Below are 57,671 nucleotides of genomic sequence, written 5' to 3' on the forward strand. Positions count from 1 at the left end.
ATCGGCTGCGCCGCTCGCGGGCCCGCTCGGAGTGCAGATGGGCGCGGCGGTGGCAAGCCTTCATAAAGCAGCTGGAGTGGAACTGCTCTGTGAAACAGGCGTTTCCTCCTTCACTATGAGCGGCACTTCGGTGACCGAGGTTGTCTTGGAAGGTGGCCGACGGTTGCCCGCCGACGTCGTGCTGGTTGGCATCGGAGCGCAGCCCAACGTTGAATGGCTGGAAGGGTCGGGCATCGCGCTGGACAACGGCGTTTTGTGCGACGCCATGGGCCGGACCAACAGGCCGGGTGTATCTGCCGTCGGCGACTGCGCCGCGTGGTACGACCTGCGGGCCCAAAGCCACCAGCGGGTAGAGCACTGGGCCGGGGCGAACGAACGCCCGGCGCTCGCCGTAGCCGCCCTGCTGGACGAGTTCGCGGCGCAGCAGCCGGTCAATCCGCCGTACTTCTGGTCCGACCAGTACGGATCGCGAATCCAGTTCGCGGGGCACGCGCATGGTTACGACCGGATCGAAATCGAGCACGGCGACGTAGCCGAACGCAGTTTTCTGGCAGTGTACTACGCCGGCGCTGAACCGGTTGCCGTGCTAGGCGTGGACCAGGTCCGGCAATTTACCAAATGGCGCAAATTCCTGAACAAGAACGCCCAGTCGTACGTGGTCCCGGCAGCCTCCTTAGCCGCCGCCTCCTGACGAGCCCCGGCAACGCTGCGTGCTGCTGCAACCATTCCAAATCCCTGATTCCACTGTCCCGCTTCTCGCATTTCCAAGGAGTACCCTATGACCGCCGAAGTCATCTCGGAAAGCCTCATCGCTACCCTGCCAGGCAATACCTATGTCGATGCGGAGATATTCAAGACCGAACAGGAACGTATTTTTGAGCAAATGTGGTTCTGTGCCGTGCGCTCGGAAGATCTGGCGAAGCCCGGTGCTTACAAAACGGTCCAGATTGGCCGCGAGTCGGTCATTGTCACGCGCAACCGGAAGGGTGCAATCAGGGCGTACTACAACATTTGTCGGCATCGCGGGGTCAAGTTATGCCTGGAGGAATCCGGTGAGGCCGGCCGTTCCTTCCAGTGCCCTTACCATGCCTGGACCTACGATTTTGATGGCAAGCTGATCGCGGCTCCGAACCTCACGAAGATGCCCGACATCGACCGAGACAAGTATGGCCTGGTTAATGTGGCCGTGCGCGAATATCTCGGCTACATCTGGCTCAGCCTGGCCGACGAGCCGCCGTCGTTCGAGGAGGACGTCGTCGGCGCCATCGAGGAGCGACTCGGCGATGTCCAGGCTGTCGAGAGCTACGACATTGCCAATCTGAGCCTGGGCCGGCGCATCACATACGACGTAAAGGCGAACTGGAAGCTCATCATCGAGAACTTCATGGAGTGCTACCACTGCGCCACAATCCACCCCGAACTGACAGAGGTGCTACCCGAATTCGCAGACGGACTGGCGGCACAGTACTTCGTCGGCCATGGAGCGGCATTCGGTGACGAGATCAAGGGCTTCACCATCGACGGCTCGGAAGGTGTGGATCGGATTCCAGGCGTAGGCGACGATCAGGACCGCCGCTACTATGCCATCACGATCAAACCGACGGTCTTCGTCAACCTTGTGCCGGACCACGTCATCATCCATCGGATGTTCCCGATGGCGGCCGACCGCACGATTGTCGAATGCGATTGGCTGTATCTGCCCAGTGTTGTCGAGAGCGGAAAAGATCTCACGGCGTCCGTGGAGCTGTTCCATCGCGTGAACCAGCAGGATTTTGACGCCTGCGAACGCTGCCAGCCTGCCATGGGCTCGAAGGTCTATGCCAAGGGCGGGGTGCTCGTTCCCAGTGAGCACCACATCGGTGCGTTCCACCACTGGGTGCAGGAGATGCTCGACGGCACCGGTACTATCTCGGGTCCCGTTGCCGACGCCGTACCATCCTGAACATCCGCGAATCATTCGGGCCTTTGACCAATTCGTGAGCTGTTCTTGCCCGGCCTGTTTAGGATCCTTAATCAGGCCGGGCATTTCCTTGGGCTTTAAGCAGAATGAATGACCTGAGATATTGATAGCGCCGATGACGTGCAGGGGTTGGCGTGTACTGGGACGGCTACGGAATTGAGGCCGATCCCGCATTCTTCAGAAACGAGGGCATAGGACTTACTGCCGCTGTGCCGACGCCAGCGCCGCAAGGAGTACCTTGAAGAGGGCGTTGGGGTTGGGCGAGGTGAGGCTGCCGCGCCGGTCGTGCATGGACAGGGTGAGAGGGCCCACCATCTGGTCGGCATTGACGGCGTAATTGGAACGAGTGACGGCCGGAATACCGTTTCCTTGTATTGGTCGGCCAAGGGCCCAGCACGGGGCGCGCTTTGCGGACTACACTTAGCGGCCTAGAGGCCGGTGGACTTGTGCACGCACATTTTTCGGCAATCTCTCTCACTCCGGCAGATCCGCTGCGGGCGGATATTTCGGGTACCGTGACGGCTCGGTCGACAAACCGGACTTTACGGCCAACCTCCGGACTCTCGTCGTCGATAGTGAAGTCAGATGCAGTGCGTCAACGCCCGCTTGGGCAGCCCGCCGCCGTCGTCATTGGGTAGCCGGCGGCCGTCGGCACGGTTCAGCTGTCCCGGGAGTAGCCCATCCTGGCGCTGATGTTGTGTCCCGCCTGCTTGACGTCCTCGATCAGGTCGGGCATCTCCTGGGGTTTGAACCGAAACGCAGGGCCGGAAATGCTGACGGATCCGATCACGGCTCCCAAGTGGTCCCACACCGGAACGGCGATTGAATTGAGGCCGATCTCAAATTCTTCCGTGACAACGGCGTATCCGTTGGCGGCTACCGACAGCAGCTCTTTTTCCAGCTTCTGCCGGGACGTGATCGTCCTGGCCGTCAGCGCCGGCAACCGCGTTTGCTTGACGATCTTTAACCGGTCTTCCGAGCTGAGCCCGGCCAGCAGCACCTTGCCGCTGGAGGTGGCATGCAGGGGGGTCAGGCTGCCGATCCAGTCGGACATCGCCAGAGTGGAGGTGCCCCGGGCCTGGTCCACGTTGACGGCAAAGTTTGAACGCAGCACGGCCAGGTTCACGGTTTCCTTGTACTGTTCAGCCAGTTGCTCCAGCACCGGCCGGGCCTCGCGGACCAGGCTCAAATTGCCTGGGATGGAATTGGCCAGTCGCAGAATGCCGAACCCCAGCTGGTACTTTCCGCGTTCGGTGTTCTGCTGGACCATACCCCGGTGGTCCAGCGACGCCAGCAGCCGTGAGGCGGTGGACTTGTGCACACCCATCTCCTCGGCGATGTCACTGACGCCGGATTCCCCGCGCCGGGCCAGGATTTCCAGCACGGTGATGGCGCGGTCGACGGACTGCACGCCCCGGTTCAGGTTCTCCGGGGATGCCTCGTCGTCGAGCTCTTCAGGATCAGCCATGGGACCATAATCTCAAATTCCGTGCGCGGCGACGGTTTGTGGCATGAGACGGAGCGCCGCTTAGCTCGTGGCGTTGCCTAACCGGGCAGCCTTCGCCGACCGGTGCGAACCAAAGGCGGAGTAGTCGGCCGAGCCGGGCTCGCCCCAGACGACCAGCACGCGCAGCGGGCCGGAGCCGGTATTGGCCAGATCATGCTGCGAGCCCACGGGCGCCAATACGGCGTCCCCGGCGGCCAGATCATGGACCTGGCCGTCCACCCTCATTCGCGCTTTCCCCTCCATCACCACATAGAGTTCCTCGAGTGCGCGGCCACTGTCGGGATGGGAGTGCATGCCCTCCGTTCCGCCCGGCGGCAGTTCCCACGTCTGCACGGCCACCGGCAGGCGGGACTGTTGTTGGAACAGCCACTGCATCTTCACCGGTGCCGTACCGCCGTGGAGATTGTAGTCAAAGGCATAATCACCGCGTCGTTCCAACATGTTCAGAGCGCACCGACGGATTCGGTAGCGTTTTGGCGGGCCGGATGCGGCGCCGTGGCGGGAAACTCGTGGGAGAGCGCTGCGGCCATACCGGCGGAAGCGCGTTCCAGCAGGATGACGCCCTTCGCAGCCGTGGCCTCGGCGGCGGAGGAGAGGCAGCCGGAAGCCGGGGTCAGTTCGGGCCTGACCGGCAGGACGTCGTAATTGGGCAGGACGGCGGGCGGGGCATCGACTACCTTGTCCATCCGGACCCGCTCCGGGTACAAGTGCAGCATCAGCGATGTTTCCAGGACACCGCCGTGTTCAAGGTCCCAGCCAGTGAAGCCGTTCGGGTACAACTCGGCGATGGTCGCGTCGTCAACAAAGTCCCAGTAAGAGAGCAGGACCACCTTGGCGTCGTCGATGCCGCTTTGCTGCAGCTCGCGCAGTGCCAGGTCGACTCCTTCGTACAGGAACTGGTAATTCTCGAAATGGCCGTTGATAAAGGCGATGTTCCGGGCACCGTGCCGGGCGAATTCCAGCGTCAGTGTCTTGGCTATGGCAATCATGGTGGAGGCGTCCAGGCTGGTAGTGCCGGGGATGTGGTTGCCGCCGCCAGAACGCTGCTGGGACTTGTATCCGTAGACCACTGGGGCGGCCACCAGTGCGTCGATGGCCGTTGCCGTGGCTCCGGCCAGTGCCTTGGAGAGGAGCACATCGACATTGAGCGGCATGTGCGGGCCGTGCTGTTCAATGGAGCCAACGGGTATCAGCACCAGGGCGTTGTCCTCGCTGATGCGTTCGCGGTAGGTAAAGGCGTCGAGTTCTTCCATGTACACGCTGGTGCGCATGCTGTCTCCAAGATCGTTGGTGTCGGGCCGGCCGCGGACGGCGGGCCCGGTTAGTGCGGTAAATATGGTGCTGCTGGGGCGGGACCGAACGGTCCCACCCCAGCAGGGTCCAGGTCAGGCCTGGATGATGTTGTTTTCCGGACCGAAGCCGAACTTGGTGATGTTTTCGACGCTGTCTTCGCCGATCACCAGGATGTCGTGTTCGCGGTAGCCGCCGGCACCGGGTTCGCCGTCGGCGACGGTGATCATCGGTTCCATGGAAACGACCATGCCCGGTTCGAGGACGGTTTCGATGTCCTCGCGCAGTTCCAGGCCGGCTTCGCGTCCGTAGTAGTGCGAGAGGACGCCGAAGGAGTGGCCGTAGCCGAAGGTGCGATTGGGCAGCAGTCCGTGGCCGATGTAGATCTCGTTCAATTCCGCCGCGATGTCCTTGCAGACGGCGCCGGGCTTGATCAGTTCCAAGCCGCGGCGGTGGACCTCCACGTTGACGTTCCACAGTTCGAGGGAGCGCTCGTCCGGCTCACCCAGGAACAGGGTCCGTTCCAGTGCGGTGTAGTAGCCGGATGTCATTGGGAAGCAGTTCAGGGACAGGATGTCTCCGCGCTGCAGTTTGCGTGTGGTGGCCCAGTTGTGCGCGCCGTCGGTGTTAATGCCGGACTGGAACCAGACCCAGGTGTCGCGGACTTCGCGGTGCGGGAAGGAGCGGGCGATCTCGTGCACCATGGCTTCGGTGCCGATCAGCGCCACTTCGTACTCGCTGATGCCTTCGCGGATGGCGGCCTTGATGGCTTCGCCGCCCAGGTCGCCGATCCGGGCGCCGTGCTTGATGACCTCGATTTCCTCGGCCGACTTGATCATCCGCTGGCGCATGGCGTCCTGCGAGACATCGAGCAGCTCGGCGCCCTCGAACGCGGCCTGGATGCGCTGGCGGGTCATCAGCGGCAGGGCGTCGTCCTCGACTCCGAGGCGGCGGGCGCTGACGCCGCGCTGGCGCAGGGCTTCCTGCAGGCCGAAGTAGAAGTTGTCACGGCGCCAGTCGGTGTAGACGATGTTTTCGCCGTAGCTGGTGCGCCACGGCATGCCGGCGTCGATGTTCGCGGTGACGGTGACCGAGTCGTCTGCGGTGACCACCAGGGCGTAGTTGCGGCCAAACGTGGTGTACAGGAAATCGGAGTAGTACTTGATGCCGTGGTAGCTGGTCAGGATGACGGCGTCGAGTTCCTTGGCGGCCATGATGGCGCGCAGCCCGGTCAGGCGGCGTTCGAACTCCGCATCGGAGAAGGTCAGTTGCTGCTTTTCTCCGTTGTGCAGGACCTTGAGGCGCTCGAGTTCGGAAACGCTGTTCGCTGAGCTGGGGGCGATGGTCATGGGTTCTCCTTTAGTGCTGTTCTTACATGGGACGTAGTGGTTTGGACAGTCCCGCTGATTCGGGCTGGGACTAAGGGGTGGGCGCAACCGTCCGGTTCTCCGGAGCGGGAGGAGTGTCGGTGTGGACAGCTTCTTCAGACTCCGTCAAGGCCGTTTCGCAGCTTCCGTAGTTCTTGAGGAACTCCTCGTCGGAACTGCTTTCCTTGAGTCCCAGCGGGATGCCGGCGGCGATGCGGGACCGGAACCGGGGGTAGCCGAGGATGAAGTAGACGGCGGCAGCCGTTACCGTTCCGCCGAGCCAGGAGAAATCGACGCCGCCGACGGCGCGGGCAAGGGGGCCCTGCAGGATGGGGACGGAGCCGTACATGCACATCCAGGTCATGAAGATGCCGGCGAAGAAGGCGATGAACGCTGACGGGTTGAAGGCCTTGAGCTGGGTGTCATGAACTGAGCGGAACAGGTAGCTGAAGTTCTTGTGCCGGCGTTCGAAAACGAAGTAGTGCACGGCCATGATGCCGCCCCAGGTAGCGACCCAGGCTGCAATCGCGATGATCCAGTTGTGCAGCAGGTGGGCGAAGTCGGTCGCGAACATGAATCCGATGACCGCTGCCATGGCGAGGCAACCCACCAGGATGGAGAGCTTCTTGCGGGAGACCTGGATGTCCAGCGCCTGCGTGGCGACGCTGAAGGTGTACATGTTGATGATGTTCGTGGCGATGGGGCCGTGGATGACCAGCAGAATGACGGGGATCGCGAAGGTTCCGTAGCTTTCGACGATGAGGTGGCCGGGATCGGCGGTGCCGTTCTTCGTTGCCAGGCTTGCACCCAAGACACCGAGCCAGACAACCGGGAGGAACTGGCCCAAGACGCTGACGATGTAGAGCCTGGACGGGCGGATCTTCTTGCTGACGAAGCGGGAGTAATCGGGGGCGTAGGTGAACCAGCCGATACCCCAACCGATGCCGATGGCGGTCATGATGGACGACATGGCGGCGATGCGTGGCATTCCGCTGAGCACTTCGCCCACCGGGCCCTGGTAGGTCCAGTCGATGTCCAGCTGGGTCCAGGCCACGATCGACATGGCTATCAGCACCAGCACTGTTGGCGGCATCGTGATGCGCTCGAAGCGCGAGATGGCCCGGTAGCCGCGGTAGCAAATGGCTACCTGGATACCCATGATCACCGCCGCTGTGGCGATCCGCCAGCCCAAGTTGGTTTGCGCGGGGTCGACCCAGCCGATCATCCCGAACAGAGCCATGATGAGATCCAGGATCACCCAGGTGTTAACAGCTGACCAGCCAATGGCGATCACGGCTTGGATCGCGGCCGGCAAGTAGGCGCCGCGGCGGCCGAAGGCTCCGCGGGCGAGGAGCATGCCGGTGGCGCCGGTGCGCTGGCCCAAGATGACGAAAAAGCCGAAACCGAGCATGCCGATGACGTTTCCGGCGATCAGGACCGTCAGTGTGTCGGCGAGGCTCAGGCCGAGGTGAATGCCCAGGGCGCCCAGGATCCAGTTGATCGGGGCGACGTTGGCTCCTGCCCAGATCCAGAACTGGCCGGAGAGCTTTGTGGTGCGGGCCGATTCGGGAACCGGCTGCAAGATGTCTTCTACGTGTTGGGTACTTTGTTCGGATTTCGTAGCGGATCTCTGGCTCATAGCAGTTCTCCTGAATGATTTGGGAACGGGAGGCGGAGCAGGACTGCATCCAGAGTAGAGGTGATCCAGCTCACAGCGTATGCTCGGAACGTAACCTCTTTTGCCTCCAGCGGGTGACACTCTGTCGCTGCGAGGGCGGCCGGACGCCTAAAATGATGGAGTTTTGCATGGTCGTTTTGTTGTCGGATGTGCTGCAGCTCGAACTGATGCAGCACGCCAGTCCCTTGGTGCGGGCCGGGAAGGAACTGATCGGGGCGGGCAAGGTGAGGTGGGTTCATTCGAGCGAAGTGCTCGAGATTGCGCCGCTCCTGCGGGGTCAGGAGTTGCTGCTCAGCGGCGGGGACGCCCTGTTGAACCTGAGGCCGGCCGCCCAACAGGAGTACGTCCGGAGCCTGGCGGCCCGGCACGTGACCGCGTTGGCGATCCAAACTGCGGGTGGCCGTTCCCTGTCCGACGAACTCGTCCAGGCCGCTGAGGAAGCCGGCCTGCCGTTGATCGAGTTGCGGCGCGTCGTCCCCTTCGTGGAGATCGCGGAAGAGGTCAACCGAAAGGTTGTAGCCGAACACGTCACCGCCCTGCAGACCGCGGATTCCATCTCACAGCGCTTGGCGGAACACCTGGCTTCGTCCGGTCCCGCACTCCGTCCTCTCATCGAAATCGTCTCGCAGTCGCTGCGGATCGAGGCTGCCTTGCTGGATCCCAGTGGAAGCGTCCTGGAGTTCGCCGGCGGCTTTCCTCCCGATGCCACATCAGTAAATGTCGAATCCGATATTTTCGTTGGCAGCCTGGTCTCTGCCCGGCTGCGGCTCCAAAGCCGGCTGGACGTCCCGCCGGAGTTGCTGAAGACGGTGGGGGAGCGGATCGGCAGCATTCTGGCCCTGGCCGTATCCCAGCAGCACCGTCCCACAGCGGAGCAGATTGCCCACACGGCCCTGATGCGTGCCGTCGTCAGCGGGGCGGGCTCGTCCCAGATTCACGAATTGTGCGCGGCGGCTGGAGTGTCGACGGAACACCCGGTCTTCGTCATGGGGTTTCGCCGGATCGGCCTGAGCAGCGTGCGGGGAGTGGCGGAAAAAACGCTCAGGTCCCGGTGTCCCAACGCCCTGACCTATTTGGACGGCGAAAGCCTCTGGGCCATGGCCCAGCTCAGTATCAGCGGGACACGCCAAGAGCGGCGCGAAATTCTGGAAGGGCTGCGTGCCGACCTGCGCGGTCTAGCGGTGGCGGGCGCCGTCGGACCAACAGTGGCGACGCCGCTGCATGCCCACTCATCGCTGGTCGAAGCCCGGCTCACTCACGCGGTCGGCGCACCCGGCGATCTGGAATCCAATATCCGCGACTGTGAGGATTTCCTGCTCGACCGCCTGGCAGCCCGTGAGCTTGCCGGGCCGGTAATCGGACGCATCACCCAAGAACTGCTGGGCGAACTGCTGGACTATGAGCGTCGGCGGGGAACACGCCTGCTCGATACGCTCGACGCCTGGCTGATCAGTGGATGCAATTCTGCCGAAGCTGCCCGCGTCCTCTTCATCGAGCGTCAAACCCTGCACAAGCGGCTGCGCAAGATTTTCGAGCTGATCGGCGGCGACCCCCGGGGCAGCGCGAAATTGCCAGGACTCTATGTGGCGGTCCACCTGGCCAAGAACCCGTCGCCGGCAGGGGTCAGCGACTGAGGACGGCGCGGACTGCAAGACCGCGCGGGCAGTCTCAGACGGCGGCATGCCTCCCGGGGCCGGGCAACCCTGTTTGAGCTGCTCCGGCCCCGGCTGTGACTGCGGCGATTCGTGCTCTGGTCAGAGCCGCTGGCGTCGGAGCAGTCGTGTGCCCGTCTTGACCAGCATCAGGACCAACAGCAGGATGCCCACATAGCCGTTGATGACATACACGATATTGACCATCTGGGAGAACGGCAGGAGCAGGCCTATTACGGTCCCGATGGCGGCGAGAGCGAGGGTGAGGTACTTGAACTGGGGCGTCTTGTCGGCGAAGAAACGCGATGAGACTGTCCACAGCAACGGGACGGCAGTCGTGTAAATGCCGGCGAGGATCATGAGGGAAATTCCGGAGGCTATCAGCGGGCCAACGTCGCTCGCCAGAACGAGCATCGGAATCTCGGTCCCGCCGACGCGCGTGATGTTCGCGAGCAGGCCCAGCCCCACGATGATGCAGGCCACCGAGAAGGCAACTGCCCCGACCAGCCCGCCGGAGGCCGCTTCCCGGCGGTTACGCGCCGTCTTGCCCAGCGCTGTGAGGAAAGCCGCCAGCCACAGCATGCAAAAGCCGACGTAGGACAGGCCAGACATAAACCAGTTTGTCGAGGCCTGGGTTAGATCCAGTTCGGGCAGCAGCGCATTGCCTTGGGCGATCCCGCCCGGGTTCTGGAAGATCCCGACGATGCCGAGTGCAATCGCGATGACAACGATGAGAGGGCCGATCTTGCCGATGACGTCGACCAAGCTCTTCAGGCCGAACCACACGCTGATACCCACCGCCACGGCCAGTCCGATGCCTCCGATGTATTTGGAAAGGCTGTAATGCTCCTCGAAGACTGCGCCTGCCCCGGAGACCATTACCGTGAAGCTCAGGAAGACGAAAAGGACAGAGAAGAAGTCGAAGAACGTTCCCAGATACTTGCCGCAGTAGTAGTGGAAGATCAACGACGGACGCTCAAACTTTTTCGCCTGGCCGACAGAGAAGAACTCAACGGCAACGTAGGTCATGAGGACAAGGACCAAGATCCCGGTGCCAAAAATCCCCCAGTAGCCGTAGGACGTAAAGTACTGCAGGATTTCCGCCGGTTGCGAATCCGGAGCCGATAAGGAAAGCCACAATTGCACCGGCATACGTCAGGACCCGGAGCGGGCTCGTTTTTTCGACGGTGTCCAAATGCGCTGTTGTCTGCGATGTTTGTGTCAAGGGGCCCCCGCCATAGCTGATATATGAGTTTTCACGGGAACGATATGCCAGCAATGTGATCCAGTCAACATTTTGCCGAATCTGTCGGAACGCGACCCTTAAACTCGTGGGATGGATGCCCTCTGGTTAGGGTTACAAGACGCCGCGGATGGTCTTTTCGAAACTGACGATGTGCTCCAGGGCGAGCCCGGCGGCACGGTCGGCATCGCCGTCGACAATTGAATCCAGCAGTTCCACATGCTCGCTGATGTGCCCGGAGACTGAGGGAACCTTGTCCAGTACCAGGCACCAGATCCGGGTGGCCAGATTGTCCAGCCGGATCAACGTGTCCTCCAGATGCGGGTTGCCGGCGGCACGATAGATGGCCCGGTGCACGCTGAGGTCGTAGCGCATCAGGTCATGCTTTTCCGGCCCGTGCTCGTCGAGCTTTTCGATATCCCGGGCCAGCTGCGAGAGTTCTGCGCGCATGGTTTCGCCGGCAGCTTCCGCAGCCTTGCGGGCGGCGAGTGGTTCCAGCACGCGACGCAGTTCCGACACTGCAGCCAGTTCCGTGATGTCCACGATGGTGGCGAAGGTGCCGCGCCGCGGGTAGGAGATGACCAGGTGGTCGATCTCCAGTTTCTTCAGGGCCTCGCGCACGGGAGTGCGGCCGAAGCCCAGCTGGGCCGCCAACTGGCCGTCGTTGATCGGGGCGCCGGGCCGGATGTCCAGCATGATCAGCTTGTCCCGCAAGGCCCGGTAAGCCTGTTCAGCCAGCGACAGGGACTCGGCGCCGGCGTCGGTTTCGGCAGTGATGCTCATGGTGCTCCTTGCTGGGTCGGTGGCCTTGACGGTGCAGCCGGTGCGGAAATCTGACTGTTGGGACGAAAGCCTTGACGTGTTGTGATCCCCATCATACTATTGCAACCAGTTCTGATATATCAGTCACACATTAGTTGTGATCGAGCAGTTTCTTCAAAAGGAGTTATCGGATGGAGAACACCCTTTCCGCCACCTTGGCGGCCGCCGACCCCGAGGTCGCCGCAGCCATTGACCGCGAGCTGGAGCGGCAGCAGTCCACCTTGGAGATGATCGCGTCGGAGAACTTCGCGCCCCAGGCCGTGATGGAAGCCCAGGGATCGGTGCTGACCAACAAGTACGCCGAAGGCTACCCGGGCCGGCGCTACTACGGCGGCTGCGAGCACGTGGACGTGATCGAACAGTTGGCAATCGACCGGGTGAAGGAACTTTTCGGAGCAGAGGCAGCCAACGTCCAGCCGCACTCCGGTGCCCAGGCCAACGCGGCGGCGATGTTCGCCTTGCTCTCGCCCGGCGACACCATCCTGGGCCTGAACCTGGCGCACGGCGGCCACCTGACCCACGGCATGAAGATCAACTTCTCCGGCAAGCTGTACAACGTGGTCTCCTACGGGGTGTCCGAGACCGACCACCAGATTGACATGGCGGAAGTGGAGCGGCTCGCCGTCGAGCACGAACCGAAGCTCATTGTGGCCGGCTGGTCTGCCTACACCCGGCAGCTGGATTTCGCCGCTTTTCGCCGCATCGCGGACAAGGTCGGCGCCTACCTGATGGTGGACATGGCGCACTTCGCCGGACTCGTCGCCGCCGGGTTGCACCCGAACCCGGTGCCCTACGCCGACGTCGTCACCACCACGACGCACAAGACGCTGGGCGGCCCGCGCGGGGGAGTCATCCTTTCCAAGCAGGAGCTGGCCAAGAAGATCAATTCGGCGGTGTTCCCCGGCCAGCAGGGCGGCCCGCTGGAGCATGTGGTGGCGGCCAAGGCCGTGGCCTTCAAGTTCGCCGCCTCCGACGAGTTCGCCGATCGGCAGCGCCGCACGCTCGAAGGCTCGCAGCTGCTGGCCAAGCGCCTGCTGGCGGAAGACGTGGCCGCCGCCGGCGTCAGCCTGGTCAGCGGCGGCACCGACGTGCACCTGGTCCTGGTGGACCTGCGCCACTCCGACCTGGACGGACAGCAGGCCGAGGACCGGCTGCACTCCATCGGCATCACGGTTAACCGCAACGCCGTGCCCTTCGATCCGCGCCCGCCGATGGTCTCATCGGGCCTGCGGATCGGCACCCCGGCGCTGGCCACCCGCGGTTTCGGTGCCGCCGAATTCACCGAGGTGGCCGACATCATCGCCACCGCGCTGAGCCGCGAACCGGCCGCGGACCTGCTGGCCGAACTGCGCAGCCGTGTTGCCGTGCTGGCAGAGAAGTTCCCGCTGTACCCCACCCTGAACGCCGAGCCGAACGGAGCCGCATAATGGCCGATCTGCTGCCCGAGCACCCGGACTTCCTCTGGCGGAATCCGGAGCCGAAATCCTCCTACGACGCCGTGATCGTCGGCGGCGGCGGCCACGGCCTGGCCACCGCCTACTACCTGGCCAAGAACCACGGCATGACCAACATTGCGGTGCTGGAGCGCGGCTGGCTGGCCGGCGGCAACATGGCCCGCAACACCACCATCATCCGCTCGAACTACCTGTGGGACGAGAGCGCGGGAATTTACGAGCACTCGCTCAAACTCTGGGAGCAACTGCCGGAGGAGCTCGACTACGATTTCCTCTTCTCCCAGCGCGGCGTGATGAACCTGGCGCACACCCTGCAGGATGTGCGCGAGAGCATCCGCCGGGTGAACGCCAACCAGCTTAACGGCGTGGACGCGGAGTGGATCACCCCGGACCAGATCAAGGAGCTGTGCCCGATCATCAACACCGGGGACAACATCCGCTACCCGGTGATGGGCGCGACCTACCAGCCCCGCGCCGGCATTGCCAAGCACGACCACGTGGCCTGGGCCTTCGCCCGCAAGTGCGACGAGATGGGCGTGGACATCATCCAGAACTGCGAGGTCACCGGATTCATCAAGGACGGCGGCAGGGTTGTCGGCGTCGAGACCAGCCGCGGCCGGATCAACGCTGGCAAAGTCGGCCTGGCCGGCGCGGGACACAGTTCGGTACTCGCCGAACTGGCCGGCTTCGAGCTGCCCATCCAGTCCCACCCGCTGCAGGCGCTGGTATCCGAGCTGCACGAGCCGGTCCACCCCACGGTGGTCATGTCCAATCACGTTCACGTCTACGTTTCCCAGGCGCACAAGGGCGAACTGGTCATGGGTGCGGGCATCGACACCTACAACGGGTACGGCCAGCGCGGCGCTTTCCACGTCATCGAGGAGCAGATGGCGGCCGCCGTCGAGCTCTTCCCGATTTTCGCCCGCGCCCACGTGCTGCGGACCTGGGGCGGGATCGTCGACACCACCATGGACGCCTCGCCGATCGTATCCAAGACGCCGATCGACCAGCTCTACGTGAACTGCGGCTGGGGAACCGGCGGATTCAAGGGCACGCCGGGCGCCGGCTACACGTTCGCCCACACCATCGCCACCGATGAGCCGCATCCGCTGAACGCTCCCTTTGCCCTGGACCGGTTCGAGACCGGCCACCTCATCGACGAACACGGCGCCGCCGCCGTGGCCCACTAGGAAGGAAGACCAAGATGCTTCTGATCGAATGCCCCTGGTGCGGGCCGCGCGACGAGACCGAATACCACTATGGCGGACAGGCCCACGTGGCCTACCCGGCAGATCCAAACGAACTGAGCGACGCGGAGTGGGCCAAGTTCCTCTTCTACCGTGCCAACCCCAAGGGCCTCTTTGCCGAACGCTGGGTGCATAGCACCGGCTGCAGGCGCTGGTTCAACGCGGTGCGCGACACCGTCAGCTATGAATTCAAGGCCGTGTACAAGCCCGGCGAGCAACCACCGATCGACCTCGGCGGCCTTGCGGGCGCCAAGGCCCAGTCCGCCGAAGGAGGAGCGAAATGACCGCCCCCAGCAACCTGGCCAACCAGCCTCAGCGGCTTGCCGCCCCCGCCGCAGCGGCTGCCCGGATCGACCGGAACAAGCCGCTGAGCTTCACGCTCGACGGCGAACCCTATGCGGGCTACGCCGGAGACACCCTGGCCTCCGCGCTGCTCGCGGCCGGCAAGGTCACGGTGGGCGACTCGCTCTACCTCGGCCGCCCGCGCGGCATCATGTCAGCCGGAGTGGAAGAGCCCAACGCCCTGGTCAAGGTCAGTGCCCGTTACCCGGGGCACGTTGACGAGTCCATGCTGCCGGCGACAGCCCTTGAGCTGACGGACGGGATGGACGCCAAGCTGCTGAGCGGCTTGGGCCAGTTGGATCCGCGGACCGACGAGGCCGTCTACGACCGCAAGTACGTGCATACCGACGTGCTGGTAGTCGGTGCCGGCCCGGCCGGTCTGGCCGCTGCACGCGAGGCAGCCAGGAGCGGTGCCCGCGTGATCTTGATGGATGAGCAGCCGGAGGCCGGCGGCTCCCTGCTGTCGGGCCGCGGCGAAACCATCGACGGCCTGCCCGCGCAGGAGTGGGTGGCCCAAACGGCCGGGGAGCTGTCGGCCGCCGAAGAGCTGACCTACCTGCCCCGCACCACTGCATTTGGAAGCTACGACAGCAACTTCGTGGTGGCCGTCCAGCGCCGCACAGACCACCTGGCCGGCGAGCTGGGAGCCGGAGTCTCCCGCGAGCGCATTTGGCATGTCCGTGCGAAGCAGGTGGTGCTCGCCACCGGCGCGCACGAGCGTCCCATCGTCTTCGCGAACAACGACCGCCCCGGCATCATGCTGGCTTCCGCCGTGCGAGGCTACCTCAACCGGTACGCCGTAGCCGCCGGCAACAAGGTGGTCGTCGCCACCAACAACGACTCGGCCTACAAGCTGGTCGCCGACCTCACCGCGGCGGGCATCGAGGTCGCCGCCGTAGTGGAGGCCCGTACCGAGGTCGGCGGCGACGCCGCGGAAACCCTGCGCACGACCGGCACCCGGGTGATCACCGGAAGCGCCGTGGTGGACACGGAAGGCAAGCACGACGGTGGAAGGGTCAGCGCCGTCGTGGTCAGCAGTTTGGATGCCGAAGGGCAGCTGACCGGAGAACCGGAAACAATCGACGCGGACCTGCTGGCGGTCTCCGGCGGCTGGAGCCCGGTGGTGCACCTGCACAGCCAGCGCGAGCGCCGGCTGTCCTGGAACGATGACCTGGCGGCCTTCGTGCCCGGCCATGCGGTGAAGGACCAGCAGACCGCCGGAGCCGGCAACGGCACCTTGGATCTGGCCGGCAGCCTGCAGGAAGGCGCAGCCGCCGGCGCTGAGGCAGCCACCCGCGCCGGCTTCAGTGTGGACCCGCAGGTCCCGGCGGCCGCCGCGGAAACCGTCACCGCGATCCGACCGCTGTGGCTGGTTCCCGCCCCCGGCGGCGAAGCCGCCGGCTGGAAGAACCACTTCGTGGACTTCCAGCGTGACCAGACCGTCGCCGACGTGCTGCGTTCGACCGGGGCCGGAATGCGCAGCGTGGAGCATGTGAAGCGCTACACCTCGATCAGCACCGCCAACGACCAGGGCAAGACCTCCGGGGTCAATGCCATCGGCGTCATCGCCGCGGCACTGAACAATTTCGACGTCGGGAGCATCGGCACCACCGCCTACCGCGCCCCCTACACTCCGGTGGCGTTCGCGGCCCTGGCCGGGCGGCAGCGAGGGGAGCTCTTCGACCCGGCGCGGCTGACCTCGATCCATCCGTGGCACGTCGCCCACGGCGCCCTGTTCGAGGACGTCGGACAGTGGAAGCGGCCTTGGTACTTCCCGCAGGCGGGCGAGGACATGGACGCCGCGGTGCTGCGCGAATGCGCCGCGGTGCGCGAATCCGTCGGATTCATGGACGCGACCACGCTGGGCAAGATCGAGATCCGCGGCAAGGACGCCGGCGAATTCCTGAACCGGATGTACACCAACGCGTTCAAGAAACTGAAGCCGGGTCTGGGCCGCTACGGGCTGATGTGCACTCCGGACGGCATGATCTTCGACGACGGCGTGACGCTGCGTCTGGACGAGGACCGTTACTTCATGACGACCACCACCGGCGGTGCGGCCAAGGTGCTGGACTGGCTGGAGGAGTGGCTGCAGACCGAATGGCCGGAACTGGACGTCGTCTGCAACTCGGTCACGGAGCAGTACACCACGGTTGCCGTCGTCGGCCCGAAGTCCCGCGCGGTCATCGCCAAGCTGGCGCCCGAGCTTGACCTGGACAACGACGCCTTCCCCTTCATGGCCTTCAAAGAAACCACGCTCGCCTCCGGGATCCCGGCCCGCGTCTGCCGGATCTCATTCTCCGGCGAGTTGGCATTCGAGATCAATGTGTCCTCCTGGTTCGGCCTGAAGGTCTGGGAAGACGTGGCCGAGGCCGGTGCGGAGTTCAACATCACCCCGTACGGCACCGAGACCATGCACGTGCTGCGCGCGGAGAAGGGCTTCATCATTGTCGGCCAGGACACGGACGGCACGGTCACTCCGCAGGACGCCGGGATGGAATGGGTGGTCTCCAAGGCCAAGGACTTCGTGGGCAAGCGCTCCTACACCCGTGTGGACAACCAGCGCGAGGACCGCAAGCACTTGGTCGGGGTCCTGCCGGTGGACAAATCGTTCCGCCTGCCGGAGGGCGCGCAGTTGGTCAACCAAGGCACGCGCATCGCACCCGCAGAAACACCGGTGCCGATGGAGGGACACGTGACCTCCAGCTACCACAGCGCCGCGTTGGGCCGCAGTTTCGGCCTGGCCATGATCAAGAACGGCCGCAACCGCATTGGCGAGACCCTGCAGGCTCCCGTCAACGGGCAGCTGGTGGACGTCGTCATCGCAGAACCCGTACTCTACGACCCCGAAGGGAGCCGTCGTGATGGCTGAACAGGTCATGACCGATATTGCAGCACTGCGCCGCAGCCCGCTGGCGCACTTGACCGAGACAATCCGCCAGGGCGCCGTTGCCGGCGAACGCGGCGTCAGTCTGCGCGAGATCCCGTTCCTGAATATGGTCGGCCTGCGTGCCGAACCGGGGACGGCCGGCGCCAAGGCGCTTGAAGCCGCCGCCGGGCTTCCGCTGCCGGCCGGCCACGGCGAGGTTGCCGGCAGCGCCGACTCGACCGCCATCCTGTGGCTGGGGCCGGACGAGTTCCTGTTGGTCGGGCCCGAAGGTACGGATGCGACCGCGGACCTTTCCGCAGCCCTGGGCGGTGAGCCGGGCGCCGTCGTCGACCTTTCGGCCAACCGAACCACGCTGGAACTCTCCGGACCGTCGGCCCGGCTGGTGCTGGAAAAGGGCTGCCACGCGGACCTTCACCCGCGCAGCTTCCGTCCCGGTACCGCGATCACCACCCAGCTGGGCCCGGTGCCGGTGCTGCTGTGGCAGACCGCGGAGCGTGACGGCGCCCCGGTGTATAGGATCATGCCGCGTGCCTCGTTCGCGGACTACATGGCCCGCTGGTTGCTGGACGCGATGACGGAGTTCGCTGCGCCCGAGGTTGATTGAGATGGCACTGAGCGCGCTGGACTTGTTCTCGATCGGCATCGGACCGTCGTCGTCGCACACGGTGGGTCCGATGCGGGCCGCACGGCAGTTTGCCGAGTCGCTGGCTGAGGACGGGCTGCTGGATTCGGTGGCCCGGGTCAAATCGGAGCTGTTCGGCTCGCTCGGTGCCACCGGCGTCGGGCATGGGTCGGACAAGGCGGTGGTCCTGGGCCTGCAGGGCGAGGACCCGGAGTCGGTCGACCCCGACGCGGCTGATGCGCAGGTGGCGGAGGCGGCCGAGGGGCGGAAGCTGCAGTTGGCAGGCAGGCACCCGGTGGAGTTCGACCGGGCAGCGGATGTGGTGCTGCACCGCCGCCGCTCGCTGCCGGCCCACCCCAATGGGATGACCTTCACCGCGTACGACGCCGATGGCTCGCCGGTGCGTGAATCCTCCTATTATTCGGTGGGCGGCGGGTTCGTGGTGCCGGCTGAAGAAGCCGAAGCGACCGAGCAAGCCGCGGCGGTCGAGAACGCTACCGGCGCCGCCGAGGCGACCCTGCCTAATGCGGCCGCCGGCGGCCAGATCCCCTATCCGTTCAGCAGCGGCGCCGAACTGCTGGCCCGCTGCCGCGAGGCCGGGACGTCCATTTCCGGCGTGATGCTGGCCAACGAGCTCACCTGGCGGACCGAAGCCGAGCTGCGTGCGCAGCTACTGCGGATCTGGGCGGTGATGCAGGAATGCGTGGAAAACGGCTGCACCCGCACCGAGGAGAGGCTGCCCGGATCGCTGTTGGTCCGTCGTCGTGCTCCGGGGCTGCGGCGGAGGCTGCGCGCCGCCGAGGCGGCACGTGTTGCGGACGGCACCCCGGATGCGGACCCGCTGTGGGCGATGGAATGGGTGAACCTGTACGCGCTGGCGGTCAACGAGGAGAACGCCTCCGGCGGGCGCATTGTCACCGCCCCCACCAACGGTGCGGCCGGAATCCTGCCCGCAGTGCTGCACTACTACACCAGGTTCGTGCCCGGCGCCGACGACGACAAGGTGGTGGACTTCCTGCTCACCGCGGCAGCCATCGGCATTCTGTTCAAGACCAACGCCTCAATCTCCGGCGCAGAAGTCGGCTGCCAGGGCGAGGTCGGTTCGGCTTGTTCGATGGCAGCCGGGGCACTCTGCGCTGTGCTGGGCGGGACTCCCGAGCAGGTGGAAAACGCCGCGGAGGTGGGCATCGAGCACAACCTGGGCCTCACCTGTGATCCGGTGGGCGGGCTGGTGCAGATTCCGTGCATCGAGCGGAATGCCATTGCCAGCGTGAAGGCCATTAACGCGGCGCGGCTGGCGCTGGCCGGCGACGGCGACCATCGGGTGTCCTTGGACATGGCGATCAAAACCATGCGCGATACCGGGGCGGACATGAAGGCCAAATACAAGGAGACGTCCCGCGGCGGACTGGCCGTGAACGTTATTGAATGCTGAACGAGAACGAGGTAGCACCATGCCGAACCACAATGAGCACATCCTGACGCTGGACTGCCCGGAGCGGCTGGGTCTGGTGCACGCCGTCTCCGGCTTCTTGGTGGAGCACGGGCAGACGATCCAGGAGCTCAATCAGTTCGACGACCGGCGGGCCGGGCATTTCTTCATGCGCACGGACTTCGCCGGGCAGGGCGGCGCCGGAACATCCACCGAAGAGTTGCGCACCGCCTTTGCACCGCTGGCCGAGCAGTACGGGATGGCCTGGCAGCTGGAACCGAAGGGCCGCAAGCGGCGGGTGCTGGTGATGGTGTCCAAATTCGGGCACTGCCTGAACGACCTGCTCTTCCGCTCGCGGATGGGGGAGCTGCCCGTGGAGCTCGTCGCCGTGGTCTCCAACCATCTGGACCACAAGGGGCTGGTGGAGTGGCACAACATCCCTTACCACCATGTGCCGGTCACGCCGGAAACAAAACCTGCCGCGGAAGCCGAACTGCTGGAGCTGATCGACGCGCACGACGTGGAGCTGGTGGTGCTGGCCCGCTACATGCAGGTGCTCAGCGACCACCTCAGCCGGGAACTGACCGGGCGCACCATCAACATCCACCATTCGTTCCTGCCGAGTTTCAAGGGTGCCAAGCCCTACCACCAGGCGTATGAAAAGGGCGTCAAAACCGTCGGCGCCACCGCCCACTACGTCAACGCCGAGCTGGACGAGGGCCCGATCATCGCCCAGCAGACAGTGGAGGTCAACCATACGTTCGGTCCCGAGGACCTGGTGGCCGCCGGCCGCGATACGGAGTGCAAGGCACTGACGAATGCGGTCAAGTGGCACTGCGAGGGACGGGTGATCCTGCACGGGAACCGGACCGTGGTGTTGCGGTAGTTTTCGGCTGTGGGATGGGTAATCTCCAACGCGCTTAGACACCTCGCTCGTTCCTCGCTCGGCGATGCGCGCTTATGGAAATTACCCATCCCACTGAGACCCGATAGTTCCTCATTCGGCGATGCGCGCTTATGGAAACTGCCCATCCCGTGACATCTCGCTCCTTCGTCGTTCAGCGAGTCTGCTTGTGCAATTTGCCCAGTCCGGTGATCGGCTTTGAGCACATCTCCGAACCCCCATGCGTTTGGTGTGATGTTCGTCTAAGTTTTTGCAGGAGTGCAAGTTTGCACTTGTGTAAACTGTCCAGCCGCTGCGACACTGGTTCGGTGAGTCAACTAAATTCCTTGCGCGAACGTAAGCGCGCTGAGTGCTGGGCCGCGCTGCACGATGCCGCTGCTGAGGCCGCACTGGAAGGCGGAATAGAGGGCGTCACCGTTGACGGAGTAGCCAACGCTGCCGGGGTTTCGCCGCGCACGTTTTTCAATTACTTTCCGTGCAAGGAAGACGCAGTGCTGGGTCTGCGGGAGCCGGTGCTTGACGACGCCATGCTCGCCGAATTCGACGTCCACGCCAATCTGCTGGACGAAGTCGCCAAGCTGATGCTGGCAGTCACTCGTTCCATTCAGGGCGGGGACGATGCGATCCGCCACCGGATCCTGCACAAGTACCCGCACCTGCTGCACCGCCGCGTCCAGTACGTGGTCAAAGTGGAGCAGCTGGTGACCACGGCTGTCTCCGAACTGCTCGCCGGGTCCGACCGGCTCGCGGATGCTGAACGGATTTTGGCCGCACACCCCGTCGGCGGGCAGTACACCCCCGAAGACGCTGTTCGCATGCTCGTGATGACGGCGGGCACAGCACTCCGCTTTGCCATGCAAAAAACGATGTCCCAACCCACCCTGGAATCGCAGACGGAGGCGCTCGAGCACAGCTTGGCCCTGCTGCGTGCAGTCCTGAAGGAATCCGAATGAAGAACGATAGCTTGCAAGCGCAACAGCGCCGCGCGGCATCCAAACCGTCCCAGACGGGTCAGCATGGCCACAGCCACGGCAACCTGCTGCTGGTGTTCGTAGCGCTGATGATGGCCATGTTGCTGGCTGCCCTGAACCAGACCATATTGGCGACTGCGCTGCCCACCATCGTGGGCGAACTGAACGGCGCCAACCTGATGCTTTGGGTGATCACCGCCTACATCCTGGCGGCCACCATCATGATGCCCATCTACGGCAAGCTGGGCGACCAGATTGGCCGCAAGTATCTGCTGGTTGGGGCGATCATCGTGTTCCTGATCGGTTCGGTGATCGGTGCCCTTGCACCTGACATGGGCTGGCTGATTGCCTCCCGCGTGGTCCAAGGTCTGGGTGGTGGCGGCTTGATGATCCTTTCGCAGGCCATCATCGCCGACGTCGTTCCCGCCCGCGAACGAGGTAAGTACATGGGCGCGATGGGCGGCGTCTTCGCCTTCTCCTCCGTGGTGGGCCCGCTGCTGGGCGGCTGGTTCACTGAGGGGCCGGGCTGGCGCTGGGCCTTCTGGATCAATCTTCCGGTGGGCGCCTTGGCACTGATCGGCGCACTGTTCTTCCTCAAGTCGCGTCCAGTCACGGTGCGGCCGAAGCTGGATCTTTGGGGCATGCTGCTGATGGCGGCTGCCACTACCGGACTGGTTTTGGTGAGCAGCTGGGGCGGCAGTACCTACAACTGGTCGGACCCCCTGATTATCGGGCTGATCGCGGGAACGGTGCTGGCCGCCGTCGGGTTCGTGCTGGTGGAGCGGAAGACGGCCGAGCCAATCATTCCCATGTCCATGTTCCGCGACCGCAACTTCATCATGACCACCATCGCGGGCCTGTTTATCTCCGTGGCCATGTTCGGCGCGCTCGGCTACATGCCCACCTACTTCCAGATGGCTACCGGGGTATCTGCTACCGCTGCCGGCATGCTCATGATTCCGATGATGGCTGCACTGCTGGCCTCGTCAATGATCTCCGGCGTCCTGGTGTCCAAGACCGGCCGCTATAAGTGGATGCCGGTGGCTGGCTCCGCCATCGTGGCAGTGGCCCTGCTGCTGATGAGCTTTGTTCATGCGGATACCGGAGTGTGGGTGCTCTGCGTCTACCTGGGACTGCTTGGTCTTGGCCTGGGCCTGAACATGCAGATCCTGGTGCTCATCGTGCAGAACTCCTTCCCGCTGCGGCAGGTGGGAACGGCGACGGCGGCGAACAACTTCTTCCGCCAGATCGGCGCCACGCTCGGTTCGGCCGTCGTCGGCAGCCTGTTCGCCCACCGCCTGGTCGACCTGCTGACCGACAGGCTGCCGTCCGCCGCGGTCGCAGCCACCGGCGGCGGCAACTCGCTGACTCCGGACATGGTGGAGCACCTCCCGGCACCCGTGCATGACGTCATCGTCGCGTCCTACAACGAAGCCTTGATGCCATTGTTCCTCTACATGGTCCCGCTGGCCCTGGCCGCTACCGTGCTCTGCCTGTTCGTGGTGGAAAAGCCGCTGGCCACGACGCTGGAACCGGATGTCATGCCGGAGGCAATCTCGGAGGGGAATGTGATGATCACTGCCGAGACCGAGGGCAACCATCCGGCGAACACGGACCTGCGCGGAGCCGAAGCCAGCAACCGGTAGCACTCGTGTTGCCCGCCGCGCGGAGCCGCTCCGGCAGCGCGGCCGGCGGCCCGGCTCCGGTGGTTATGCTTGCCTGCATGGACGCATCAGCGGCACTTCATAAACAACCGCGCGTCGTCGAGATCGAGTCGGTGGAGCACTTTGACCGGCTCATTGCCCGGGCACCACGCAGCGGATGGCATGAAGGCGAACAGTTGCCGGGCGGCCCGCCGACCGGGAGCGAACAGCCCACGAAACAGTCGGGTGGCGGGCAGCAGGGCGGAAAACCGTCCGGCGGCAGACAGCCGTCGATGGACGGCTGGCACTTCCAATCGGTGGACCTCACGGCGCGCTCCGGGGCCCTGCGCAGCATGGATCCGGCCGGAGCTGTGTTCCTGGGCTGCGATTTTGAGCCCGCCACCGAGGACTGGCTGCACCGCAACGGAGCACTGATCTTTCCGACGCTGCCGGGTGTCCCGTTCGATCCCTACCGCGGCCAGGTCTATACCGCCGCCGAGCTTTACTGCGGGCTGGAGACCGGGCCGTACGAAGCGACGCTGGACGCGCAGGTCTACGCCTGGTCGTCGCGGACCACCACCCGCCGCGATCTGGATGCCACCCTGGCCGCGAGCCTGCATGACCATGCGATCGGTGACGCGATGGAGGCCCTGGCCGGCACGGTGTTTGCCGGCAGCAAAATGGTAGGGGTGATGGGCGGGCATGCCGCCGCGCGAGGGAGCGCAGCGTACGACCGCGCCGCCCGGCTGGGCAGACTCCTCGCCACGGCGGGCTATGCCGTGGCGACCGGCGGGGGACCCGGTGCCATGGAGGCAGCCAATCTCGGCGCCTACCTGTCAGCGACCGGCGACGACGAGTTTGCGGCTGCCTTGGACCGGCTGGCCGTGGTCCCCGGGTTCCGGCCGTCCGTGACCGACTGGGCCCGCGCCGCAGCCGACGTGCTCGCGCGGGCGGGCACCGGCGTCGTCAATCTGGGCATTCCCACGTGGCACTATGGCCACGAACCGCCGAATCTCTTCGCCACCCACATTGCCAAGTACTTCGGCAACGCCGTCCGCGAGGCGGTGCTGCTGCAGCGCTGCGACGGCGGCATCGTTTTCCTGCCCGGGGCCGGCGGCACCGTGCAGGAGATTTTCCAGGACGCCTGCGAAAACTATTACGCTACCCCCGAAGCGCTCTCGCCGATGGTGCTGGTGGGGCGGAAATACTGGACCGAGGAGCTTCCGGCCTGGCCGCTGCTGCAGGCGCTGGCTCGCGGCCGCGATATGGAAGATTCCGTGCATCTGGTGGATACCGTGGACCAGGCCTTGGACGTGCTCTAGCGACCTCCTATAGCTCGGGAACGCATTCGCCTTGGCCCAGCAAGGACAGGCCGGAGAGGTCCCCGTCGGCAAATTCCAGGACGTCGTGCGAGGCCTGGGCATACATCAGCTGGTTGGGGTCATCCACGTGGTCCAGACCGATCAGGTGGCCCAGTTCATGCATGATGATGGCCCGGGCTGCGTCTTTTCCAGCCGGAGCACCGAGCAGCTGGCGGAACTGCGGCGTGTCCAGCTCGATCTGGCCGGAAACGTAGGCGGACACCCCGCCCCGCGAGGCCCAGCCGCTTCCGCCCAAGCCAATGGTCGGGCCCACCAGGGCGGGACTATGGTCGGGATCGGACCAGGCAATCAGCACCGGGGCCCAGCGCTCGCCGTAGCGTTCCGGTTGGTAGGACGGGCGCTTCTCGGTGGGCTGCTCGGTGGTCGTACCTTCGTAGACGAACTGCAGGCCGGTGGCGTCCGAGACCTGTTTCACCGCTTGATGGACTAGGTCCGTGCCGCCCACGGGGGAGTCCGCCGCCTGGACCACGTAGCGGATCGGACGGCACGGGTCGTAGGCGATGTAGTCCTGCCCCGCGGTTGGCGAGGCGAGGAAGCGATATGAATTGCTCTCCTCGTACAGCGGCGCCGGAACGCCCAGCGGCGCCTCAGCGATGTCGACCCCCGACGGCGGAAACCCGCCGTGGCCCAAGCCCTCAGCCGTGGACCCGCCATCGAAGGGGACGCCGTTAACCGCTCCGCTGGGTGGCACCGTCGACGAGAGCCGCGGCTGGGCCAGCCAGACGAATGCCCAAGCCACCAGTCCCGCCATGGCAGCGAACAGGATCAGCTTGCCGAACGGCGTCGGGCCGCCGCTGGGCTTCAGCTCCGGACCGGGGACCGAGGAGTGCCACGCCGTGAGCAGCGGCCGGACGGGCTGCTGCCACGGAGCCGGACCCTGTCGCGCCGTCGGGTTGACCCAGACATCCGCCTTTTCCGTGGGGGTATCAGCCCCCGGGCCTCCGCCGGATTCGGTCGGCGCCCAGTGCGGCACCTGCCTGGTGAGGGAGCTGGGCACATTCCGACTCGGACCCGGTGCCCCGCCCGGGCCGTCGGTTGGCGGCCAGCTCATGGTCCCCCTCGCATGGCGGACAGCGGGAGCGTGGTTGCCCCGCTTGCCTTACAGTAACCAAGCTGCGTGGCAAACGGTAGATGTCCACAGGATGGCCAGCAGGTGAACCAGCCAGCCGGGGCCGGGGATCAGGCTGCGGTGGTACCGAAGAGCGAGCCCAACAAGTAGGTGGCCAGCGCCGCGCCGAAACCAATCGCCAGCTGCCGCAGGCCGCGCTTGAACGGTGAAGCACCGGAGAGGAGGCCGACAATTCCACCGGTCACCAGCAGCGCCAGACCGACCAGAATCAGCGCGACCACCACTGCCGCGGTGCCTTGCAGGCCGAAGATGTACGGCAGGATTGGGATCAGGGCGCCGGAGGAGAAGAACAGGAAGCTGGACACGGCGGCGTTCCAGCCGGTGCCGATCTCCTGATAGTCGTTCGCGTAGGTTTCCGGCGCTTGCAGCGACAGGCTCGGATCGCAATCGCAGTCCAGATAGCCCATTCGTTCGGCCGCGCGGTGCTCGGCCGCTTCCGGGGTCATGCCGCGGGCGCGGTACACCAGCACCAGTTCGTTGGCGTTCAGGTCCAAATCGGGTGCGGCCTGCAGCGTGATCTGGGTGGGCCGGGTCGCGGAGAGCAATTCGCGCTGGGATCGGACGGACACGTATTCACCGGCACCCATGGACAGTGCGCCGGCCAGCAAGCCGGCGAAGCCGCTGAACAGAATGAACCCGCTCGAAACGCCGGTGGCACCGATGCCCATGATCAGCGCCAGGTTGGAGACCAGGCCGTCGTTAGCGCCGAAGACCGCGGCGCGGAAGTTGCCGGAGAGTCGTGCCCGGCCGCGGGTGGCCAGGCCGCGGATGACCTCTTCGTGGATCAGTTCGTCGGCGGCCATGGCTTCGGTGGCGGCAGGCTCGGTCGCGTAGGGGGAGCGGCTTTCGGCCCGCTGCGCCAGGGCCAACACGAACACCGAGCCGAAGCTGCGGGCCAGGAAACGCAGCACGGTGCGGCGGAAGGACGGACGGAGCCGTTGGTCGCCGTGCTCGCCCAGCAGATCGCGCCAGTGCTTTTCGTGCCGGCCTTCCGCCTCGGCTAGGGCCAACAGGATCTCGCGCTCCTCGCCGTCGCGGCGCCGGGCCAAGTCACGGTAGATGGCGGCTTCGGCACGTTCGTCGGCCAAATAGCGGCGCCATAGTCTGATGTCGGATTTCGACGGCGATGCTTGGCCGTCGGAGTGGGGGTCCAGAGGGTTGGGGCCGGCTGGATCGGGGCTCGTTATCACGCTGCTCCTGAGTCGGACCGGAGACGGTTCAATGATCTCCGGTCAGTTAACCATCAACTGACCGAAGGTCTCGCTCGCCTCTGCGCAGGATCAGGCCGTGCCCTTCCGTGCGCCCAGGTGGACTGCCGGGCCGCTCATGCTGGCCAGTATGTCGACAGGCCTCCACGCCCGTGCGCGTTGCCGCGCGGCGGTGGAGCTACTCCCCTTCGCAACCTCCATTGTAGCTGGTTGCCAGCGGGCACTGCCGCGTCCCGGAGCCTGGACCGGGTTCCGGGACGCGGGGGCGTAGCTGGGCGATCGCGGTCAGCGCGAGGCGACCTCGTCGGGCCCCTCAACCGGAACCTCCTCCAGCGACTGTCCGGCAACCCGGCGGTCCCAGGCCAGCCGGACGGCGGCGTCGGTGGGCTTCGAAAGCAGCGACACCACGATGTAGGTCATGGCGGAGGCAATCAGGCCATAGTAGATGGGCTCGTTGGCGTAGACGCCGCCGTACTGTTCCTCCGCGTTGACTTCCAACACGATCATGGTGGTCAGCGTGACGACTGTGCCGGCCGCCATGGACCATGCAGCTCCCAGTCCGGTGCCGCGGCGCCAAACCAACCCGCCCAGGATTGCTACCAGCAGGCCGCCCACCAGAATGTCGTAGGCAATGGTGAGGGCTGCGACCACATCCTGCACCACGATGGCTAGCAGGATCGAGACAGCTCCCAGACCGAAGACCCACCAGCGGTTGCCCGCCACGTCGTGTTCGGTGTTCTCATGGTCGTAGTGGACGTGCTTCCCGAACCACGATGCCACGAACGGCACCACGTCCGCACGTGCCACGGTGGCGGCGGCAATCAGGCAGCCGGACGCCGTCGACATCATCGCGGCCACGGCAGCGGCCAGCACAATGCCGCCGATGCCGATGGGGAGCAGGTTCATCGCCACGTCGGCATAAACGTCATCCTCAACCTCGATGGCGGGCAGCGCCACCGAGGCGGCCATGCCGATCAGTGCGCCGGCGGCGCCGTAGAGGATGCAGTACACGCCGGCCGTCGCGCCGCCCCAGCGGGCCACCCTGGGGGTGCGGGCGGTGAAGACCCGCTGCCAGATATCCTGGCCAATCAGCAGGCCCAGGGTGTACACCACAAAGTACGTGATGATGGTCTGCCCGCCGATGCCGGTGAGCGAGAAGAACTCCGTGTTGACCCGCTCGCGGATACCGTCCAACCCGCCCGCTGCCGACCACGTAAACGGCAGCATCAGCAGGAACACACCGACGGTCTTGATGATGAACTGGGCCATATCCGCCAGCGTGATGGACCACATGCCGCCCACCGTGGAGTAGATCAGCACAATCGCACCGCCCACGGCAATGGACAGCCAACGCTCCCAGCCAAAGAGCACCACCATGATCGTGGCATACGCGCCGGTGGAAGTGGCGCAAAGCATCAGCGTGTAGGCCAGCATCACGATGCCGGAGACCTTGGTGGCGTGCACGCCGTAACGCAGCGTGAGCATCTGGGCCACGGTGTAGATCTTCAGCTTCTGCAGGGTCGGCGCAAAAAGCAGGCTCAGCAGCAGCACGCCGGAGCCGATGGCGACCACCAGCCACATCCCGGAGATGCCCCACTTGTAGCCCAGGCCCACACCGCCCACGGTGGAGGCGCCGCCGAGGACCACAGCGGCCATTGTTCCGGTGTAGAGGAAGGGGCCGAGACGGCGGCCTGCCACCAAGTAATCGCTGGTGTTCTTGGTGCGGGATTTGCCCCACCAGCCGAAGAGCAGCATGGCGGCCAGATAGGCCACCACAATGACGACGTTGACGGTTTGACTCTCCATCGGGGACTCCAAGGGGGGAGGGACGTATTCTGACGCCAGAAGAAATATCGGAAATTGCCTCTCAGGCAACAAGTGTTGAGTGTTAAGCTATTTGTGGTCTGTGGCACACGTCAACTTTGGGCTGTCGCGGCAGCGGTCCGTCTTTCCGGCCGCCGCGTACCTGCTCCCATCAACGCCGCGTACCTGTCCCATCAACACTGGCCCGAGAAGGACGTTTAGTGAAGGCACTGCCCGTCGAACCCAGCAACGACCCGGTGGCCATTGGATCCCGGATTCGTGCAGCCCGCCAAGGCCAGCGCATGACTATCGAGCAGGTGGCGGATTCCACTGGGCTCACCAAGGGCTTCCTCAGCCGGGTGGAGCGCGACCTGACCTCGCCGTCCGTCGCATCGTTGGTCACCCTGTGCCAGGTGCTGTCCATCTCCATCGGCGATCTCTTCTCCATGCCTGAAACGCATCTCTCGCGCGCAGGGCAGGGTCCGCGGATCAACCTGGGCGGCGAAGGCATCAAGGAGGAACTGCTCACCGCGCGGCACGAACGCCGACTGCAGATCATCCGCGCCGTGATCGCGCCGGGCGGACGTGGCGAAGCAGACCTCTACGCGGTGGACTGCGACGTAGATGTCCTCCATGTGATCGCCGGCAGTATTACGTTGGTTTTCACCTCCGAACGCTATGTACTTGCCGCCGGCGACACCATCTCCTTTTCCGGCCGCGAGCCGCACACGTGGATCAACGAAACCGATGAAGAAGCCATCGTCACCTGGACTCTGGTTCCTGCCGCTGCCCGCTGAGCCGGTCTGCGCCCCAGCAGGCCTGGTTCCCGAGTCGGCGAGCTGACCCAGGCTTACGCGGCAACGCCGGCCGACACCGGCAACCTTGACTGTTACCGGCACCACAAATACCATTTCAGGCAACAGATGTTGCACATTGGGCAACATGCCTAGCGCCACGCCGCTGCGTATCCCGCTCGCGCCGTCCGCGCCGCATCGAAGGAGAACCATGGAAGAGCTTCGTGTGGAAGCCAACGGCCATCTCGGCCCAATCGACTCGTCCCGCATCCCGCGCTACGCCGGCGCCGCCACCTTCGCCCGGCTGCCCCGGCTGGACCAAGTGCAGCAGGCGGACATCGCCGTCGTCGGTGTTCCCTTCGATTCCGGCGTTTCCTACCGCCCGGGCGCGCGCTTCGGCGCCAACCATGTGCGCGAGGCCTCTCGGTTGCTGCGCCCCTATAACCCTGCCTGGGACCTCAGTCCGTTCGAAGAGGTCCAGGTGGCAGACGCCGGCGACATGGCGGTCAACCCGTTCAATATCAATGAGGCCATCGAGACCATCCAGCAGAACGCGCTGGATTTGACCGCCACCGGCACCAAGCTGGTCACGATCGGCGGCGACCACACGATTGCCCTGCCGCTGCTCCGGGCGGCTGCCGAGCGCGCGGGTGGGCCGGTGGCCATGCTGCACTTCGACGCGCACCTGGACACCTGGGACACCTATTTCGGCGCCGAATATACCCACGGCACCCCATTCCGCCGCGCGGTGGAGGAAGGCATCCTGGACACCGAATCCATCTGCCATGTGGGCACCCGCGGCCCGCTCTACGGCAAGAAGGACCTCGACGACGACCACCGCTTCGGCTTCGGCATCGTCACCAGCGCCGACGTCTACTACGAAGGCGTCCGAGACGTGGTGGCCAAGCTGCGCGACCGGATCGGCAACACCCCGCTCTATCTCTCCGTTGACATTGACGTGCTGGACCCGGCCCACGCGCCCGGCACCGGCACGCCGGAAGCCGGCGGCATCACCAGCCGCGAGCTGCTGGAAATCATCCGCGGCTTCCGGGGCATGAACCTCATCGGCGCTGACGTGGTGGAAGTGGCCCCGGCGTACGACCACGCGGAAATCACCGGGGTGGCCGGTAGCCACGTGGCCTACGAACTGGTCTCTTTGATGGCCGACAATGCGGCTGGCGGCGGCTCCGGCAACGGTTACGCTGCGCAGGCACTGCGGGCCGAGCGTCCGCTGCAGCCTCAGGGCCGCGAAGCGCAGCCTCAGGGGTCCTTCGAGTGACGGCGCCGAAGAGCGGGGCACTTCCCGGAGCAGGGGCGGCCCACGCCGGGCCTGCCGAACCGGCCGTGCGCAACGGCGGGGACCTCGTCGTCGAAACGCTTAGCGCGTTGGGTGCGACGACGGTGTTCGGCATTCCGGGGCAGCACGCCTTGGGTTTGTTTGACGCGTTGTCCCGGTCTTCGCTGCATTTCGTCTCCTCCCGGGTGGAGAACAACTCAGCTTTCGCGGCCGACGGATTCTCCCGCGCAACCGGAGAAGTCGGCGTGCTGTTCCTCTCCACCGGCCCGGGCGCGCTGACCTCATTGGCCGGGCTGCAGGAAGCCTATGCCACGGGCGTGCCGATGGTGGTCGTTGCCAGCCAGATCCCGCTGGAAGGTCTCGGTGCCCGTCGCAAGGGCATGTTGCACCAGCTCGACGACCAAAAGGCTTCGGCCGCAAACGTCACCAAGAGCCAGCGGCTGATCCAGCACGCCTCCGGCATTCCGTCGGCCATCCAGGACGCCTGGACCGAGGCCATCTCCTCGCCGCAGGGGCCGGTCTGGGTGGAAGTGCCGCAGAATGTGCTGCTGGATCCCATCGTGGTGCCGCCGGTGGAGGATGCGCTGGCCGAAGCGTTCGATAATCCGCCGCGGACCGAGTTGGTCAAGGAAGCGGTGCGCTGGCTCGCCGAAGCCAAGCGGCCGGCGATCATCGCCGGCGGCGGCGCCCGCCGGGGCAGGGCCGAAGCGTGGTTGCTTTCCATTGCGGAAAAACTGCACGCTCCGGTGGTCTGCTCGCCGGGCGGCAACGGCGCGTTCCCCTGGAACCACGAACTGTCGCTGCAGTCCTGGGTGGAGGACCGGTACGTCACCGACGTCCTGGAAGACGCCGACGTCCTTGTGGTCGTGGGTTCCTCGCTGGGCGAAGTGACCAGCAACTACTTCACCATGGAGCCGCGCGGTCGGATCATCCAGATCGACGCCGAACCCCGTGTGCTCGAGTCCAACGGCCCGGCGCTGGGCATCCGCGCCGACGCCGGCCAGGCGCTGCGCGCGCTCGACGACGCCCTCTCCGGGGAGCCGCGGAACCGGCCGGACTGGCACGGGCAGACCCCCGAGCAGCTGGTCAAGGACACGCTGGCCAAGGTCCAGGCCAGGCTGGACAGCCAGGACCTGGCCAAGGAACGGACCTTCATGGCGGACATCCGCGAGGCCGTCCCGGACAGCATGCAGACCTTCTGGGACATGACCATCTCCGCCTACTGGGCCTGGAGTTGCTGGGACTCGCGCGCGGGCCAGTTCCATTCCGCCCAGGGTGCCGGCGGCCTCGGATTCGGTTTCCCCGGCGCCATCGGCGGCAGCGTGGGCCTGGCCAGCCAGGGAAAGCCGGCCCGGGTGCTGGCGGTCTCCGGCGACGGGTCGGCCATGTACTCGATTAGCGAGCTGGCCACCGCGCGCCAACACAACCTGCCGGTGACCTGGCTGATTGTGGACGACGGCGGCTACGGCATTCTGCGCGAATATATGGAAGGCGCCTTCGGCAAAGCCACCGCCACGGAGTTGGCCCGCCCCGACTTCGTCGCCCTGGCGGAGTCCTTTGGCGTGCCCGCCCGGCGGGTGGCACCAGAGGACATCCGCACCGCGCTCGAGGAGAGCTTCGCCGCGGAGGGGCCGAACGTCGTCGTGGTGGAGACCCAGCTCAAGATGTTCGCTTCCACACACCTGGACAGCTGACCCTTAGCGCCCAAAGTCGAAGAATCAGCAGGCGGCCTTCTCAGCCCTGAGAAGGCCGCCTGCCGACTCTTCGATGGGCAGCAGGAGTGGGCTAGATCGCATCCATTTAGTTTGCCAAGACAACTAAACGGAGTTTATAGTTGCTTCAGGCAAGTATGAAAATGAGGTGTGCCGTGGCTGTTAAAACTGAAACCGCCCAGGAATTAGTGGCGAGTGTCTTTTCCCTGCAGCGGTCCTTGCGCGCCGCCACCCACCACATGGCGGACCCGTCCGGTCCTGGCTTCGCGCTGCAAGGCGTGATGCGAATCATCGGCGAAGCAGAGGAGCTGCGGGCCACGGAGTTGGCAGCCAAGCTGGGTATCGGTCCGGCGGCCCTCAGCCGACACGTTGCGGACCTTGAGGCCTCCGGTTTCGTACGCCGGAGACCACACCCCGACGACGGCAGGGCGTCGCTGATCTCGCTGTCTGAGGCTGGCGAAGCCAGCATGCGGGCCGAGGCGATCCGCCGGGCCGCGCTGATGCAGGGCATGCTCGGCGATTGGTCCGAGGCCGAAGCCCAAGCCGCGATCACCGCCGTCGGGCGTCTGGCCGAAACCCTCCACACCTCGATCCTGTCAATGAAGCCGGGAACCCACCGCTACGAACCGGCAGGAGTCTGACTCTTTGAACAAATCCACTGAACCGAACCGCACCGCAGACGTGTTGCTCAAGGAGCGCACGGTGGAAGACAAGGCCGCCGCTGCAGCCGGACCGGCTGCCGTCAAAGGGACGCCCGCAGACGGCGATCTGATGAGCCACAAACAGATCCTGCAAGTCCTTACCGGTTTGCTGGCCGCCCTGTTCACCGCGATGCTGTCCAGCACGATCGTGGGAAACGCCCTTCCCACCATCATCGCCGACTTGCATGGCACCCAGACCGACTTCGCCTGGGTGGTCACTGCGGCGCTGCTGGCCAACGCCGCCACCACGCCGATCTGGGGCAAGTTCGCCGACCTTTACAACAAGAAGTTGCTGGTCCAGCTGTCCATCGTCATCTTCGTGGCCGGCTCCGTGCTGGCCGGGTTTGCTCCGGACATGACCACCTTGCTGGTCGCGCGAGTGGTCCAGGGCACCGCGATGGGCGGCCTGACCGCGCTAGTCCAGGCGATCATCGGCACCGTGATCCCGCCACGGGAACGCGGACGCTACGCCGGTTACATGGGTGCCGTCATGGCCGTGGCCACCGCTGGTGGTCCGTTGCTGGGCGGCTTCATTGTGGACAGCCCGCTGGGCTGGCGCTGGACCTTCTTTGTCTGCGTCCCGCTGGCCGTGATTGCGCTGTTCATGCTGCAGAAGACGTTGAAGATGAGCCACGTGCGCCGGCAGGTAAAGATCGACTGGCTCGGCTCCGTGCTCTTGACGGCTGGCGTGTCCATCCTGCTGATCTGGGTCTCCTTCGCCGGCCAGCCCGGCCACTATGAGTGGCTTTCCGGAACCAGCGCGCTGATGGTGGGCATCGGCGTCGTGCTTCTGGTGTTGCTGGTGTGGGTCGAATCCAAGGCGGCGCAGCCGATCATCCCGCTGAAGATCATCACCGAGCGCACCACCGCGCTGTCCATCATCGCTTCCATCTCGGTGGGTGTAGCGATGTTCGGCTCGGCCACGTTCGTAGGCCAGTACTTCCAGGTGGCCCGCGGTGCGACGCCGACCGAAGCCGGGCTGCTGATGCTGCCGATGGTTGCCGGAAACCTTATTGGTGCCACGGTCTCCGGGCAACTGATTACCCGCTATGGCAAATGGAAGCGCTTCCTGGTTATCGGGGCCATTCTGGTGATCAGCGGCACCGGCCTGGCTGGCATGATGGATCATCAAACATCGCTGTGGCTGGCCGGCATCTTCCTGCTGCTGCTCGGACTGGGCATGGGCATGCTGATGCAGAACTTGGTGCTCGGCGTGCAGAACACCGTGCGGGCCAAGGACATCGGCGCGGCCAGCGCCTCGGTCGCGTTCTTCCGCTCCTTCGGCGGCGCCATCGGCGTCTCCGTGCTGGGTGCCGTGCTGGCCGGACGGGTCAATGTCCTGGCCACCGCCGGTATGCAGGAGGCCGGCATCCCGGTATCGGGTGAGGGTGCCGGTGCCACGCTGGACTTCGCTTCCTTGCCTCCCGCGGCCGCAGAGATCATGCGGTCAGCCTACGGAGACGGCACGGCCCTGATCTTCCAGCTATCCGCCCTGATCGCGGTAGTGGCGCTCATCGCGGTGCTGTTCATCAAGGAACGGCCGCTGCGCCGCACCATCGACATCAAGCCGACCACCGAGAGCCCGGTGGAACCCGGCATGGTCGGTGGGGCCCAACCGGTAATGACCGATTCGTTCCCGGTAGTTCGGCACGACGCCCGGTCCAACGGCAACGGGCAGCAAAATGCGCCCGCGGGCGGGAACCGCGGGAAGTAACGACGGCGGAGCGCCTCGCCTCTGGTGAATGCCAGCAGGCGGGGCGCTCTTGCGCCGGCGGCTATAACTGGCCAAGTGCCTGGGCGCCTCGGATGCGCGGCCTTCGATGCACGGCCTTGGACACGCCGGACTGATCGTGCCGCGGTCCGTGGGACCCTTACTCGGTTTAGTCCAGGAATTTCATGAGCCGGTCCTCAAGGGCGGCCAGATCCCCGGCCTTCTTGAACTCGCACTCCCACACGGTGAGGACCTGCCAGCCGGCCTCTTGCAGTGCCGCCTCCTGGACCTTGTCCCGGGCGGCCGTCCGGGACCGTTTGGCCTCCCAAAACTCGGCGTTGGATTTCGGTGCATGCTGGCCGACCCGGCAGTCGTGGGCGTGCCAGAAGCAGCCGTTGACGAAGATGACTTTGCGGCGCCCAGCGAAGACCAGATCCGGTTTGCCCGGCAGCTTCTGGCCCCCGGCCCTGCCATGCAGGCGGTAGCGGTACCCTTTCGCGTGCAGCAGCCGCCGGACCACCAGCTCGGGCTGAGTATTCTTGCCGCGGATCTTGGCCATGTTGGCGCTGCGCTGCTGCGGAGTCAGCGAATCGGCCATGGATCAAGTCTAGGCTGCAGAGACAACGGAGCCGGGGGCCAGCAGCCGGTGGTCTTGCGGCCGGACGGGGATGTCGAGCCCGGGAAACATGAAGTTTTCCGCGTGACCGCGCTCTCATTCGCCACCGGAACGGCAGCCGCCGCACTATCCTTAAACGCTGATGCGGCGGACGAGGATCCGCAGCCTATCCATTTCGAAAGGACCCTCGATGCGCTTGATCGGCACCTCGGACCTCAAGATTTTCCCGCTCGCGCTGGGCGGCAACACCTTCGGCTGGACCTCCGACGAGCCCGGCTCGCAGCAGGTCCTGGATGCCTTCGCCGATGCAGGCGGCAATTTCATCGACACCGCTGATAGCTACTCCGCCTGGGTCCCAGGAAACACCGGCGGCGAGTCCGAACACATCATTGGCCGCTGGATGGCCGAGCGGAAGAACCGGGAGTCTATGGTCATTGCCACCAAGGTCGGTGGGCACCCGGAGCTTCAGGGCCTCTCGGCGGTGAACGTCGCCGCTGCCGCCGACGCGTCGCTGCAGCGGCTGGGCACCGACTACATTGATTTGTACTACGCCCATTACGACGACGAGAGCACGCCGCTGATCGAGGCGGCCGCTGCCTTCGATGCCTTGGTGAAGGAGGGCAAGGTCCGCCACGTCGGTCTGTCCAACCTGTCCCCGGAGCGGATCGCCGAGTGGATCGCCATCGCCCAGCAAAACGGCTTCGCGCTGCCGGTGGCACTGCAGCCGCATTACAACCTGGTGGCCCGCAAAGACTACGAGCAGGGCTACGCACCGCTGGCCAGGGAGCACAACCTCTCGGTCTTCCCCTACTACTCACTGGCCGCTGGCTTCCTGACCGGCAAGTACCACAGCAACGACGACGCCGACGCCAGCCCGCGTGGCGGCATGGTGGGGGATTACCTCACCGCGAACGGCTTTGCGGTGGTGGACGCCGTGGAAACGGTCGCCTCCTCCCGCGGAATCTCCATGACGACGGCGGCGCTCGCCTGGCTGCTCAGCAAGCCAGGTATCACCGCGCCGCTGGCCAGCGCCCGGACGCCGCAGCAGGTGCCGGATCTGATGGCTGCGGCGGACGTGGAGCTGACTGCCGACGAAATTTCTGCCCTGGACCAGGCCTCGCAGTCCTTCGCCTGAGCGCTCCGCTTCTGACGACGCCTGTAAAACGAGCGACGGCGATGCCCACCGTATAGGTGGGCATCGCCGTCGGGGTGGCGGAAGCTCCGCCGTCGTTGCTGGGGGCTTAGAGCCAGCCGGCCGGATCCACGGTCTGGCCGTCCTTCACAACCTCGAAGTGCAAGTGGCAGCCGGTGGAGTTGCCGGTGGTGCCCAACTCGCCGATGCGCTCGCCCTGGGCGACCTTCTGGCCCAGCGAAACGCCGATCGACTGCAGGTGGTTGTAGGTGGTCTTCAAGCCGCCGCTGTGCTGGACCACAATGCGGTTTCCGCCGCCGCCCACCTGCCAGCCTGCCTCAACCACCTTGCCGCCGTCGGAAGCGTTGACCGGGGTGCCGCAGCCCATCGCGTAGTCGATGCCGGTGTGCAGTTCGCCGGCCGCGCCAGTGATCGGATTAATGCGGTAGCCGAAGCCCGACGTCTGGTTCATGTTCGGAATGGGGGCCTCGAGGCTGCCGGTCGCGAAACCGGCGGTCTTGGCCTTGGCTGCGTCAACCTTCTTCGCTGCAGCGATGGCGGCTGCCTTCTTCTTAGCGGCAGCCTGGGCCTTGGCCTTCTTGTCCGCGGCGGCCTTCTTGTCGGCGGCTGCCTTCTTGTCCGCTGCAGCCTTCTTGGCAGCGGCTTCATCGGCCTTCTTGTTATCGGCGGATGCGGCGGTGGCCTTGGTCTCTTCTTCGGCGGCCTTGCTGGAAATGTCGGCTCGGAGGAACCGAAGGTCGACATCCTTAGCGGTCACGCTGAACGTGCTGTTGCTGGAAACGCGATCGGTGCGAACCAGCTCGTCCGAGTCGCCGGCATGGGCCACCGGGATGGCAATCACGGCAAGCATGCCGGCAGTTGCGGCAGCAATGCCCGCTTTGCGGGCAACTGAGCGAGCCGGATCGGACGTTTCAGCCCGGCGGCGGCCACTGGGATCGCCGGTACGGCGGGAGATCTGGGCAAGGGGCGACGTACGGATGTCGGAACGGCGACGACCGCGGACAGGGGTGTTCACAGGGTATTCCTCTCGTGCGCCTACGAAGTTAGCTGTCGGATTCGAGCGAGAGTTCACTCGGTCCTGCCGGCAAGGCTGCGGGAAGCTAGCCTGCCTCTGAGGACTTCACCCCAAGGTGCCCCCAAGCACCGTAAGTGGTTCCTCCGCCCCTGCCTTCGACATAAAGCTCGATATCTTAGGGTCCGCCGGCAGGGTTCGACGGGCGGACCTGGCACCTACCCCTATAGTAGGAACGTCTTCCAATTTACTGGAGCGACACGCAGCGTTACAACTTCGTTATCCGTGTTCCTTGTCACCAGAAGCGCTTTCGTTTGCCGCTCAGCCCATCAGCCACGCTGCCGTGTGCGTACGGCCGGATATCTCATTGCGTTCACCGGCCTGGACCGGAACACCGGTCGGAAAGTAGCTGGACCGCCGTTCTTCAAGCCGTCGCCGGGACTGCGGAGAAGGAATCGAGGTGCCTTTCCTTCGGTCGCAGTTCCTGCAGGCCGCCGCAAAATTGGTCATCACGGTGGCCCCGCCTTTCTGCCACGGGAAGAAGTGGTCGCCGGTGGTGGCTGGGTTCGGGCAACGGCGGTCCCGCCCAACCTCGAGTTCGCATTGGCCGCCGGCACGCGCCAAGCCTTCGCGGCGCTGCTCCTTGGTAAATTTGCGCAGCGGATCCCGGCGGCGCAGATCGCGGGATCGGCGGATGCGGGCGGCAATGCCGATAGCCAGCAAGAACACGACGGGCGGCCCCATCCAGCCCAGCACGGGCCAAGACTCCTGAAGCAACGGCTCGGGGCCGCCGCCAGCGAGAAACAGCCGGACCCCGGTCATCAGCCCGGTACCGAGCAGGACCGAGACGAGGGCGTAGGCCAGCCAAGCCAAGGCCGCCACGAAGGCCCACAGCGTGATCCGCCGCGACCAGTAGATCATCCCCAGTTCAGACATAAACCCATCCGAAGACCCCACGTTCCGCGAGTCCATCCGCCTAAGCTAGCCGGGGCACCCTGTGAATTCCATGGCTCCTGCCCGGCGGGCGGTGCTTACTGCCGGACACCCTTGAAGCCGCGAGAGTGTGCTCGCTTCTTGCGGCGGCCCGGAGGCCCGAACCGGTGCGACTTACAGCGCGGCCGCTCCAGCCTCGGCCACGGACTGGTCTTGCTCACCGGAGCCGCCACTGACGCCTATCGAACCCACCACGTGGCCGTCGCGGGAGAGTGGAAGGCCGCCGGCGAAGATCATGATCCGGCCATGGTTGCTGGCGTGGATGCCGTAGAACTGGTTGCCCGGCTGTGCGTTGTCGCCCAGGTCCTTGGTCTGAATGTCGAAGGCCCGGGAGGTGAAGGCCTTGTTGATCGAGATGTCGATGCTGCCCAGCCAAGCCCCGTCCATCCGCACATGCGAGACCAGGTTCCCACCGGCGTCGGCCACGGCAATGTTCATTGGTTGGCCGATTTCCGCGGCCTTGGCCTCCGCGGCGGCAATGACCCGACGCGCATCTTCCAGAGTGACAGTGTCCATGTTTGCTCCTTGATTGCAGGCCGCGGGGGCGGACCCATAGTGATGTCATCGTGGATTGAGCATGTACTGGTGGCGACACCGGCGTCGAAATCCGCGTAGCCCTTCGGTGCGTCCTCCAAGCGAATGTCTGCCGGATTGACGACTAGTCGCTATCGATCGCATCGACCTTGTCGGTCTCCTTGTGAGCGAACGCGTGATTGCTGCTCATGGAGGATCCTCTCTGCTCCGGACCGGAGCCAAGGGGTAGGTAGGAGCCACCGTAGCCCTCTTGCTGCCGGGCTGGCTAGGGCCAATCCAGCAGCGAATCCTGCGGGCGTTCCAGCGGTCAATCCGCACGGACCCTTGTGGGCCTGAACGCGAACCGCAAGGGTGGACTCCATGAGTGCGAACGCAGCGTCAGACCGGATCGCAGGCGCGGACGTCATTGTGGTGGGTGCCGGGCTTTCCGGGTTGGTCGCCACCGCCGAGCTGACCGAGGCCGGGCGCCACGTGCTGCTGGTGGAACAGGAATCGGAAGCGAATCTGGGCGGCCAGGCCTGGTGGAGCTTCGGCGGCCTGTTCCTGGTGGATTCACCGGAGCAGCGCAGGCTGGGCGTCAAGGATTCTGTGGAACTGGCCTGGCAGGACTGGCTGGGCACCGCTGGCTTCGACCGGCCGGAGGACTATTGGCCGCGCCGCTGGGCTGAGGCCTACGTGAACTTCGCCGCGGGCGAGAAGCGGGCGTGGTTGCGCGAGCGCGGACACCGCATCTTCCCGGTGGTCGGTTGGGCCGAACGCGGCGGCTACGAAGCGAGCGGACCGGGCAATTCGGTGCCCCGCTTCCACATCACGTGGGGGACCGGTCCCGGCATCGTGGAACCGTTCGCTCGCCGGGTGCGGGAAGCGGCCGACGCCGGACTGGTGACCTTTGCCTTTCGGCACCGGGTGGACGGGTTGCTGACGCAAGACGGCGCAGTCACCGGAGTGCGCGGCAGCATCTTGGAACCGACGACGGCGGAGCGCGGCCGTGCGTCCTCACGCACCGTGGTGGGGGATTTCGAGTACCCGGCCGGCGCCGTCGTCGTCACCTCCGGCGGAATCGGCGCGGATCTAAATGCGGTGCGGCGGAACTGGCCGCAACGCCTGGGCACGCCGCCCGGGCACATGGTCGCCGGGGTTCCCGAATACGTGGACGGGCGGATGCTCGGCATTGCACAAGCGGCCGGCGGACGGGTGATCAACCCGGACCGGATGTGGCACTACGTGGAGGGCATCCGGAACTGGGATCCGGTGTGGGCCCGGCATGGCATCCGGATCCTGCCCGGTCCCAGTTCGCTCTGGCTGGATGCCACCGGGAAGCGGCTGCCGGCGCCGCTGTTCCCCGGATTCGACACGCTCGGCACGCTGGAGCACCTGCGCTCGACCGGGCACGACTACAGCTGGTTCATCCTGAACAAGCGGATCATCGAGAAGGAGTTCGCGCTCTCCGGCTCGGAACAGAACCCGGACCTGACCGGCAAGTCGGTGCGCGAAGTGCTCAAGCGGGCGACGACGGACGTGCCCGGCCCGGTGCAGGCTTTTTTGGACCATGGCGTGGACTTCCTGCAGGCGGACACCGTGCCGGAGTTGGTGGCCAAGATGAACGAGCTGGTGCGAACCCATCCGCTCGGTGAGCCGGATGGGTTGGCCACTGCTGGAGGTTCGCCGGACGGGCAGGGGACAATGCCCGCAGAACCTGTATTGCCGGCGTTCAGCGAAAACCCGGATGGGCCGATGCTGGATCCGGCCGAGGTGGAGGCCGAGATCCGGGCGCGGGACCGCGCGGTGGGCAATGCCTACGGCAAGGACGCGCAGGTGATGGCCGTCCGCGCGGCGAGGCGCTATCTGGGAGACAGGCTGGTGCGCACGGCCAAGCCGCACCGGCTGCTGGACCCTGATGCCGGGCCGCTGATCGCGGTGCGGCTGTCGGTGCTGACCCGGAAGACCCTTGGCGGACTGGAAACGGACCTGCAGTCACGCGTGCTGACCGCGCAGGGGCAGCCGGTGCCCGGACTGTACGCCGCCGGCGAGGCCGCGGGGTTTGGTGGCGGCGGCATGCACGGCTACCGCTCGCTGGAAGGCACCTTTCTTGGCGGCTGCCTCTTCAGCGGCCGCGCCGCCGGCCGCGCCGCCGGCTCCTGACAGGCGGGCAGCCGCGCCGGTTTCTCGCCAGCGGGCAGTTCCGCCGCACCCTCGCCAGCGGCCGGTTCCGCCGGTTCCCGACGGGTGGGCAGTTCCGCCGCTTCCTGACCGGCGGGCAAGTCCGCCGGTTCCCGATGCAGTGGTTGACAGGGCTCCGACGTGGAGACAGCCCGGCCGCTGCAGGCGCGCTTGATCCACCCAGTGGGCCGGCGAGACGGAGGCCACCATCGGGCTGGAATAAACAGGACCCAACTAAGGTTTTCCCTGTAGATGCAATTGCATGAACAACAAGGAGAGCCGCAGTGTCAGAACGCAAGATCGTAGTCATTTCAGCCGGACTCGGCGTACCGTCCTCTAGCCGCATGTTGGCCGACCAGTTGGCGGCCTCCACGGTGGATCAGTTCCGACTGCAGGGCGATAAGGCCGAGATCCAACTGGTGGAGTTGCGCGATTACGCGGTCGATATCGCCAACAATATGGTGACCGGTTACGCCGGGCCGAAGCTGGACGAGGTGATCAAGGCGACCATCGCAGCGGACGCCCTGATCGTGGTGACTCCGGTCTTCAGTGCTTCCTACAGCGGCCTGTTCAAGTCTTTCTTCGACGTGGTCGAGCCGCGCGCGCTCGCCGGCAAGCCGGTGCTGATGGGTGCCACCGGCGGCAGTGCACGGCACTCGCTGGCGCTGGACTATGCTGTCCGCCCTCTCTTCAGCTACCTCCGGGCACGCACCGTGCAGACCACAGTTTTCGCGGCGCCGGAGGACTGGGGCGCAGGCGAGGCCGGAACCGGCGGACTGTCCGAGCGTTCCGACCGCGCTGCTGCCGAACTAGTCGATTTGGTGCAGGGGGCTCCGGTGACCGAGCGTGGCCGCGGCGGCATCGAAGCCAAGAGTTTCGAGGAGATCCTCGCGAGTGTCGGCCACTGAATGAGCGTCCACAATTGAGTTAGACGAAGAGTGAGTTAGACGAAGGGCTTGGTTCGGGGTCGGTCACAGCAGGCGCAGCAACGCCGCGTAGACCCCGGGCCGGGCCTTTTTGTCACTCAAAGCGTTCGGGCTGCTCGCCGAACTTGAAGTGCCGTCCACTGATGCTTGTCGGCTTCACTTCCACGTAGAAGTCCTTGAGAGTGGGAATCCACGTCTCGACCGGCAGCGCCTCGGCGGCCGCGATTTCCTCCTGGGTTTGGAGCACCCGTGCGGTGCCTTTGACCACCACACTCCACGCTTCGCCGCTGCCGATGCCGTCCGACTCGAACAGGACTCGTTCGTTGATGGTCAGCTCGGCCAACTTGGTGCCCGGCGCCGTACGCAGGACCAATCTGCCGTCACGGGCTACATAGTTGATGGGAAAGATATCGGTTTCGCCAGCGGCAGTGAGGACAAGCCGGCCGTGCTTGGTCTTCTCCAGCAGCTTCCAAGATTGCTCGTCGGTGAGCTCAAGGACCGGGTCGTCATGTTCAAACATCATGCCGCCCATCTTCTACATTTCCGGTGAAGAAAGGAAGCCTCTGGGGATGAGCGGGGCGCCGACCGTAAAAAGTGCAGTGCCGGCTTCAAGCCGCCCCACCGGTTAAGCGGCGAGGCACCGCCGTTTGGCCGGGTGTCCGGCCCAACGGCGGTGCCTGCTGAGTCAGCGCCGTGCAGTGGCACGGCAGGCCAGAGTTAGCTGGCCGGGGTGATCAGCGCGGAAGCGCCGGTGCGGGCTGCGTCGAAGCGGGCGGCGACGTCGGCCCAGTTGACGATGTTCCAGAACGCCTTGACGTAGTCGGTCTTGACGTTGACATAGTCCAGGTAGAAGGCGTGCTCCCACATGTCCAGCATCAGCAGCGGGATGGTGCCCACCGGGATATTGCCCTGCTGGTCGTAGAGCTGCTCGATGACCAGGTTGCCGCCGAGGGGTTCGTAGGCCAGCACGGCCCAGCCCGAGCCCTGCAGGCTCAGCGCTGCGGCGTCGAAGTGGCCGCGGAACGCGTCGAAGGAACCGAAGTACTCGTCGATGGCCGAGGCCAGCTCTCCGGTGGGCTTGTCGCCGCCTTCCGGCGAGAGGTTCTTCCAGAAGATCGAGTGGTTGGTGTGCCCGCCGAGGTGGAAGGCCAGATCCTTGGACAGCTTCGGCACGTTGCCGAATTCGCCCTTGGAACGGGCCTCGGCCAGCTGCTCCAGTGCGGTGTTCGCGCCGGCCACGTAGGTGGCGTGGTGCTTGGAGTGGTGCAGCTCCATGATCCGGGCCGAGATGTGCGGCTCCAGGGCTGCGTAATCATAGTCGAGCTCGGGCAGTTCGTACTTGCTCATGTTCTTCCTCTTCTCGTCGGAATTACTGTGCTGAAAACTACTACGTGCACACTTCCAGCCGGCACGGACAACAGATGGTTGGCCCGCCGAGCTGCCAATCCTCATTCAAACATGACCGAGGCTGGCACCGTAGCGGATTTCGCCACTGACGTAGCCCTGCATCCTCAGCGTGACGGGCGGCTGCCCCCTGAGATGACCGTTCACCTGTCGTCCGCGGGCAGGGTGGGCTCATCCTCCGCAGTCGCAGAGCCCGGCGAAGGCGCCGAGTTCCTCCAGGCCCGCGGGCCGTGCCGGCAGGTAGTCCGTGAGGGCGCGGGAACGAACGATGACCGCCCGCCACTGCCCGCGCGAGACAGCCACGTTGTTCCGGTTCCGGTTAAGCACGAATTCCATTCCGCGCGGAGCCTCAGCCGCCGCGGACACGGCGGTGGAAACGATCACGACGGGCGCTTCCTGACCCTGGAACTTGTCTACCGTGCCGACCCTGACGTCCGGCAGCCCGGCGCCGTCGAGCACGGAACGAATCAGCTGGACCTGGGCGTTGTAGGGAGCCACCACCAGAATGTCCGCGCCGGCCAGCGGCCGCTGCTGCGCTGCGCCACCCTCGCGCCAGAGCAGACCCAGATGTCGGCGGACCTGCGCGAGAACTTCGGCGGCCTCCTCCGGTGATGACGTGGCGTTGCCGTGATGGTCCACGTAGACGCACTCCACTCCGGCCGGGGCTCCCTGCAGCTGTCGCAGTGCTGCGGCCGGTGCCGATTCCAGCCGCCCGTCGTAGGCCAGGACCGAGACGGCTCGGCAGAGCTCCGGATGCATGCGCCAGCTCAGGGCAAGGAAATAGCCCAGCTCCGGCGGCAACGTGGCATGCCCGGCGGAGAGCCAACCGAGGGCGGAATCATCCACCGGTTCCGGGTGCGTGCCCTGCGTGACCTGCGGCAGCTGCTGCGGATCGCCCAACAGCAGCAGCCGCTTGGCGGCGCGGGAAACGGCCAGCGTGTTCGCCAGCGAGAACTGGCCGGCCTCGTCAATGACCAGCAGATCCAGCGATTTGGCCGGGACCGCCGAGCCGGTCATGGTCCACGCCGTTCCGCCGATCAGCGCACCTCCCGGCGACTCGAGCAACCGAGTCACATCCTCAGTGCTCCGATTGGGCCAGGGAAGGTCATGGTTGCCGTTCGGTTTTTTGGCGACCAGTTCCGGCGGCACACCCGCCTTTTCGATGGCGGCCCGCAGCATGTTGTCCACCACGGCATGCGACTGGCCGACCACGCCGACCTTCCAACCCAGGGCCACCAGCCGGGCTACCGCGTGCGAACCGACGTACGTCTTTCCGGTACCGGGCGGCCCCTGGACCGCCACGTAGGAATCCTGCAGATCCTGGACCGCGGCGGTGATCGCGTCCACATAACCATCGGGGTGGTTCTGGACCTCGGGGAGTTGGGCCAGCGTTGCCAGCCGTGGCGGACGCCGGCGCAGCAGCTCCAGCGCCGGTTCGGCGGGGAAGCCGGGCAGCGTATCCGCAACTGCAGCGGCGAGGTCGGCCAGCGCCTGGCGGATGGAAGTAGTGCGCACCGGTTGGTCCGGCGTCAGGGCCACCGGGAACTCGGTGTATTCGTCGGCGTCGCGCGGCAACCGCTCCTTGACCAGCAGCGTGTCCTTCCCGCCGTCCGCGCCCAGTTCCAGCACCTCGGCGCCGAAGCAGAAGGCGCGGTGGTTGACGCCGTCGTTCTGGTCGCAGAGGAGCGCCGGGTACGGCCGGTCGTACAGGCGGCAGAGCAGGCTGCCTTCCTTGATCGTGGACCCGGGAGCCAGGCGGCCGGTCAAGCGGAGCACCCGGACAGGGTTGCTGCGGGATGTCGGCTTCTGCCACTCGGAAACCAGCTGCGCGCAATCGACGGTGAAGACGTCGCGGACATCGGCCCAGTCCCCAACCGGGGCATCCAAGCGGTCAAAATGCGCCCACCAGTACTGTTTCTCTTCCCGCCGGTGGTAGCCGACGGCTGCCGCGACCATGGCGACCGCTTGTGCGTCCGGCGACAGCTCCTGGTTTCGTGAAGCGGCCCGGTCGGCTGCTGCCGCCACGTAGTCCAGCAACTGCTGTTCCTGCGGCTGCAGCGGTTCGTCGTTGTCTGTGCCTGTTTCTGCCGGGATGGCCGGAGCGGGCGCCGCTGCCCGTCCGGGGGTAACGCCGCGTTCGGCGGCCAGCCGCAGCAGCCAGTTACGCAATTCCAGCGTGGACAGGCAGTCGTACTCGTTGTACTCCGCGATGCTCTTGAGGATGGTGTCGGCTTCAGCGTCATTGCCGGTATCTCGGGCAGCGCAGTACTGCGCGTAAGCCACCACCGACGCGCCCGCGTCTTTGACGTCGCCGGAGCGCAGGTTGTCGCCCATGTAGAGCGGTTCCAGTTTCTTGATGCTGTAGGAGTTTTCCGAAATCCGCAGGCTGTGCCGGACCGTGTCGTACAGGTCCACCAAGATGCCCTCGCGCAGCAGTTCGTCCACGGTGTCTTCGCCGACCAGATGCTGCAACGATAGTCGGCGCAGGGCAGCCTTTTCGTAGTTGGCATAGTGGTAGATGTGCAGGCCGGGGTGGAGGCGCCGCCGTTCGGACACGTAATCCAGGAAGTCCGCCAGCGCTTTGCGTTCGCCCGCTCGGCTGTGCGCCCAGAAGGGTTTGAACGGCGCGGGGCCGCCAGCGGCCGGCGGGTTTTCCACCACGCCGAAAAGGTATTCCAGCCCCCAGATCCCGTCGTCGTCCTGCCAGAGCGGGTCGCCTTCGAAGTCGAAGAAGATATCGCCCGGGTCCGGGGCGGGCAGCCGCGCGAGGGTGTGCTGTTCCAGTACGCGGTAGGCAACGGTGTGTTCGGCACCGTCCTTGCGGAAGGTGACTTGCCCGTCCGGCTGGGCGGTGCCCGTTTGCATGCGGGCCTGGTCCCGCAGCCGGGCCAGCGCACCGTCGGGCGCTTCGCCTGCCGGCAATTCCAGCGCCGCCAGTTGATCGATGGTGCGAATTCCGGCCGCCTGGAGTTTGCGGCGGCGGGACGTGCTCATGCTAGCCACCAACACCAGATCGCGGTGCAGCTCAACCTGTTCCGCACAGTAGTCGCAGCGGCCGCACGCCTTGATCCGTTCGTCTCCCCAATGGACAGCTGCCGGCTGTCCCCGGTGCCCGGCGACCAGGTCCAGGAACCGGCCGCGGCGTTCGCGGAAGACCGGCAGCAGGTCGGTCAGGCTGTGGTCGCTGTGCCGGCCGTCGCCGAGCACCAGCGTTACCGTCGGAGCCGTGCCGATGCCCGCCTGGAGGAGCTGGTCGCCGTAGGCCGCCAGCTGCAGCAGCGCGGTGACCTTAGCGTGGCGGGCCAGTTTGGTGTCATAGACGGCGTAAGCCGGGGCACCGCCGTCGTGCTCGGTTTTGACCAGGAAATCAGAGCGCCCATGGAAGCTGCCGTCAAAGAAGGAGGCCTGGAACACCACGTCCGCGCCCGACCGCAGCGCCGCAAGGGATTCGGTATGCTTGGTGCGCAGGTCTTCGCGGGTGTAACTGCGCGTCTCGGCGATCTCCACCACGCCGGAGCCGAACTTGTCGCGAAATTGCTGCAGCACCCGGTGCTCGTGCAGATCGCCCAGCGCCGCGGTGCGCTCAAGCATCTCGTCCCGGCCGAAGTCCGGCACCGGGGAGCGGCCCAGCTTCTCGTCCAGCTTGCGCAACAACTGGTATTCGCACTGGGCGGCGGTGACCAGGTCGGTGGCCGTGTAGACCAGATCCGGGTCAGCCCCGTCGACGTCGGAGTCGAGCAGAAACACCGTGCCTCCTTGCTCACGTTGAAAGGTGCCAACCCGGCCGGCGGCGGGTCCCCCCAACGATATCCCGCCGCCGACCGGTGCCTGCCGGCAATCAAAGGTCTATCAGCCGACACGGACAGTTTCGGATGGTTGTGCCGGGATGGTCGCTAACATGCGCCGGGGCGGCCACCACAAGTGGGGAGGTGGAACGTTACGGTCCCTGTTACGCGGTGTGACCGCGGTCTCTGACATTTGGCACGCGGACTGGCTAAAGTGGCAACAGCTTCAAGAATTGTGGCCGCCAAGCTCCGACTTTGGCCACATACCAACCCCACGCTCGTTGGGTGGTTCGGATGACGAAGCGGCCTGCATCAGCCACTGGCTACCGGTGCGGGCAAGAGCACCCGAAAGGACTCGGCGCCCGGCGCCGGCTGTCATGGAAACCCTTGAATCTCCGCAACTTCAGGTCTTGAGTCTGGCCGACTACGAGCAGGTCTCCGCAGCGAGGGAAGCCTTTGTGGATTTCCTGCTGGAAGCGTCACTGCAAACCCGGGGGCAGCAGCGCGCCGTCGCCGCGGCCCGATGACAGGCAGGACCGGCCCGGCAGCGCCAGCGGCCAGCGTCGTACCTTCACCAGCGGCCAGCTCCGGGCCGGCGCCCGGCCCCGCTTCGTCGCCCGGCGAGGCCTCCGCCGGGAGGCGTGCCCGCGGGTTGCTGTTGGACACCGATGTGGTCGCCGAGCTCAGGCGGGAGAACCCGGACCCCGCCGTCGTGGACTTCCTGCAGAGGCGCCGCCGCTCGCGCGTCTACATTTCAGCGCTGACGCTGGGGGAGCTGCACGCGCTCAGCACCCAGGACAGCGCGCTGGCCGGGCGTGCCGACACCTGGCTGGGCGAGCTGACCGAGCGGTTCGCCGCCTACATCCTGCCGGTGGACCTGCAGGTGGCCGAGGCCTGGGCGCCTCTGGCGATCCAGGACGTGCCGGCCGTCGAGTCGCTGATCGCCGCCACGGCAGTGAAGCATTGCCTGACCGTGGTGTCCGGCAACGCCGAAGGCTACCGCCGGCTGTCGGTTGAGGCATGCGACCCGTGGAAGTCGACCCGGGCCTCATAGAACCGGTAAAGAAGCGCCCACGGCCGGCACCACGAAAACGTCCGTCGGGCCACCGCCTGTGAATATATCCGGTATGCAAACGGCCACAGTCGCGCCGCTAATTCCCGCCCAACGGAGCCATCGCGGCGCCGAACGGTTCCCCGTGTGGCTCCTTCGGTGATTTACTGACCGGGCGTTCTGAACGCGTGAGAAACTAAACGGGGTCCGGTGACGGGCGGCACGCGTGCCGCCCGTTTTCTGCGGACAAGCTCCATTTAAGGTAAGGAATACATGGCTCATGGCCACTGAGAACAACGCCCCGGGCGCGCTGGATGCCGCTGCGCGGGTGGACAACGACGGCGGCGCTCCCGCCAAGTGGAAGATCGTCGGTCCCGGCCTCGTCGTGGCGGCCACCGGCGTCGGTGCCGCGGATATGGTCGCCACTTTGGTGGCCGGTTCCCGTTACGGCTACGGCCTGTTCTGGGCGGTGATCGTCGGCGTCATCCTGAAGATCATTCTGGTCGAAGGCGCCGGGCGGTTCTCGCTGGCGACCGGCAAGACGATCTTTGAGGGCTGGCGCTCGCTGGGCCGTTGGACCACCTGGTATTTCGGTCCCTACATCATGATCTGGGGCTTCGTATACGGCGCCACCGCAATGTCGTCGGCAGCGCTGCCGCTGGCCGCGGTGTTCCCGGTGCTGCCGCTATGGGCTTGGGCCATCCTGATGGGCCTGGCCGGTTTCGTCATGGTCTGGTTCGGCAAGTACGCCATGTTCGAGAAGATCACCGCCTTCTTCGTCGGACTGATGTTCGTCACCGTGGTCGGCCTGGCCGTCATCGCCGTGCCCAACATTCCGGAAATGATCGGCGGCCTGGTGCCGATGATCCCGCAGGAAGAAGGCGCCGTGTTCTACACGCTGGCGCTGGCCGGCGGCGTGGGCGGCACCATCACGCTGGCAGCCTACGGCTACTGGCTGCGCGAGAAGGGCTGGCACACACCCAAGTGGATGCGCGTCATGCGCATCGACAACTCCGTGGCCTACGTCATGACCGGCATCTTCGTGATCGCCATGCTGATTGTCGGCGCCGAGGTGGTCCGTACCGCCGGTGTGTCGCTGAGCGCCGGCGACGAGGGCCTGCTGGACCTCTATGAAGTGCTGAAGGTCGAGTACGGCGACGTGGTCGGCACCGGCTTCCTGGTCGGTTTCTGGGCGGCATCGTTCTCCTCCATCATCGGCGTCTGGAATGGCGTGTCCCTGATGTTCGCCGATTTCTGGGGCAACATGCGCAAGAAGGAGTCCGGCCACCCGGACACCCGTGTGGGCGGCAAGTACTTCAAGTTCTACGTGCTCTGGCTGACCTTCCCGCCCATGTTGCTGTTCATGCTGGGCAAGCCGATCGCGCTGATCCTGCTCTACGGCGCTTTGGGATCGTTGTTCATGCCGTTCCTGGCCCTGACGCTGCTGGGCCTGCTCAATGGCAAGCGGATCCCGAAGGAGTGGGCCAACCGCCTGCACACAAACATCGCGCTGGGCATCTGTGCGTTGCTGTTCGTGGTCCTCGGTGTTTACCAGTTGTGGAACAGTATCGCTCCGCTCTTCGGCGGCTGAATCCGGACAGTCTGCGCTGCCCCGCACCGTTTGGTGCGGGGCAGTGCTGTTTAAACAACGACGACGGCGGTGCGCTTGGGCGCGCGTGGGCGCCTGCGGCCTCGCGGCCAGGTGTTACCGCAGGCCGGTCCGGCGGTGCCTGCCGCCTTCGGTTTCATCGCCGTCGACCATCGACGCGAGGAGGTCGTCGGCTTCACCCAGCCCCCGGACAGCCTGGACGAGGATGGCCCGGGCTTCGGCCTCGGGGGTCCGATGGTGCGCATCGGCGAGAATCCGGAGTCCTTCCAGCGTTCTGGCATCCAGATCCGGCACGGTGAGCGATTCCATGACAGCCACCCTTCCTCGGGACGTACCGCGGCCCGAATGGCGACCATGATAGACCCGTACGGCCCAGCTGGGTATGGGACGCCGAGGACTTAAACCGCCGTCGTTGGAAACATCAAGAACCTCACAGGATGGCCGGACCGTGCGGGCTGGCGTTGGCCGCCATCTCGGGCGCCGTCGCCTTTAGCCGGCCACGTCATGAGCGATCAACTCCGTCGGGCGGGAAGCGGTGCTGTTTCGGCATCGGTTTGGTGGCCGGGGCGGTGGCCGGTGAGGACCAGGGTTCGGAGCCATCCCGTGGCGGCGGCGAGGATGGACTCGAGGGGTCCTTTGCCGACGGAATTGCGCCAGAGAACGGCTGCGAGGAGGAAGGTGATGCATTGGATGGTGATGGACATGATCGGACGGTCCGCGTCGAGGATATCGGTGGACAGGATGATTGCGTGGGCGCAGTAGAGCGTCAGGGTCATCGAGCCCGCCGCGGCCAGCGGGGCCGTGATCCTGCCCAAGTGCGGCACGAGGAGCAGTATGGCGCCGAGCACGGCCAGCGAGGTTCCGAGGCTGCTGAGAATGGCGAGGGGTGTGTCGGTGTGCGGGGTGAGAATGGCCAGCCACCAGCCGGTGGTGGCTGGAAGGCTGTCCGCGCCCGGGGCTTCACCTTGGACCAGGAACTGGTTGATCTGCTCCCTGTCCAGCAGCGGTGTCGCGGCGACCAGGCGCTCATAGCCTCCGCCCGGACCCAGCAAAAGCGCCGACAGGGCCCACATCGCGGCGGCCAGCGCAGCGCCCGCGGCGAGGAGGACGGCGCCGACCTTCCGGGACGTCAGGTCCAGGCGGCCGACGGCGAGCCCCACGCAGATGTAGGCGAGCCAGGGCAGGGCGGGATAGACCCCCGTGAGAAGCATGTCGGTGAGGAAGGTTTCCGGATGGGCAGCGGCGAGGCCGAAGGTGTACTGGGCGTCGATCTGTGGCCTGTCCGGCCCCCAGGCACGAACCAATAGCATGGCCACCGGGCCGAGCACAGCGAAGATGACGGCCAAGGCGAGCAGGGTCCGCCGTCCCAAGCTCAGCAACGGGACGGCCAGCACGAAGAGGATCCCGTAGTACGGCAGGATGATATCCAGTGGTGTTTCCGTTGAGCCCAGCAACAGGCCTATCCCAAGGATGAGCAGGCCGCGTAGCGCCAAGGCGGCTCGGCTCGCGGTCATCGCCCGGCCCACCGGGGGCCGCCGGCCCCCGGACTGCAGGGCGATGGAAATCCCGGCGATCAGCGCGAAGAGAGCGGCCGCCCGGCCCCCGAACAAGGTCCAAACGATTTGGCCTGCGCCTTCGGTCGGCAGGATGTTGATGACCACGATTCCGATGAGGGCGACGCCTCGGGCGACGTCCACGCCCTCTACGCGACGGGAGACCGGGCCGCCGGCACGAGCCGACGGCGGACCGGGAACGCCGGGACCCAGCGTAGATACAGGAGCGCTTTTGGTGGACACAGTGGTCCCTTTCCCTTGTATGACTCGCTGTCGAAGGATCGGGGACCGGGCCGGTGGTGGATGCAGTCCGGTGCCGTAATCACTCGCACCATGGAGGTGGTTCAACGGTAGGGACGGTGCCTGTATAGACCCGCCATGCCCGCTGGGAAATCCCTGCGCGCGTTCGCTAGCCGGAAGAAGCCAATGCCCGCGCTGTTACCAGAAGCGGCTGACCCGGCAGGAGTCGGTGCGCCTCACCGCCGACGGAACGTCGGGGCCGCTCCCGAACGTAGTCAGGAGTCACACGCCTGACCGGCAGACCCTCCATCGCCGGATGGTCGTCCAATGCGGTCCGACGTCGAAGCCGTGCGCCCGGGCTGCTCGTCCGCAACGGCAATGGTGTCGCGGCGTGTGGGGTGTGGTCTGTTCAGTCCCGGAATTCCGCGCGGGTGGAGCCTGGTGCGCGAGGAGCCCGAGCAGCAGTCCGATCGTTCGGGCGGGCGGGGGAAGCGGTGACCCGGGGGCTGGTCCGGGCACCCGTTCCTGACGCCGTGTTCCTGACAAGTAATTGCATCCAGCCTAGCTACTGCCGTCCGGCGGAATCGTATCCACTCGGGACCGCGGCCGTCTCCGGCGCGCCGGGTCGGGCATCGATTTGGATCCGTTCCGGGTCCAGGTCGATCCGGCGCAGGAGTTGGGCGTTGAGTGCGACCACGATGGTGGAAATAGACATCAGGACCGCGGCGACCGCCGGGGAGATTGCCACACCGGCGAAGGCGAGCACGCCGGCGGCGAGCGGGACGGCGATGATGTTGTAGCCGGTGGCCCAGAGCAGGTTTTGAATCATCTTGCGGTAACTGGCGCGGGACAGGTCGATCATCGACAGCACGGCCCGCGGGTCGTTGCCGGCCAGCACGACGCCTGCCGACTCCATCGCCACGTCCGTGCCGGCGCCGATGGCGATGCCGACTTCGGCGCGGGCCAGGGCGGGGGAGTCGTTGACGCCGTCGCCGACCATCGCGACTTGCAGGCCGCGCTCCTGCAGTTCGGTTACCTTCTTGTCCTTGTCCTGTGGCAGCACTTCGGCGAAGACCTCGTCGATGCCCAGGTCCCGGCCGACAGCCTCGGCCACCTGCCGGGCGTCGCCGGTAATCATGGCGACCTTCACACCGCGCTCCTGCAGCGCGGCGACGGCGGCACGGGACTCGTTGCGGATTTTGTCTTCCAATGCCACCGCGCCGATGATGTGCCCGTCGCGGACCACATGCAATACCCCCGCGCCCCGCTCTATCCAAGCGGCCGTCGGGGCGGCCAGCTCCTCGGGGTGTGCCAGGCCGAGCTCGCGCAGCATGTTCGGTCCGCCCACGGCTATTTCGGCGCCGTCCACGACGGCGCGTACGCCGCGGCCGGTCATGGAACTGAAGTCCCGGCCGATCAGCCGCATTGCGGAGGCCTGAGGGTCGGCGGCAGCCGCCGCGACGATCGCGCGGGCCACAGGGTGCTCACTGTCGGATTCGACGGCGGCCGCGGCGGCCAGCAGTTCTGCCTCGCTGACGCCCCCGACCGCCGCCGTACCAGTGACGGCGTGCTGGCCTTCGGTCAGCGTGCCGGTCTTGTCGAACAGCACGACGTCGATAGTGCGCATCCGTTCAAGCGCCATCCGGTTCTTGATCAGCACGCCCGAGCGGGCCGCGCGTTCGGTGGAGATCGCGATAACCAGCGGGATGGCCAGCCCCAGAGCGTGCGGGCAGGCGATCACCAGGACAGTGACCGTACGGACCACCGCCTCGTCCGGGCTGCCCAAGACCAGCCACGCCACGAAGGTGATGATGCCGGCGCCGAGAGCGAAGTAGAAGAGCAGGGCCGCCGCGCGGTCTGCAAGGGCCTGGGCGCGGGAGGACGAGGCCTGGGCCTCGGCCACGAGCCGCTGGATGCCCGCCAGTGCGGTATCGGAGCCCACCGCGGTGATTTCTACCCGTACGGCACTGTCGGTGGCGACCGTGCCGGCTACGACGGACGCCCCGACGCTGCGGGCAACGGCCTTGGACTCCCCGGTGATCATGGATTCGTCGAACTCGGCTTCGCCATCGATGATCCGGCCGTCCGCGGGAACCCGGGCACCCGAGCGCACCAGGACGACGTTCCCGGCAGTCAGGGTGCCGATGGGTACCGTGGTGACGCTGCCGTCGTCGTTCACCCGGTCCGCTTCGTCCGGCAAAAGTGCTGCGAGGGCGTCGAGGGCGCCTTGTGCCGAGCCGAGGGCCCTCATTTCCATCCAGTGGCCCAGCAGCATGATCACGATCAGCAGGGCCAGTTCCCACCAGAAGTCCAGATCGAATCCGCCGATGCCCAGGGTGGTGATCCAGGAGGCGGCAAAGGCGACGGTGATGGCCATTGCGATGAGCAGCATCATGCCGGGCTGGCGGGTCTTCAGCTCGGTCAGCCCGCCTTTCAAGAACGGCAGGCCGCCGTAGAAGAAGATGACGGTGCCGAGCACCGGTGGGATCCATGCAACTCCGGGGAACCGGGGTAGGTCGTAGCCCAAAAGCATGGCGAACATGGGGCTGAAGAACACGACCGGGATTGAGAGAGCCAACGACAGCCAGAACTTGTTTTTGAACATGGCCGTGCTGTGCCCTGCGTGCTGGCCGTGGGTGTGGACGGCGTGTTCTTCGTCCACTGCCGAATGAGCCTGGCCGGTGTGCGCGGAGGGCATGCCTTGGCCGTGGGTGTTGTGGTCGTCCATCCCGCCGGTCACGTGCTGGTTGTGGTGGTTCTCAGCGACCGGCTGATGTCCGTGGTGATCCTGCCGGTCGGGGGAACTTGGGGTACTCATGACTCTCCGTTCATGACGAAAGCTGTCGAGACTCTGCGGCGCTCCTTAGAGTCGCCGTGTTCTTCAGGAAGGGGCAACCTCGTAGCCGGCCTGGGCTACGGCGTCGCGAACTTCCGCGTCCGCTACCGGCCGGGTGGCGGCGATGATGACGGTGGAGACGCCACCGGGCACGAGAGCCACCTGCACATCTGTCACGCCATCAAGACCCGTCAACGCCTCGGTGACGCTGGACGAGCAGTGCCCGCAGGTCATGCCAACCACTTGATATTCGGCGCGTGCCGTGGCGTCGGCGGACTCACGCTGAGCCTCAGCAGCAGAGATCGATTCCTGAACACTTTCGGTCTCACCGGGCGCGCAGCAGGTACAGCGGGATTGGGACATATCGATCAGGGGAAGTTCGCGGTTTTCTGGTCCGCACATGGCGATCTCCTCACGCTCGTCGTCTAACCGTGAGGGCGGGAAAGCGTCAGTGCTCTGAGCCTGGCCCAGAGGAGGTCGTAATTGCCCTGTCACGTCGGTGGGGACCTTCAGTGCGTTGAGCCCAAGCGGGGGGCCGTGACGACGAGTTCCGGTACTCAAAAGGGTATACCCCCGAGGGGTATCAGGTCAAAGCTGTTGCCAGAGCCTGTCTGTTGCCGCTTGCACCGTTAAGGCTACTGTCGCAAGTGGTGGCCGGCACCGGCCGGCAGCCAACCACTGGCGAAAAGGGCCGAAGCGATGACACACCATGTGGCCTCGATGCTTGAGACCTACCCCAAGGACCTGGGTGGATTGGACCGCCAAAAACTGGCCGAATGCATAGCGGCCTGCTTCGAATGCGCCCAGATATGTACCGCGTGTGCGGATGCCTGTCTCAGTGAGGATATGGTCGCTGAGCTGACGAAGTGCATCCGCACCGACCTCGACTGCGCCGACATCTGCGCCACTACCGGAAAGATCCTCTCCCGGCACACCGGCTACGACGCGAACATCACCCGGGCGATCCTGGAAGCCTGCCGCACTGCCTGCAAGTCTTGCGCCGAGGAATGCGAACAGCACGCCGGGATGCACGAACACTGCAGGATTTGTGCAGAGGCCTGCCGCCGCTGCGAAACTGCCTGCAGTGACCTGCTTGCATCCTTGGGTTAGCGGCTTCCCCCGACCGCTTCCAGCGCGGCTGACCCAAGGCGGGCCGCGGGGTCTAGCATGTGCTAGCAGCGTCCGCCAGGACGGGGGAGTCGACATGCGCCGCGCAGAATCCGTTCCGAGCGTTTCCAGAACAAGGGAAGCCCGTCCCTCTAGCGGGGGCATCCCCGCTAGAGGGACTTTTTACCCGTCCGGAGCAGCTGGCAAGCAGGAAGCCGCCGCGATCATCGACCCGCGGGAATCCGTAGGTCCGCCGGTCAGCGCAGCGGGTCGAACGGACGGATCTCGTCCGGCACGCGGCCGGTAACAATCTGCTCGGCCAGCAGCTTTCCGGTGGCCGGGCCCAGCACAATGCCCCACATCCCGTGGCCGCCGGCAACGTACACGCCGGGGGAGCGGGTGGCGCCGACCAGCGGCAGCCCGTCCGGAGTGACCGGGCGCGGACCCACCCAGAGATCCTCGAGATTCTCCAGGTCCATATTGGTGAACAGCGGCCGGACCGAGGCCAGAATGGCGTCGATCCGTCCGGTCTGCAGCGGCTCGTCCGGACCGCGGAACTCCATTGTTCCGGCGATGCGCAACCGTCCCTGATACGGGGTGCAGGCTACACGGCGGGCGGGGAAGTAAATCGGGAACTCGGCCGGCTGGTCGGTTTCCACGCTGAAGGAATACCCACGGCCGGCCTGCACCATGGTGCGCACGCCCAGCGGCTTGGCGAGCTCCGGTAGCCACGCCCCCGTGGCCAGGACAACAACGTCGGCGTGGAACGGCTCCTGGGCATAGGTCTCCACCGAGATCCCGGTGTGGCCGTGGCGCAGCGAGCGGACCTCCGCACCCGGGACGATCTTCCCGCCCCGTTCCACCACCGCTTCCGCAAGGGCCTCCACAAACGGGCCGGGCTCGAGGAACCGCTGTCCCTCCAGCTCGAACACCGTCGAGACCGCGGCAGACAGCTGCGGCACCTTCATCTGGGCGTCTTCCAGGCGGGTCAGCGGAGCGGACTGGCCGGCCTTCTCCACGTTGGCCAGCTCGTGGACGAAGTGGCGGCTCTCCTTCTCGTCCTCGAAACCGACGATGAAGGGGCCCTTCCGCGTCCAGGCTTCGACGCCGTTGTCCGTCAACTCGTCGAAGCTCTCCAGCGCCATCTTGTCGATCGGCGTCAGTGCAGCCATGGTCCGGTCCCAGGCCTTCTGCGTGCCGTGCAGCGCGAAGCGGGCCAGGAACTTCCACAACTGCGGGTCCAGCCGGGCGGGAATGTGCAGCGGCGCCGCGGGATCAACCAGCGCCTTCGGGCCGTAGGTCCAGACGCTCGAGTCCGACAACGGCATGGCCATGCCGGGCGTCAGCCAGCCGGCGTTGCCCCAGGAAGCACCGGCGGCGACACCGGACCTGTCCAAAACGGTCACTTCCACGCCGCGTTCCTGCAGGTGCCAAGCGGTGGCCAGTCCCACCATGCCGGCCCCTACGACGACGGCGGTGCTTGGGGCGTGTGCGCGAGAGTACATCGGTGCTCCTCGGGTTGTTTCTGCTCTCGGCACCTATCGTGAACAATGTTTACCGGTATCGCAAGTGATTGGGAGAAGATTCTGCAAGACTGGAATCAGCGAAGCAAAAGTTCAGGAAGTGGTGGCTGTCACATGGCGGAATCGAATGATGTTCGACGCCCTTTGGGGGCAGCGGCCGGGTCCGGACTGGACCGCATCGACCGGCTGATTGTCGAGTTGCTCCAGAATGACGCCCGGACTCCTAACAATGCGATCGCCGCAGCTGCAGGCATTGCTCCGTCAACCTGCCTGAGCCGGATCCGTTCCCTGCGCGAGCGGGGCGTGATTCGGGGCTTCCACGCCGACGTCGATCCGGCTGCCGTGGGGCGCGGGCTGCAGGCGCTAATTTCCATCCGCCTGCAGGCGCACGCCCGGTCGAACCTAGCC

The 57,671-nt window shown here is 65.6% G+C and carries 47 protein-coding genes and 2 riboswitches (2 of these 49 only partly in view); of the genes, 25 read left to right on the forward strand and 22 right to left on the reverse strand.

The window, feature by feature from the left end; genetic code table 11:
* Window positions 1–691 carry the 3' portion of an NAD(P)/FAD-dependent oxidoreductase gene (locus AC5RW2_RS13315; RefSeq protein ID WP_493951116.1) on the forward strand. 512 nt of this gene lie to the left of the window's left edge, so only the last 691 of its 1,203 coding nucleotides appear in the window; its start codon lies off the left edge, out of view; the stop codon is at window positions 689–691.
* Between the two features lie 87 nt (window positions 692–778).
* Entirely contained in the window at window positions 779–1,942 is a 1,164-nt protein-coding gene (locus AC5RW2_RS13320) for an aromatic ring-hydroxylating oxygenase subunit alpha (protein ID WP_493951115.1), read from the forward strand.
* A 676-nt stretch (window positions 1,943–2,618) separates the two neighbouring features.
* On the opposite strand, the gene AC5RW2_RS13325 is transcribed toward AC5RW2_RS13320, so the two are convergent.
* The 5 genes from AC5RW2_RS13325 to AC5RW2_RS13345 all read right to left on the reverse strand — a co-directional run bounded on the left by AC5RW2_RS13325 (window position 2,619) and on the right by AC5RW2_RS13345 (window position 7,763).
* Entirely contained in the window at window positions 2,619–3,428 is an 810-nt protein-coding gene (locus AC5RW2_RS13325; RefSeq protein ID WP_493964390.1) for an IclR family transcriptional regulator, read from the reverse strand.
* Between the two features lie 60 nt (window positions 3,429–3,488).
* On the reverse strand, window positions 3,489–3,908 hold the full coding sequence (locus AC5RW2_RS13330) for a cupin domain-containing protein (RefSeq protein ID WP_493964391.1): 420 nt from the start codon (window positions 3,906–3,908) through the stop codon (window positions 3,489–3,491).
* Between the two features lie 2 nt (window positions 3,909–3,910).
* A complete protein-coding gene (locus AC5RW2_RS13335; protein ID WP_493964392.1) occupies window positions 3,911–4,738 on the reverse strand; it encodes a creatininase in 828 nt (275 codons plus the stop codon).
* 114 nt (window positions 4,739–4,852) lie between these two features.
* A complete protein-coding gene (locus AC5RW2_RS13340) occupies window positions 4,853–6,106 on the reverse strand; it encodes an aminopeptidase P family protein (RefSeq protein ID WP_493964393.1) in 1,254 nt (417 codons plus the stop codon).
* A 70-nt stretch (window positions 6,107–6,176) separates the two neighbouring features.
* Window positions 6,177–7,763: a purine-cytosine permease family protein gene (locus AC5RW2_RS13345; RefSeq protein WP_493951110.1), complete on the reverse strand. Its 1,587-nt coding sequence runs from the start codon at window positions 7,761–7,763 to the stop codon at window positions 6,177–6,179.
* 167 nt (window positions 7,764–7,930) lie between these two features.
* On the opposite strand from AC5RW2_RS13345, the gene AC5RW2_RS13350 reads away from it, so the two are divergent.
* Window positions 7,931–9,436: a PucR family transcriptional regulator gene (locus AC5RW2_RS13350; RefSeq protein WP_493964394.1), complete on the forward strand. Its 1,506-nt coding sequence runs from the start codon at window positions 7,931–7,933 to the stop codon at window positions 9,434–9,436.
* Window positions 9,437–9,556: 120 nt separating this feature from the next.
* Here the strand turns inward: AC5RW2_RS13350 and AC5RW2_RS13355 are convergent, their stop codons facing one another.
* Together AC5RW2_RS13355 and AC5RW2_RS13360 are read right to left on the reverse strand one after the other, a co-directional pair.
* Entirely contained in the window at window positions 9,557–10,594 is a 1,038-nt protein-coding gene (locus tag AC5RW2_RS13355) for a YkvI family membrane protein (RefSeq protein ID WP_493964395.1), read from the reverse strand.
* Window positions 10,595–10,811: 217 nt separating this feature from the next.
* Entirely contained in the window at window positions 10,812–11,480 is a 669-nt protein-coding gene (locus AC5RW2_RS13360; RefSeq protein ID WP_493951107.1) for a GntR family transcriptional regulator, read from the reverse strand.
* Between the two features lie 170 nt (window positions 11,481–11,650).
* Between AC5RW2_RS13360 and glyA the strand changes: the two genes are divergently transcribed.
* The 10 genes from glyA to AC5RW2_RS13410 all read left to right on the forward strand — a co-directional run bounded on the left by glyA (window position 11,651) and on the right by AC5RW2_RS13410 (window position 24,346).
* Window positions 11,651–12,946, forward strand: coding sequence for a serine hydroxymethyltransferase (glyA, locus tag AC5RW2_RS13365; protein WP_493964396.1), 1,296 nt, complete (start codon window positions 11,651–11,653; stop codon window positions 12,944–12,946).
* Window positions 12,946–14,163, forward strand: a complete 1,218-nt coding sequence (locus tag AC5RW2_RS13370; protein ID WP_493951105.1) for a sarcosine oxidase subunit beta family protein — start codon at window positions 12,946–12,948, stop codon at window positions 14,161–14,163. The genes glyA and AC5RW2_RS13370 overlap by 1 nt, the downstream gene beginning before the upstream one ends.
* 14 nt (window positions 14,164–14,177) lie before the next feature.
* Entirely contained in the window at window positions 14,178–14,504 is a 327-nt protein-coding gene (locus AC5RW2_RS13375; protein ID WP_493951104.1) for a sarcosine oxidase subunit delta, read from the forward strand.
* Complete coding sequence (locus AC5RW2_RS13380) at window positions 14,501–17,434, forward strand: sarcosine oxidase subunit alpha family protein (RefSeq protein WP_493964397.1); 2,934 nt, start codon at window positions 14,501–14,503, stop codon at window positions 17,432–17,434. The genes AC5RW2_RS13375 and AC5RW2_RS13380 overlap by 4 nt, the downstream gene beginning before the upstream one ends.
* Window positions 17,427–18,056: a sarcosine oxidase subunit gamma gene (locus tag AC5RW2_RS13385; RefSeq protein ID WP_493964398.1), complete on the forward strand. Its 630-nt coding sequence runs from the start codon at window positions 17,427–17,429 to the stop codon at window positions 18,054–18,056. Before AC5RW2_RS13380 ends, AC5RW2_RS13385 begins: the two co-directional genes overlap by 8 nt.
* Before the next feature lies 1 nt (window position 18,057).
* Window positions 18,058–19,509 carry an L-serine ammonia-lyase gene (locus tag AC5RW2_RS13390; protein ID WP_493964399.1) on the forward strand — a complete coding sequence of 484 codons (1,452 nt, stop codon included), beginning with the start codon at window positions 18,058–18,060 and terminating at the stop codon, window positions 19,507–19,509.
* A 19-nt stretch (window positions 19,510–19,528) separates the two neighbouring features.
* Complete coding sequence (purU, locus tag AC5RW2_RS13395; protein WP_493964400.1) at window positions 19,529–20,392, forward strand: formyltetrahydrofolate deformylase; 864 nt, start codon at window positions 19,529–19,531, stop codon at window positions 20,390–20,392.
* A gap of 344 nt (window positions 20,393–20,736) precedes the next feature.
* Window positions 20,737–21,363, forward strand: coding sequence for a TetR family transcriptional regulator (locus AC5RW2_RS13400; protein ID WP_493964401.1), 627 nt, complete (start codon window positions 20,737–20,739; stop codon window positions 21,361–21,363).
* Window positions 21,360–23,027, forward strand: a complete 1,668-nt coding sequence (locus AC5RW2_RS13405) for an MDR family MFS transporter (protein ID WP_493964402.1) — start codon at window positions 21,360–21,362, stop codon at window positions 23,025–23,027. Before AC5RW2_RS13400 ends, AC5RW2_RS13405 begins: the two co-directional genes overlap by 4 nt.
* A gap of 77 nt (window positions 23,028–23,104) precedes the next feature.
* Window positions 23,105–24,346: an LOG family protein gene (locus tag AC5RW2_RS13410; RefSeq protein ID WP_493964403.1), complete on the forward strand. Its 1,242-nt coding sequence runs from the start codon at window positions 23,105–23,107 to the stop codon at window positions 24,344–24,346.
* A gap of 7 nt (window positions 24,347–24,353) precedes the next feature.
* Here AC5RW2_RS13410 and AC5RW2_RS13415 read toward each other — a convergent pair whose 3' ends face one another.
* The 3 genes from AC5RW2_RS13415 to AC5RW2_RS13425 all read right to left on the reverse strand — a co-directional run bounded on the left by AC5RW2_RS13415 (window position 24,354) and on the right by AC5RW2_RS13425 (window position 28,549).
* Window positions 24,354–25,403 carry a matrixin family metalloprotease gene (locus tag AC5RW2_RS13415; RefSeq protein ID WP_493964404.1) on the reverse strand — a complete coding sequence of 350 codons (1,050 nt, stop codon included), beginning with the start codon at window positions 25,401–25,403 and terminating at the stop codon, window positions 24,354–24,356.
* 182 nt (window positions 25,404–25,585) lie between these two features.
* A complete protein-coding gene (locus tag AC5RW2_RS13420; protein ID WP_493964410.1) occupies window positions 25,586–26,722 on the reverse strand; it encodes a VIT1/CCC1 transporter family protein in 1,137 nt (378 codons plus the stop codon).
* A 306-nt stretch (window positions 26,723–27,028) separates the two neighbouring features.
* Window positions 27,029–28,549: a sodium:solute symporter family protein gene (locus AC5RW2_RS13425; protein WP_493951095.1), complete on the reverse strand. Its 1,521-nt coding sequence runs from the start codon at window positions 28,547–28,549 to the stop codon at window positions 27,029–27,031.
* 218 nt (window positions 28,550–28,767) lie between these two features.
* On the opposite strand from AC5RW2_RS13425, the gene AC5RW2_RS13430 reads away from it, so the two are divergent.
* From AC5RW2_RS13430 to AC5RW2_RS13450, 5 genes are all read left to right on the forward strand, one after another.
* Window positions 28,768–29,343, forward strand: coding sequence for a helix-turn-helix domain-containing protein (locus tag AC5RW2_RS13430; protein ID WP_493964405.1), 576 nt, complete (start codon window positions 28,768–28,770; stop codon window positions 29,341–29,343).
* A 208-nt stretch (window positions 29,344–29,551) separates the two neighbouring features.
* Entirely contained in the window at window positions 29,552–30,619 is a 1,068-nt protein-coding gene (speB, locus tag AC5RW2_RS13435) for an agmatinase (protein WP_493951093.1), read from the forward strand.
* A gap of 65 nt (window positions 30,620–30,684) precedes the next feature.
* The gene (locus AC5RW2_RS13440; RefSeq protein ID WP_493964411.1) at window positions 30,685–32,331 is read left to right on the forward strand and encodes a thiamine pyrophosphate-binding protein; all 1,647 of its coding nucleotides are present in this window, start codon (window positions 30,685–30,687) and stop codon (window positions 32,329–32,331) included.
* Window positions 32,332–32,504: 173 nt separating this feature from the next.
* Window positions 32,505–32,990, forward strand: a complete 486-nt coding sequence (locus AC5RW2_RS13445; RefSeq protein ID WP_493951092.1) for a MarR family winged helix-turn-helix transcriptional regulator — start codon at window positions 32,505–32,507, stop codon at window positions 32,988–32,990.
* A gap of 61 nt (window positions 32,991–33,051) precedes the next feature.
* Window positions 33,052–34,764, forward strand: a complete 1,713-nt coding sequence (locus tag AC5RW2_RS13450; RefSeq protein WP_493964412.1) for an MFS transporter — start codon at window positions 33,052–33,054, stop codon at window positions 34,762–34,764.
* 166 nt (window positions 34,765–34,930) lie between these two features.
* Here the strand turns inward: AC5RW2_RS13450 and AC5RW2_RS13455 are convergent, their stop codons facing one another.
* Window positions 34,931–35,359, reverse strand: a complete 429-nt coding sequence (locus AC5RW2_RS13455) for a very short patch repair endonuclease (RefSeq protein ID WP_493951091.1) — start codon at window positions 35,357–35,359, stop codon at window positions 34,931–34,933.
* 208 nt (window positions 35,360–35,567) lie between these two features.
* On the opposite strand from AC5RW2_RS13455, the gene AC5RW2_RS13460 reads away from it, so the two are divergent.
* On the forward strand, window positions 35,568–36,512 hold the full coding sequence (locus AC5RW2_RS13460) for an aldo/keto reductase (RefSeq protein WP_493951090.1): 945 nt from the start codon (window positions 35,568–35,570) through the stop codon (window positions 36,510–36,512).
* Between the two features lie 106 nt (window positions 36,513–36,618).
* On the opposite strand, the gene AC5RW2_RS13465 is transcribed toward AC5RW2_RS13460, so the two are convergent.
* From AC5RW2_RS13465 to AC5RW2_RS13475, 3 genes are all read right to left on the reverse strand, one after another.
* Window positions 36,619–37,545, reverse strand: a complete 927-nt coding sequence (locus AC5RW2_RS13465) for a M23 family metallopeptidase (protein ID WP_493951089.1) — start codon at window positions 37,543–37,545, stop codon at window positions 36,619–36,621.
* 4 nt (window positions 37,546–37,549) lie between these two features.
* Window positions 37,550–37,723, reverse strand: a riboswitch (cyclic di-AMP (ydaO/yuaA leader).
* 140 nt (window positions 37,724–37,863) lie between these two features.
* Entirely contained in the window at window positions 37,864–38,478 is a 615-nt protein-coding gene (locus AC5RW2_RS13470; RefSeq protein ID WP_493951088.1) for an HNH endonuclease, read from the reverse strand.
* Between the two features lie 171 nt (window positions 38,479–38,649).
* Window positions 38,650–39,051 (reverse strand): GlcG/HbpS family heme-binding protein, encoded by a 402-nt coding sequence (locus tag AC5RW2_RS13475; protein WP_493951087.1) that lies wholly within the window; start codon window positions 39,049–39,051, stop codon window positions 38,650–38,652.
* A 378-nt stretch (window positions 39,052–39,429) separates the two neighbouring features.
* On the opposite strand from AC5RW2_RS13475, the gene AC5RW2_RS13480 reads away from it, so the two are divergent.
* Window positions 39,430–41,211: an FAD-binding dehydrogenase gene (locus tag AC5RW2_RS13480; protein WP_493964406.1), complete on the forward strand. Its 1,782-nt coding sequence runs from the start codon at window positions 39,430–39,432 to the stop codon at window positions 41,209–41,211.
* Between the two features lie 302 nt (window positions 41,212–41,513).
* Window positions 41,514–42,137 carry an FMN reductase gene (locus tag AC5RW2_RS13485; RefSeq protein ID WP_493951085.1) on the forward strand — a complete coding sequence of 208 codons (624 nt, stop codon included), beginning with the start codon at window positions 41,514–41,516 and terminating at the stop codon, window positions 42,135–42,137.
* 112 nt (window positions 42,138–42,249) lie between these two features.
* On the opposite strand, the gene AC5RW2_RS13490 is transcribed toward AC5RW2_RS13485, so the two are convergent.
* The 3 genes from AC5RW2_RS13490 to AC5RW2_RS13500 all read right to left on the reverse strand — a co-directional run bounded on the left by AC5RW2_RS13490 (window position 42,250) and on the right by AC5RW2_RS13500 (window position 47,306).
* The gene (locus tag AC5RW2_RS13490) at window positions 42,250–42,678 is read right to left on the reverse strand and encodes a pyridoxamine 5'-phosphate oxidase family protein (protein ID WP_493951084.1); all 429 of its coding nucleotides are present in this window, start codon (window positions 42,676–42,678) and stop codon (window positions 42,250–42,252) included.
* Window positions 42,679–42,872: 194 nt separating this feature from the next.
* The gene (locus AC5RW2_RS13495) at window positions 42,873–43,502 is read right to left on the reverse strand and encodes a superoxide dismutase (protein WP_494074078.1); all 630 of its coding nucleotides are present in this window, start codon (window positions 43,500–43,502) and stop codon (window positions 42,873–42,875) included.
* 228 nt (window positions 43,503–43,730) lie between these two features.
* Window positions 43,731–47,306, reverse strand: coding sequence for a TM0106 family RecB-like putative nuclease (locus tag AC5RW2_RS13500; RefSeq protein WP_493963165.1), 3,576 nt, complete (start codon window positions 47,304–47,306; stop codon window positions 43,731–43,733).
* Window positions 47,307–47,568: 262 nt separating this feature from the next.
* Window positions 47,569–47,692: riboswitch (SAM riboswitch) on the forward strand.
* Between the two features lie 304 nt (window positions 47,693–47,996).
* Between AC5RW2_RS13500 and AC5RW2_RS13505 the strand changes: the two genes are divergently transcribed.
* Window positions 47,997–48,398, forward strand: a complete 402-nt coding sequence (locus AC5RW2_RS13505; RefSeq protein ID WP_494074079.1) for a PIN domain-containing protein — start codon at window positions 47,997–47,999, stop codon at window positions 48,396–48,398.
* Between the two features lie 277 nt (window positions 48,399–48,675).
* A complete protein-coding gene (locus AC5RW2_RS13510; RefSeq protein WP_493963167.1) occupies window positions 48,676–49,986 on the forward strand; it encodes an Nramp family divalent metal transporter in 1,311 nt (436 codons plus the stop codon).
* Between the two features lie 114 nt (window positions 49,987–50,100).
* Here AC5RW2_RS13510 and AC5RW2_RS13515 read toward each other — a convergent pair whose 3' ends face one another.
* The 4 genes from AC5RW2_RS13515 to AC5RW2_RS13530 form a co-directional block, all read right to left on the reverse strand.
* Entirely contained in the window at window positions 50,101–50,313 is a 213-nt protein-coding gene (locus AC5RW2_RS13515; RefSeq protein ID WP_493963168.1) for a FitA-like ribbon-helix-helix domain-containing protein, read from the reverse strand.
* 203 nt (window positions 50,314–50,516) lie between these two features.
* Window positions 50,517–51,800: a heparan-alpha-glucosaminide N-acetyltransferase domain-containing protein gene (locus AC5RW2_RS13520; protein WP_493963169.1), complete on the reverse strand. Its 1,284-nt coding sequence runs from the start codon at window positions 51,798–51,800 to the stop codon at window positions 50,517–50,519.
* Between the two features lie 562 nt (window positions 51,801–52,362).
* The gene (locus tag AC5RW2_RS13525) at window positions 52,363–54,615 is read right to left on the reverse strand and encodes a heavy metal translocating P-type ATPase (RefSeq protein WP_493963170.1); all 2,253 of its coding nucleotides are present in this window, start codon (window positions 54,613–54,615) and stop codon (window positions 52,363–52,365) included.
* A 63-nt stretch (window positions 54,616–54,678) separates the two neighbouring features.
* Window positions 54,679–55,035 (reverse strand): heavy-metal-associated domain-containing protein, encoded by a 357-nt coding sequence (locus AC5RW2_RS13530; protein WP_493963171.1) that lies wholly within the window; start codon window positions 55,033–55,035, stop codon window positions 54,679–54,681.
* 297 nt (window positions 55,036–55,332) lie between these two features.
* Between AC5RW2_RS13530 and AC5RW2_RS13535 the strand changes: the two genes are divergently transcribed.
* Window positions 55,333–55,743: a four-helix bundle copper-binding protein gene (locus AC5RW2_RS13535; protein ID WP_493963172.1), complete on the forward strand. Its 411-nt coding sequence runs from the start codon at window positions 55,333–55,335 to the stop codon at window positions 55,741–55,743.
* A gap of 254 nt (window positions 55,744–55,997) precedes the next feature.
* On the opposite strand, the gene AC5RW2_RS13540 is transcribed toward AC5RW2_RS13535, so the two are convergent.
* Window positions 55,998–57,245: an NAD(P)/FAD-dependent oxidoreductase gene (locus AC5RW2_RS13540; RefSeq protein ID WP_493963173.1), complete on the reverse strand. Its 1,248-nt coding sequence runs from the start codon at window positions 57,243–57,245 to the stop codon at window positions 55,998–56,000.
* Window positions 57,246–57,377: 132 nt separating this feature from the next.
* Between AC5RW2_RS13540 and AC5RW2_RS13545 the strand changes: the two genes are divergently transcribed.
* Window positions 57,378–57,671, forward strand: partial view of an Lrp/AsnC family transcriptional regulator gene (locus tag AC5RW2_RS13545; protein ID WP_493963174.1) — the 5' portion only. 216 nt of this gene lie beyond the right edge of the window; only the first 294 of its 510 coding nucleotides appear in the window; its start codon is at window positions 57,378–57,380; its stop codon lies beyond the right edge, outside the window.

The sequence above is a fragment of the Arthrobacter sp. B0316-1-20 genome (assembly GCF_059091865.1).

Coding starts and splice junctions, on each gene's coding strand:
- purU (WP_493964400.1), top strand. CDS start 19,529: ATGCCGAACCACAATGAGCACATCCTGACGCTGGACTGCCCGGAGCGG.
- AC5RW2_RS13540 (WP_493963173.1), bottom strand. CDS start 57,245: ATGTACTCTCGCGCACACGCCCCAAGCACCGCCGTCGTCGTAGGGGCC.
- AC5RW2_RS13335 (WP_493964392.1), bottom strand. CDS start 4,738: ATGCGCACCAGCGTGTACATGGAAGAACTCGACGCCTTTACCTACCGC.
- AC5RW2_RS13515 (WP_493963168.1), bottom strand. CDS start 50,313: ATGGAATCGCTCACCGTGCCGGATCTGGATGCCAGAACGCTGGAAGGA.
- AC5RW2_RS13525 (WP_493963170.1), bottom strand. CDS start 54,615: ATGAGTACCCCAAGTTCCCCCGACCGGCAGGATCACCACGGACATCAG.
- AC5RW2_RS13490 (WP_493951084.1), bottom strand. CDS start 42,678: ATGATGTTTGAACATGACGACCCGGTCCTTGAGCTCACCGACGAGCAA.
- AC5RW2_RS13390 (WP_493964399.1), top strand. CDS start 18,058: ATGGCACTGAGCGCGCTGGACTTGTTCTCGATCGGCATCGGACCGTCG.
- glyA (WP_493964396.1), top strand. CDS start 11,651: ATGGAGAACACCCTTTCCGCCACCTTGGCGGCCGCCGACCCCGAGGTC.
- AC5RW2_RS13330 (WP_493964391.1), bottom strand. CDS start 3,908: ATGTTGGAACGACGCGGTGATTATGCCTTTGACTACAATCTCCACGGC.
- AC5RW2_RS13380 (WP_493964397.1), top strand. CDS start 14,501: ATGACCGCCCCCAGCAACCTGGCCAACCAGCCTCAGCGGCTTGCCGCC.
- AC5RW2_RS13350 (WP_493964394.1), top strand. CDS start 7,931: ATGGTCGTTTTGTTGTCGGATGTGCTGCAGCTCGAACTGATGCAGCAC.
- AC5RW2_RS13425 (WP_493951095.1), bottom strand. CDS start 28,549: ATGGAGAGTCAAACCGTCAACGTCGTCATTGTGGTGGCCTATCTGGCC.
- AC5RW2_RS13460 (WP_493951090.1), top strand. CDS start 35,568: ATGCGCTTGATCGGCACCTCGGACCTCAAGATTTTCCCGCTCGCGCTG.
- AC5RW2_RS13370 (WP_493951105.1), top strand. CDS start 12,946: ATGGCCGATCTGCTGCCCGAGCACCCGGACTTCCTCTGGCGGAATCCG.
- AC5RW2_RS13510 (WP_493963167.1), top strand. CDS start 48,676: ATGGCCACTGAGAACAACGCCCCGGGCGCGCTGGATGCCGCTGCGCGG.
- AC5RW2_RS13495 (WP_494074078.1), bottom strand. CDS start 43,502: ATGAGCAAGTACGAACTGCCCGAGCTCGACTATGATTACGCAGCCCTG.
- AC5RW2_RS13325 (WP_493964390.1), bottom strand. CDS start 3,428: ATGGCTGATCCTGAAGAGCTCGACGACGAGGCATCCCCGGAGAACCTG.
- AC5RW2_RS13405 (WP_493964402.1), top strand. CDS start 21,360: ATGAAGAACGATAGCTTGCAAGCGCAACAGCGCCGCGCGGCATCCAAA.
- AC5RW2_RS13535 (WP_493963172.1), top strand. CDS start 55,333: ATGACACACCATGTGGCCTCGATGCTTGAGACCTACCCCAAGGACCTG.
- AC5RW2_RS13375 (WP_493951104.1), top strand. CDS start 14,178: ATGCTTCTGATCGAATGCCCCTGGTGCGGGCCGCGCGACGAGACCGAA.
- AC5RW2_RS13410 (WP_493964403.1), top strand. CDS start 23,105: ATGGACGCATCAGCGGCACTTCATAAACAACCGCGCGTCGTCGAGATC.
- AC5RW2_RS13345 (WP_493951110.1), bottom strand. CDS start 7,763: ATGAGCCAGAGATCCGCTACGAAATCCGAACAAAGTACCCAACACGTA.
- AC5RW2_RS13320 (WP_493951115.1), top strand. CDS start 779: ATGACCGCCGAAGTCATCTCGGAAAGCCTCATCGCTACCCTGCCAGGC.
- AC5RW2_RS13455 (WP_493951091.1), bottom strand. CDS start 35,359: ATGGCCGATTCGCTGACTCCGCAGCAGCGCAGCGCCAACATGGCCAAG.
- speB (WP_493951093.1), top strand. CDS start 29,552: ATGGAAGAGCTTCGTGTGGAAGCCAACGGCCATCTCGGCCCAATCGAC.
- AC5RW2_RS13470 (WP_493951088.1), bottom strand. CDS start 38,478: ATGTCTGAACTGGGGATGATCTACTGGTCGCGGCGGATCACGCTGTGG.
- AC5RW2_RS13530 (WP_493963171.1), bottom strand. CDS start 55,035: ATGTGCGGACCAGAAAACCGCGAACTTCCCCTGATCGATATGTCCCAA.
- AC5RW2_RS13385 (WP_493964398.1), top strand. CDS start 17,427: ATGGCTGAACAGGTCATGACCGATATTGCAGCACTGCGCCGCAGCCCG.
- AC5RW2_RS13475 (WP_493951087.1), bottom strand. CDS start 39,051: ATGGACACTGTCACTCTGGAAGATGCGCGTCGGGTCATTGCCGCCGCG.
- AC5RW2_RS13480 (WP_493964406.1), top strand. CDS start 39,430: ATGAGTGCGAACGCAGCGTCAGACCGGATCGCAGGCGCGGACGTCATT.
- AC5RW2_RS13360 (WP_493951107.1), bottom strand. CDS start 11,480: ATGAGCATCACTGCCGAAACCGACGCCGGCGCCGAGTCCCTGTCGCTG.
- AC5RW2_RS13340 (WP_493964393.1), bottom strand. CDS start 6,106: ATGACCATCGCCCCCAGCTCAGCGAACAGCGTTTCCGAACTCGAGCGC.